The organism is Arthrobacter sp. E3, from assembly GCF_017353415.1.
Lineage (GTDB): Bacteria > Actinomycetota > Actinomycetes > Actinomycetales > Micrococcaceae > Specibacter.
Genome location: NZ_JAFMPX010000010.1, coordinates 56327 through 97345, shown reverse-complemented (window position 1 = coordinate 97345; position 41019 = coordinate 56327). Strand labels below are relative to the sequence as shown.

General features: G+C 61.6%; 39 protein-coding genes and 1 pseudogene (1 of these 40 running past the window's edge). 8 read left to right on the top strand and 32 right to left on the bottom strand.

Going from position 1 to position 41019, the window contains the following annotated elements:
- Positions 1-192 precede the first annotated feature (192 nt).
- From JMA46_RS06760 to truB, 8 genes and pseudogenes are all read right to left on the bottom strand, one after another.
- Positions 193-1552: pseudogene (locus JMA46_RS06760) on the bottom strand (pitrilysin family protein).
- Positions 1553-1555: 3 nt separating this feature from the next.
- On the bottom strand, positions 1556-3793 hold the full coding sequence (locus JMA46_RS06755) for a polyribonucleotide nucleotidyltransferase (RefSeq protein ID WP_207344566.1): 2238 nt from the start codon (positions 3791-3793) through the stop codon (positions 1556-1558).
- Positions 3794-4152: 359 nt separating this feature from the next.
- Entirely contained in the window at positions 4153-4422 is a 270-nt protein-coding gene (rpsO, locus tag JMA46_RS06750; protein ID WP_207344565.1) for a 30S ribosomal protein S15, read from the bottom strand.
- A 172-nt stretch (positions 4423-4594) separates the two neighbouring features.
- The gene (locus tag JMA46_RS06745) at positions 4595-5536 is read right to left on the bottom strand and encodes a bifunctional riboflavin kinase/FAD synthetase (RefSeq protein WP_207344564.1); all 942 of its coding nucleotides are present in this window, start codon (positions 5534-5536) and stop codon (positions 4595-4597) included.
- Between the two features lie 60 nt (positions 5537-5596).
- Positions 5597-6787 (bottom strand): GNAT family protein, encoded by a 1191-nt coding sequence (locus tag JMA46_RS06740; protein ID WP_247647117.1) that lies wholly within the window; start codon positions 6785-6787, stop codon positions 5597-5599.
- A 2-nt stretch (positions 6788-6789) separates the two neighbouring features.
- Positions 6790-7215 (bottom strand): hypothetical protein, encoded by a 426-nt coding sequence (locus tag JMA46_RS06735; protein WP_207344562.1) that lies wholly within the window; start codon positions 7213-7215, stop codon positions 6790-6792.
- Positions 7212-7616, bottom strand: a complete 405-nt coding sequence (locus JMA46_RS06730; RefSeq protein ID WP_207344561.1) for a hypothetical protein — start codon at positions 7614-7616, stop codon at positions 7212-7214. The genes JMA46_RS06735 and JMA46_RS06730 overlap by 4 nt, the downstream gene beginning before the upstream one ends.
- A complete protein-coding gene (gene truB, locus JMA46_RS06725; protein WP_207344560.1) occupies positions 7613-8623 on the bottom strand; it encodes a tRNA pseudouridine(55) synthase TruB in 1011 nt (336 codons plus the stop codon). The genes JMA46_RS06730 and truB overlap by 4 nt, the downstream gene beginning before the upstream one ends.
- A gap of 117 nt (positions 8624-8740) precedes the next feature.
- Here truB and JMA46_RS06720 point away from each other — a divergent pair, with 117 nt between their 5' ends.
- Entirely contained in the window at positions 8741-9517 is a 777-nt protein-coding gene (locus JMA46_RS06720; protein WP_207344559.1) for a hypothetical protein, read from the top strand.
- 150 nt (positions 9518-9667) lie between these two features.
- Here JMA46_RS06720 and rbfA read toward each other — a convergent pair whose 3' ends face one another.
- The 5 genes from rbfA to rimP form a co-directional block, all read right to left on the bottom strand.
- Positions 9668-10105, bottom strand: a complete 438-nt coding sequence (gene rbfA, locus JMA46_RS06715) for a 30S ribosome-binding factor RbfA (RefSeq protein WP_207344558.1) — start codon at positions 10103-10105, stop codon at positions 9668-9670.
- Between the two features lie 170 nt (positions 10106-10275).
- Positions 10276-13215: a translation initiation factor IF-2 gene (gene infB, locus JMA46_RS06710; protein WP_207344557.1), complete on the bottom strand. Its 2940-nt coding sequence runs from the start codon at positions 13213-13215 to the stop codon at positions 10276-10278.
- Between the two features lie 161 nt (positions 13216-13376).
- Positions 13377-13673 carry a YlxR family protein gene (locus JMA46_RS06705; RefSeq protein ID WP_348770083.1) on the bottom strand — a complete coding sequence of 99 codons (297 nt, stop codon included), beginning with the start codon at positions 13671-13673 and terminating at the stop codon, positions 13377-13379.
- Positions 13674-13811: 138 nt separating this feature from the next.
- Positions 13812-14783 carry a transcription termination factor NusA gene (nusA, locus tag JMA46_RS06700; RefSeq protein ID WP_207344556.1) on the bottom strand — a complete coding sequence of 324 codons (972 nt, stop codon included), beginning with the start codon at positions 14781-14783 and terminating at the stop codon, positions 13812-13814.
- A 2-nt stretch (positions 14784-14785) separates the two neighbouring features.
- On the bottom strand, positions 14786-15415 hold the full coding sequence (rimP, locus tag JMA46_RS06695) for a ribosome maturation factor RimP (RefSeq protein ID WP_247647106.1): 630 nt from the start codon (positions 15413-15415) through the stop codon (positions 14786-14788).
- A gap of 160 nt (positions 15416-15575) precedes the next feature.
- On the opposite strand from rimP, the gene JMA46_RS17620 reads away from it, so the two are divergent.
- The 3 genes from JMA46_RS17620 to JMA46_RS06680 all read left to right on the top strand — a co-directional run bounded on the left by JMA46_RS17620 (position 15576) and on the right by JMA46_RS06680 (position 18585).
- On the top strand, positions 15576-16700 hold the full coding sequence (locus JMA46_RS17620; RefSeq protein ID WP_207344555.1) for a DUF4439 domain-containing protein: 1125 nt from the start codon (positions 15576-15578) through the stop codon (positions 16698-16700).
- 75 nt (positions 16701-16775) lie between these two features.
- Positions 16776-17507, top strand: a complete 732-nt coding sequence (locus JMA46_RS06685; RefSeq protein WP_207344554.1) for a VIT1/CCC1 transporter family protein — start codon at positions 16776-16778, stop codon at positions 17505-17507.
- Positions 17508-17592: 85 nt separating this feature from the next.
- A complete protein-coding gene (locus JMA46_RS06680) occupies positions 17593-18585 on the top strand; it encodes an aminoglycoside phosphotransferase family protein (protein ID WP_207344553.1) in 993 nt (330 codons plus the stop codon).
- Here the strand turns inward: JMA46_RS06680 and JMA46_RS06675 are convergent.
- Positions 18582-19403: a TSUP family transporter gene (locus JMA46_RS06675; protein ID WP_207344552.1), complete on the bottom strand. Its 822-nt coding sequence runs from the start codon at positions 19401-19403 to the stop codon at positions 18582-18584. The two genes, JMA46_RS06680 and JMA46_RS06675, sit on opposite strands and share 4 nt — an antisense overlap.
- A gap of 167 nt (positions 19404-19570) precedes the next feature.
- Positions 19571-21364: a proline--tRNA ligase gene (locus tag JMA46_RS06670; protein ID WP_207344551.1), complete on the bottom strand. Its 1794-nt coding sequence runs from the start codon at positions 21362-21364 to the stop codon at positions 19571-19573.
- Between the two features lie 278 nt (positions 21365-21642).
- Between JMA46_RS06670 and JMA46_RS06665 the strand changes: the two genes are divergently transcribed.
- From JMA46_RS06665 to JMA46_RS06655, 3 genes are all read left to right on the top strand, one after another.
- The gene (locus JMA46_RS06665) at positions 21643-22377 is read left to right on the top strand and encodes an ABC transporter ATP-binding protein (RefSeq protein ID WP_207344576.1); all 735 of its coding nucleotides are present in this window, start codon (positions 21643-21645) and stop codon (positions 22375-22377) included.
- An 8-nt stretch (positions 22378-22385) separates the two neighbouring features.
- Entirely contained in the window at positions 22386-23129 is a 744-nt protein-coding gene (locus JMA46_RS06660) for an ABC transporter permease (protein WP_207344575.1), read from the top strand.
- Positions 23130-23265: 136 nt separating this feature from the next.
- The gene (locus JMA46_RS06655; RefSeq protein ID WP_207344550.1) at positions 23266-23538 is read left to right on the top strand and encodes a hypothetical protein; all 273 of its coding nucleotides are present in this window, start codon (positions 23266-23268) and stop codon (positions 23536-23538) included.
- Between the two features lie 3 nt (positions 23539-23541).
- Here JMA46_RS06655 and JMA46_RS06650 read toward each other — a convergent pair whose 3' ends face one another.
- The 12 genes from JMA46_RS06650 to JMA46_RS06595 all read right to left on the bottom strand — a co-directional run bounded on the left by JMA46_RS06650 (position 23542) and on the right by JMA46_RS06595 (position 34797).
- Positions 23542-23736 (bottom strand): DUF2252 family protein, encoded by a 195-nt coding sequence (locus JMA46_RS06650; RefSeq protein WP_207344549.1) that lies wholly within the window; start codon positions 23734-23736, stop codon positions 23542-23544.
- Entirely contained in the window at positions 23702-24703 is a 1002-nt protein-coding gene (locus tag JMA46_RS06645; protein WP_207344548.1) for a DUF2252 family protein, read from the bottom strand. The genes JMA46_RS06650 and JMA46_RS06645 overlap by 35 nt, the downstream gene beginning before the upstream one ends.
- A gap of 118 nt (positions 24704-24821) precedes the next feature.
- Positions 24822-25355 carry a PadR family transcriptional regulator gene (locus tag JMA46_RS06640; RefSeq protein WP_207344547.1) on the bottom strand — a complete coding sequence of 178 codons (534 nt, stop codon included), beginning with the start codon at positions 25353-25355 and terminating at the stop codon, positions 24822-24824.
- Positions 25356-27383 (bottom strand): NADPH-dependent 2,4-dienoyl-CoA reductase, encoded by a 2028-nt coding sequence (locus JMA46_RS06635; RefSeq protein WP_207344546.1) that lies wholly within the window; start codon positions 27381-27383, stop codon positions 25356-25358.
- 234 nt (positions 27384-27617) lie between these two features.
- Complete coding sequence (locus tag JMA46_RS06630; protein WP_348770082.1) at positions 27618-28340, bottom strand: GNAT family N-acetyltransferase; 723 nt, start codon at positions 28338-28340, stop codon at positions 27618-27620.
- Positions 28341-28467: 127 nt separating this feature from the next.
- Positions 28468-29634, bottom strand: a complete 1167-nt coding sequence (gene ispG / locus JMA46_RS06625; protein WP_207344544.1) for a flavodoxin-dependent (E)-4-hydroxy-3-methylbut-2-enyl-diphosphate synthase — start codon at positions 29632-29634, stop codon at positions 28468-28470.
- A 130-nt stretch (positions 29635-29764) separates the two neighbouring features.
- The gene (locus JMA46_RS06620) at positions 29765-30058 is read right to left on the bottom strand and encodes a YciI family protein (RefSeq protein WP_207344543.1); all 294 of its coding nucleotides are present in this window, start codon (positions 30056-30058) and stop codon (positions 29765-29767) included.
- Between the two features lie 9 nt (positions 30059-30067).
- Positions 30068-30619 carry a hypothetical protein gene (locus tag JMA46_RS06615; RefSeq protein WP_207344542.1) on the bottom strand — a complete coding sequence of 184 codons (552 nt, stop codon included), beginning with the start codon at positions 30617-30619 and terminating at the stop codon, positions 30068-30070.
- 59 nt (positions 30620-30678) lie between these two features.
- The gene (locus JMA46_RS06610) at positions 30679-31305 is read right to left on the bottom strand and encodes a MarR family transcriptional regulator (RefSeq protein WP_207344541.1); all 627 of its coding nucleotides are present in this window, start codon (positions 31303-31305) and stop codon (positions 30679-30681) included.
- A gap of 107 nt (positions 31306-31412) precedes the next feature.
- Positions 31413-32744: a site-2 protease family protein gene (locus JMA46_RS06605; RefSeq protein ID WP_207344574.1), complete on the bottom strand. Its 1332-nt coding sequence runs from the start codon at positions 32742-32744 to the stop codon at positions 31413-31415.
- A 22-nt stretch (positions 32745-32766) separates the two neighbouring features.
- Positions 32767-33981, bottom strand: coding sequence for a 1-deoxy-D-xylulose-5-phosphate reductoisomerase (gene dxr, locus JMA46_RS06600; RefSeq protein ID WP_207344540.1), 1215 nt, complete (start codon positions 33979-33981; stop codon positions 32767-32769).
- A 54-nt stretch (positions 33982-34035) separates the two neighbouring features.
- Entirely contained in the window at positions 34036-34797 is a 762-nt protein-coding gene (locus JMA46_RS06595) for a helix-turn-helix domain-containing protein (protein WP_207344539.1), read from the bottom strand.
- Positions 34798-34929: 132 nt separating this feature from the next.
- Between JMA46_RS06595 and JMA46_RS06590 the strand changes: the two genes are divergently transcribed.
- Entirely contained in the window at positions 34930-36405 is a 1476-nt protein-coding gene (locus JMA46_RS06590) for an Ig-like domain-containing protein (protein ID WP_207344538.1), read from the top strand.
- Positions 36406-36805: 400 nt separating this feature from the next.
- On the opposite strand, the gene JMA46_RS06585 is transcribed toward JMA46_RS06590, so the two are convergent.
- The 5 genes from JMA46_RS06585 to JMA46_RS06565 all read right to left on the bottom strand — a co-directional run.
- The gene (locus JMA46_RS06585) at positions 36806-38119 is read right to left on the bottom strand and encodes a bifunctional alpha/beta hydrolase/OsmC family protein (RefSeq protein WP_207344537.1); all 1314 of its coding nucleotides are present in this window, start codon (positions 38117-38119) and stop codon (positions 36806-36808) included.
- Positions 38120-38376: 257 nt separating this feature from the next.
- Positions 38377-39189 carry a CoA ester lyase gene (locus JMA46_RS06580; protein ID WP_207344536.1) on the bottom strand — a complete coding sequence of 271 codons (813 nt, stop codon included), beginning with the start codon at positions 39187-39189 and terminating at the stop codon, positions 38377-38379.
- 48 nt (positions 39190-39237) lie between these two features.
- A complete protein-coding gene (locus tag JMA46_RS06575) occupies positions 39238-39741 on the bottom strand; it encodes a MaoC family dehydratase (protein WP_207344535.1) in 504 nt (167 codons plus the stop codon).
- Positions 39738-40391, bottom strand: coding sequence for a CoA transferase subunit B (locus JMA46_RS06570; RefSeq protein WP_282099549.1), 654 nt, complete (start codon positions 40389-40391; stop codon positions 39738-39740). Before JMA46_RS06570 ends, JMA46_RS06575 begins: the two co-directional genes overlap by 4 nt.
- Before the next feature lie 2 nt (positions 40392-40393).
- Positions 40394-41019, bottom strand: the 3' portion of a protein-coding gene (locus tag JMA46_RS06565) for a CoA transferase subunit A (protein WP_207344533.1). 148 nt of this gene lie beyond the right edge of the window; 626 of the gene's 774 nt are visible here — the last part of the coding sequence; its start codon lies beyond the right edge, outside the window; the stop codon is at positions 40394-40396.

Here is a 41019-nt window from a genome sequence, read left to right as displayed (position 1 = left end):
CTGCAAATAATATTCATGGACCAACCCACGAATCTCATCCCTTGTATAACCCTTCGTAATTGATGACATGGCTGGCTCCTTTAATCAAAAGACACGAATGACTCACAACCAGCCTGACGTAGAGGGCCACCCCAGAAGTGGCGCACCATTGAGGCACAACCGTGCGCAGCAGTGCACACAGCACCGCCCGGACTACAGGCCGAACGTCTCGGTTTCGGCGAACGGGCCCACTACGGTGATGGTGCGCGGGGAGTCGGCCAGTTCGCGGGCCAACGCCTGCACTTCGGCAGCAGTTACCTTGCGTATCCGTTCCAGCGATTCATCAAGGTCTAGGAATTCGCCTGTGACAAGCTATGCGCGGCCCAGTCGGGACATGCGGGAGCTGCTGTCTTCAAGACCCATCACAATGCCACCGGAAAGCTGACCGACGGCCTTCTTCAATTCTGCAACCGTGATGCCAGCATCAGCCAGCTTGGCCAATTCCTCGTTCAGCAGACCGATAACCTGGCCAACTTTGGCAGGGGCACAGCCTGCATACATGCCAAAGTAGCCTGTGTCCGCATAGGCGGAAGAGAAGGAGTAGGTGGAATACACCAGCCCGCGCTTCTCGCGGATCTCCTGGAACAGGCGCGAGGACATGCCGCCGCCCAGAATGGCGTTCAGCACGCTCATGGTGAAGCGACGGGCATCGGTGGCACGCATGGAAGGGCATCCCAGGATGATGTTGGCCTGCTCCACCTGCCGATTGATGACTTGCAAGCCCGGCGGTGCCCTTCACGGCGACGGCGGCGCTGAGGCGGCGCGGCACGGGCACCACTCCGTCGTCCAGCGACCAGCCTGCGGTGCTCAGCGCTTCAAGGACGTTGGCGCAGACGGCGTCGTGATCCAAGCCGCCAGCTGCGGTAATGACCAGTGTTTCAGGCCGGTAGTTCTTTTGGTAGTGCGCCCACACTGATTCACGGGGCACTGCCTTAATGGCGTCGGGGGTGCCACCAATGGGGCGGCCCAGGGTATGCGCGCCGAGCACGGCGGCCACAAAATGTTCATGGGCAACGTCAGTGGGGTCATCACCATCCATGGCAATTTCTTCCAGGATGACGTCTCGTTCCTGCTCCAGCTCGGCCGGATCAATCACGGCGGAGGTGACCATGTCAGCGATAACGTCGATGGCCATCGGCAGGTCGGTGTCGAGCACCCTCGCGTAGTAGCAGGTGCTCTCCTTGGCCGTCGCAGCGTTGGATTCCCCGCCCACCTCGTCAAAGGCGGACGCAATTTCCAACGCCGTGCGGCGCTTAGTGCCCTTGAACAGCAGGTGTTCAAGGAAATGGGTTGAGCCGTGTTGGCCCTCGAGTTCATCCCGAGAGCCAACACCAACCCAAAACCCGATTGTCGCGCTGCGCTGCCCGGGCATGGCCTCGGTCAAGACCCGCACGCCTCCTGGCAGGATTGAACGGCGCACTACGGCGCCCCCGTCCGTGCCGGAGATGAGTGAGGATGCGTTGGAGGCCAGGCCGTCGGCAGTGCTGACTAGCGGCAAAAGGGTTATCGCCATGAATTACTCAGCAGCGCCTTCGGTAACAGCGTCGGCAGCTTCTGCTTCCTCGGCAACAACCGGGGAGAGTGAGAGCTTGCCGCGGTCATCGATCTTGGTGATTTCCACCTGGATCTTCTGGCCGACGGACACCACGTCATCAACATTGTCCACGCGCTTGCCATTGGCCAGCTTGCGCAGCTCGGAGATGTGCAGCAGGCCATCCTTGCCCGGGGTGAGCGAGATGAATGCGCCGAACGTGGTGGTCTTGACAACCGTACCCAAGTAGCGCTCGCCAATTTCGGGAATCTGAGGGTTCGCGATGGCGTTGATCGCTGAACGTGCGGCATCCGCTGAGGGACCGTTCGTTGCACCGATGTAGACCGTGCCGTCATCTTCAATGGAGATGTCCGCGCCGGTGTCTTCCTGGATTTGGTTGATCATCTTGCCCTTGGGCCCAATGACCTCGCCGATCTTGTCAACGGGGATCTTGACCGCGATGACGCGGGGCGCGAACTCGGAGAGCTCGTCCGGGACGTCGATGGCGCTGGTCAGCACGCTCAGGATGTGCAAGCGGGCTTCGCGGGCCTGCTTCAAGGCAGCAGCCAGCACCGAGGCCGGGATGCCGTCGAGCTTCGTGTCCAGCTGGATGGCCGTGACGAACTCGGCTGTACCGGCGACCTTGAAGTCCATGTCTCCGAAAGCGTCTTCGGCGCCGAGGATGTCGGTCAGGGCTGCGTAGCGGGTCTGACCGTCAACCTGGTCGGAGACCAAGCCCATGGCGATGCCTGCAACGGGAGCCTTCAACGGCACACCGGCGTTGAGCAGCGACAGGGTCGATGCACAAACGGAGCCCATGGAGGTTGAGCCGTTGGAGCTCAGTGCCTCGGAGACCTGGCGGATGGCGTAGGGGAATTCCTCACGCGACGGCAGCACGGGCACAATGGCGCGCTCTGCCAGGGCGCCGTGGCCGATTTCGCGGCGCTTGGGCGAACCCACACGGCCGGTTTCACCGGTGGAGTACGGCGGGAAGTTGTAGTTGTGCATGTAGCGCTTGCGCGTTACCGGGCTCAGCGAGTCAATTTGCTGTTCCATCTTGAGCATGTTCAGCGTGGTGACACCCAGGATCTGGGTCTCGCCGCGTTCGAAGATGGCGGAACCGTGCACGCGGGGCAGAACTTCAACCTCTGCGGTGAGCTGGCGGATATCCGTCAGGCCACGGCCGTCGATGCGAACCTGCTCAGTGAGGATGCGCTGACGGATGACGTGCTTCGTGACGGCGCGGAAAGCAGCTGAGAGCTCCTTTTCGCGGCCTACGAAGCTGCTGGCCAGCGCGGAGATGGTCTCGTCCTTCAATGCGTCGGAGGCGTGGTCGCGCTCCTGCTTGTCGGCGATGGAGAACACGGCGGCCAGCTTGGTGGCTGCAGCGTTTTCGACGGCGGCGTAGACGTCATCTTCGAAGTCCAGGAAGACCGGGAATTCAACGGTGGGCTTGGCAGCGCGGGCAGCCAGATCGGCCTGTGCTTCACACAGTGCCTTGATGAACGGCTTGGCCGCTTCGAGGCCCTCGGAAACAACCTCTTCGGTGGGGGCCTGGTGGCCCTGTTCCTTGATGAGGTTCCAGGAGTTGTCGGTCGCTTCTGCTTCGACCATCATGATGGCGACATCGTCACCGGCAACGCGACCTGCAACGACCATGTTGAACACGGCGTTCTGCAGCTCGGAGTGCTTCGGGAACGCAACCCACTGGGCTCCGTTGCCGTCGTCCACCAAGGCAACGCGGACGCCGCCGATGGGGCCGGAGAAAGGCAGGCCGGAGAGCTGTGTGGACATGGATGAGGCGTTGATGGCCACCACGTCGTACAAAACGTCGGGGTTGATGGCCAGAACCGTGACAACGATCTGAACTTCGTTGCGCAGGCCCTTGACGAATGCCGGGCGCAGCGGGCGGTCCATCAAGCGGCAAGCCAGGATGGCTTCCGTCGAGGGGCGGCCTTCGCGGCGGAAGAAGCTGCCTGGGATGCGGCCGGCAGCGTACATGCGCTCTTCCACATCAACGGTCAGCGGGAAGAAGTCGAAGCCTTCACGCGGGTGCTTGCCAGCCGAGGTGGCGGACAGCAAAACGGTGTCTTCGTCGATGTAGACCATCGCCGCGCCGGCTGCCTGCTGTGCAAGGCGACCGGTTTCAAAGCGAATGACGCGCTGGCCGTAGCGGCCGTTGTCAATGACAGCCTCTGAATACTGAATCTCGGGACCCTCCATATGAGAGTCACCTCCATTTCTTGGTAGATGTTCTTTTTTGAACCTCTGCCCAAGAGCTGACGCGTAGTCTTCCCAGGGCCACCACCGGATGGCGCTGTGGCTCCCTGTACAACACCCGGTCATCGATCGAGGCCCACGGGCGCAAATCACTTGTCAGTGATTGCTCCCGGAAGCCACTACCGAGGACCGCGAATGCGTGAATACGAACGTGCTTGCCCTTGGTACTGCAGAAGTGTGTGCCCTGGGCGCTGGGCCCGGCACACTTTTCACAGCGCAGTGTTGCTGCACTGTGAAAGGCGGCCTTCCAAGACCCGGAACGCAAGGTCCCGGACGGGAGGAAGACCGCCTTTGTTCACAGACTAGCGGCGCAAGCCGAGACGCTCGATGAGCGCACGGTAGCGGGTGATGTCGGTGTCCTTGAGGTAGCCAAGCAGACGACGACGGCGACCAACCAGGCCCATGAGGCCACGGCGGGTGTGGTGGTCATGCTTGTGCATCTTCAGGTGCGCGGTCAGGTCGGTGATACGACGTGAGAGCATTGCAACCTGAACCTCAGGTGAACCGGTGTCACCTTCGCTGGTTGCGAAAGCCTGCATGATTTCTTGCTTTACAGCGGCGTCTAATGCCACAAGTAACTCCTTGAATGTACCGCGAACATGGTTTCCGGTCCTTGCCCAGTCACCTGGCCAAGCACGGCAGAATCCAGCCACCACGGACTGCAGCCGGATTCCACCTTTCAGTTTAGTGTAGAAAGCGAGGATCTGTCGAAGTACGCGGGTGAGATGCGACTCATCGGCGGTTTCAGCCCAAGATCGTGCGGGCGTCGTCGACGTCGTGGTGCATTTGTTCAATGAGCGCTTCGGGACCCGTGTAGGCAACCATGCCGCGCAATCGGCGCACGAATTCAACCGTGACGTGTTGACCGTACAGGTTGAACGCCTCGATGGGTTCCTCCGGCCGGTTGATGACGTATGCCTCGACTTGGCGGCTGACACCGACGAACGTGGGGTTGGACCCGACCGAGATGGCGGCCGGCCAGCGGTGCCCGTGCGTGTCTGTCAACCAGCCCGCATACACGCCGTCGGCCGGGATGATCCCGCAGGCATCCGGTGACAGGTTTGCGGTGGGAAAGCCAAGTTCGCGGCCGCGGGCGGCGCCGTGCACCACTTCCCCGCTCATGGTGTGTGAGCGGCCCAGTACCTGCGCAGCCGTATGGACCTCGCCCTTGTGCAACGCTTCGCGCACCCAGGTGGAGGACCAGCGTCGGTCGTGGCCTTCGTCATCGACAACGACGACGTCGAACCCGAGTTCCGCGCCCAGCTCCACCATGGTGCCAAGATCGCCGGTGTTGCCCCGACCAAAGCGGACATCGTGGCCCACCACCACGGCTGCCGCGCCCAGTGCGTTGACAAACACGTTCTTGACGAACTCTTCCGGGGTTTGCTGGGCAAATTCCAAGGTGTAGGGCAAGATCAAGACCCCATCCAGGCCCAGCGCTGCCATGGCAGCCAATTTGTCGGGCAGGCCCATGATCTGCTCGGGCGCCGATTCGGGCCGGTGCACCATGGCAGGATGAGGGTCAAAGGTCAGTGCCACGGACAGCGCGTGGCGTGCTGCAGCCTCGGCACGCACCTGGGCCAGGACTTCCTGGTGTCCCCGGTGCAACCCGTCAAAGTTGCCCAGCGTGACCACGGAGGGGCCAAAGTCCTGGGGAACTTCATCCAGCGAGTTCCAAATCTGCACTACTTTTCCTTTTCACTGATGGCGTGGGTTGCGGTTCCGGGCGTGCCGGACCTTTCAAGATTACCTGCTGAGCGAGCCCGGTCCCGCCCAAGGCTGTTGCGGTGTTTGCGGATCGGTTGCTGCAAGCGAGAGCAACCAACGGTCTGCCGGTGTGCCGCGGTCGTTGTAGTCGCCGCGGATTTCCCCTTCAAAGGAGAACCCCAGCTTCCAGGCAAGCTTGCGGCTGCCCCAATTGGGAACCATTGCGCTCCAGTGCACATAGCTGAGGTTGAGTTGGTTGAAGGCGTAGTCAAGGAGCACCCGCACGGCGGCGGCAGCCGCACCGGTGCCGCGCGCATCCGGGCCAAAGTTGATGCCAACGGCGGCTGTTCCGGGGTTGCCGCACTGCAGGTCCACGACGCCCAGCAGGTGGTCCGTGTCCGGATCGGCCACGGCAAACGTCAACGTCTTCCCTGTGCTCCAGCCGTCCGGGGTGATTGAGCTGATGAAGATCTCGGCATGCTCATACGTGTAGTTCAGCGGTACCGTGGTCCATCTGACCGCCTCAATGTTCCGGCAGTTTTCCACCAGTTGCGGCGCGTCGGCCATGGACAGTGCCCGCAGCACCACCGACTCGGAGCGCAGGACCGGCACCACGGGCTGGATGTCCAGGGCGGGCGGGGTTGTTGCGCCCTGCATGTGGTTGCGGAATTGGGCACGGCTCAAGCTGAAAACCAGTCCGTCGGCAACCTGGCCCTCAAAGTGCCCGTAACCGGGGATTTCAGCGGCCAGCACGAATCCGCAGCGCTTGGCCAGCGCCATACTCCGGGCGTTCCCGGACGTGGTGCGCCAGTGCAGCACTTCCAACCCAAGTTCCCCCAACGCATACCCGCACAACAATTCCACGGCGCGCCCGGCACAGCCGGTGCCGCGTCCGGAAGGCAGCATCTTGATGCCCATGCTGGCTGAACCGCCACCGGAGGTAGAGAAGATCTCGTGCAGGCTTAGCGTGCCAACGACGTGCTGCCCGCCGTCACGTTCTTCCTCCACGGCAAAGCGGAAGTAGGTACCGGACTCCCAGCCATGTGCAATGGAACCCGCGATCAGCTCAGCGGCACGGGCGCCATCCATGGAGGCATCGGAGGCGGTCCAACGCACGTTCTCGGTGTCCCGATGCATGGCGGCAAACGCCGGCGCATCCTCGGCGCTGAAGCGGCGCAGGGACGTGGACCCGTCACTGAGGACCGGCCACGCCGTTGGCAGGTCCAACATTTTCACTTGGATTCTCTGTGGCGGTACAGCCAGATCAGTCCAATGATGGGCAGCAGCAACGGCACAAAGCCATAGCCGCGGCCAAACGTGCTCCACACGGTGGCATGCGGGAAGGCCGCCGGATCAAAGACGCTCGCGGCGCCAATGACGAGCACACCCACCAACTCGATGCAGATGGAGATCGTGGCAAGTTTCGCCCAGCCGGGCCCCGGCTTGGCCAGTGAAATTGTGGCCACGATGTACACCACAGCTGCGAAGGCGGAGAGCAGATAGGCCAAGGGGGCGTCCGCAAAATGGAAGATGATCTGGAAGCTGGCACGGACCGTGGCTGAGATGGCAAAAATTCCGTAGACGGTGATCAGCAGCCGCCCGGCGCCCGTGGTGCGTCCGTGGGGGGCAACCTGTGTGTTCGTATCTGGGGTGCTCATGATCCAATTCCTTGTTGCAGTGCTTGTGCGGCCATGGTTGTGCCGTACCAAATTTGTGCCATGCGAGCCAGCATGACCACCACCGTGATCCCCACCGCGCTCATGACGTAGTTGGACCAGTGGGTGCGTTCCATCATGGCCCAGTAGAAACCTGCCACGGGCAGCATGGCCGCGGTGAACATGTAGCCCCAGAATTCCCAGGGCTCCCCCACCATGTCTTGTCCGCTAAGTATCCGCACGAGTGAACCAATGGTGTAGGCCACGATGAAGAGTTCGACGGCGGCCAGCGTCAGTAACGTGATGTCGTTAGGTTTCTTTTTCATTGCGGCAGCAACGATGCAGGTGATCGTTGATCCCAGCCCCACAATGGTGCCGATGATGAACCAGGCGTCAAGGGTCACTTCAGTGTCTCCTTGGTGTCGCCCGGCGTAGATGGTGCAGGTGCGGGGTCCGGGGGAAACACCAGGACGGGTTTGGCATGCTTGCCGGCGTCGGCGAGCAGGGCCACGAGCGTGCCGTCGGGGGCGAACGCTGCGGCCGGTTCTGCCACGGTGTGCGTGCCTTCCGCGCTGGCCGGAATGCGGCGGCCAAAGGAGAGCTCCACGGCTTCTTCAGTGGTGAGTTCACGAACCGGCATGAGGGCCCGTGCGGCGTCGGCAATGTCAAGGACGTTCAGGTCCTGCGCCAGTTCTTCCAGGGTGCGGGCCTGTGCCAAATTGTAGGGGCCAACGCTACTGCGGCGCAGCGCGGTCAGGTGCCCGCCCACTCCCAGCCCGGCGCCCAGGTCGCGGGCCAGGGCCCGGATGTAGGTACCTGAGGAACAGCGCACGGTCACGTCCACATCCACGTACGTGACGCCGTCGTGCTTCAGCAGTGCAGAGTCGGCCTTCGCAGCCTCCGGCTCCTGCTGCTCTCCCGTGCCCGGCGCCTCGATGCCGTGGCGGATGGCGAGGATGTCGAAGGAGTGGATGGTGACGGGCCGGGCCGCGAGTTTGACGTCTTCGCCGGAGCGCACGCGGGCATAGGCCCGCTCACCGTTGACCTTGATGGCGCTGACGCTGCTGGGCACTTGCTCGATGGGTCCGCGCAGCACGGCGACGCCGGCTTCAATGGCCTGGTCCGTGACACCGGCGGTGGGTGCGGTGGAGGTGATCTCACCTTCGGCGTCGTCGGTGAGGGTGGAGGCGCCCAGGCGAATGGTGGCCTCATAGGTTTTTGAGGTGCCCACGATGTAGGTCAGCAGCCGGGTGGCTTTGTTGATGCCCACCACCAGGACACCTGTCGCCATGGGGTCAAGAGTGCCTGCGTGACCCACTTTTCGGGTTCCTGCAAGCCTTCGCATTCGGCCGACCACATCGTGGCTGGTCCATCCCTGCGGTTTGTCTACGATTACAAGTCCAGAAAGCACGCTTTGAAGTATATCCGTACCAAGACTCCCCGATGGTGAGTTGTCCCCATCGCGGCCGCAACGGCTGATAGTTACGCTGTTGGAAACAACCCCTCGATTCTGAACAGACGGAGAACCATGAAGGACCTCGCACACGTTGGCGGCAAACGCACGATGGCAGCACTGGGCACCGGCATCGCCTTGTCGATGGCCTTGACCGGCTGCCTTGGCGGAGGCTCCAAGCCTGCCGCCGAAGAAAGCGCCGCTGGGCAGCAGGAGTCAACGGCCCCGCTGCAGACCCGCGCATCGAGTGAGCGTGGCGGCGAGGACGTGAAGAGCGCCCCGGCTACCAAGCAAGCACCCAAAGAAGCCGTTCCGGCAGGTGCAACGAAACTGACCGAACCCGGCACCAGCCTGAAATTTGGCGAGGTGGCCTACACGCACAGCAACACCGGAAAGGCTGGATCGGAAAAGTACAAGGAAGCCGGCTACGAGACAAAAGTCACAAAGATTGTGGCAGGCAGCGAAGCCGATTTGGCCGCACTTAAGGACTCCGCCAAGTTTGCCGGGCAAACCCCGTACTACGTGTTCAGCGAGGTCACACTCACATCATTGTCAAAGCCGGGGGCCGGACTCGGCGATCCGCGCATCACCGGTCATTTGAAGGACGGCACCGAGGCCCAGAAACTCATCGTGTTCGGCACCATGGCTGATTGCAAAACAGGCTCGTTCGATACCGAGGGCGAGGACGACACGTTCAGCTACGTGGTTGGCTCCAGCAAGGACATGTGCAGCGTCTTCCTGGCCCCGGCCGGTGATGCAGTGACTACCGCAAGCTACGACGACTCCAACTTCAGCTACGAAAATTACAAGGACAACAAGTACCGCCAGAACCCCGTCACCTGGGGCAAGTAGGCCGGTTCGATCTGGGGGGTTACTCATGGCAGACCCCTCCGGCGGCCTGGATTTGGCCAGGACGACGGCGGACCTGTCACCTTCAGCGTGAAGGTGACGGGTCCGCCGTCGTATGTGGAAAAACTGCGTGCCGGGGGCAGCAGGGAAAGCCTATGCGTCTGTGGGCTCGTCGTCATCCGATTTGTAGGGGTCGGCCTCGCCGGCAAATTCTGCGTTCGCGGACAGCTCGGCCAGCTTGGCGTCGCGTTCCTTGGCGACCCGCAGGAGAGCCTCCAGGTTTGAGGCGTTCTCGGGGATGACGTCGGCAACGAATTCCAGCGTCGGCGTCAGGCGCACAGTGATGTTCTTGCCCACTTCGGCACGGAGCACACCCTTGGCGCGTTCCAAACCGATCTTGGCTTCGCTGGTGGCCGTTTCGTCGCCAAAGACCGTGTAGTAGATGGTGGCGTGCTGCAAGTCATTGGTGACACGGGCATCGGTGACGGTGATGCCTTCAACGCGAGGATCCTTGACCCTGGAGCGAAGGCCCTGCGCCACCACAACCTTGATGCGCTGGGCAAGTTTAGAGGCGCGGGCTGAATCAGCCATGATGAACTCCTTAAAAGTGGAAAGGCGGGGATGGTCCTGAAACCATCCTAGGGAATGCAAAACCGGCTGGGCATCCATGCGGACGCCCAGCCGTAGCTAGTGTTGGGCCCACACGTGCGAGGGCCCCAGAGTGGGGTCGCTTGCGACCTCACTCTGGGAGCACTTGGGGACTATGCGCGGGGCTTCTCGCGCATTTCGAACGTCTCGATGATGTCCTCGGTCTGCAAGTCGTTGAACGACCCCAAGCCGATACCACACTCGAAGTCCGTGCGGACTTCGGTTGCGTCATCCTTGAAGCGCTTGAGCGAGTCAACGGTGAGGTTGTCGCCGATGACCTTCCCGCCACGAAGCACACGTGCCTTCGTGTTGCGTCGGATGATGCCGGAGCGGACAATCGAGCCGGCAATGTTGCCATGCTTGGAGGAGCGGAATACTTCGCGGATCTCCGCGGTACCCAGCTGAACTTCCTCGTACTCAGGCTTGAGCATGCCCTTCAAGGCCAGCTCAATGTCATCAATGGCACCATAGATGACCGAGTAGAAGCGCATGTCAACGCCTTCACGATCGGCAAGGTCGGCAACGCGCTCGGCCGGCTTGACGTTGAAGCCGATGATGATGGCGTTGTCCACCGTGGCCAGGTTGACGTCGTTCTGCGTAATGGCACCCACACCGCGGTGGATGACGCGTAGCTGCACACCTTCGCCAACGTCGATCTTGAGCAACGAGTCTTCCAAGGCCTCAACGGCACCTGAAACGTCACCCTTGAGGATGAGGTTAAGCGTGTCAACCTTGCCGTCGGCAACGGCCTGGTCGAAGTCTTCCAGGCTGATGCGCTTGCGACGCTTGGCCAGGGCCGCGTTGCGGTCCGCAGCTTCACGCTTTTCAGCGATCTGGCGTGCCGTGCGCTCGTCGCCGGTGACAAAGAATGTGTCGCCTGCACGGGGAACGTTGGACAGACCCAGTACCTGGACCGGACGTGAAGGCCCGGCTTCGGAGATGACGTCACCGTTCTCGTCGAACATGGCACGAACACGGCCGTGTGCGGTGCCGGCAACAATGATGTCACCGACGTGCAAGGTACCTGACTGAACCAGCACAGTTGCCACGGAACCGCGGCCCTTGTCCAAGTTCGCTTCAATGGCAATACCGCGGGCATCCTTGTTCGGGTTGGCGCGCATGTCCAGTGCAGCATCAGCAGTCAACAGCACAGCTTCAAGGAGTTCCTCGATGTTGATGTTGTTGCGAGCAGATACGTCCACGAACATGGTGTCTCCACCGTATTCTTCGGGAACCAGACCGTATTCGGTCAGCTGGCCACGGATCTTCTCCGGGTTCGCCGTGTCTTTGTCAATCTTGTTCACTGCAACCACGATCGGCACATTGGCTGCCTGGGCGTGGTTGAGGGCTTCAACGGTCTGCGGCATGACGCCGTCATCGGCAGCAACCACCAGGATTGCAATGTCGGTGACCTTGGCACCACGGGCACGCATGGCGGTAAACGCCTCGTGACCGGGAGTGTCAATGAACGTGATGCTGCGTTCGGTACCCTCATGCTCGTGCACAATCTGGTAGGCACCGATGTGCTGGGTGATGCCGCCGTGTTCGTCGGCAACAACATCCGACTTGCGGATGGCATCCAGCAGGCGGGTCTTACCGTGGTCAACGTGACCCATGACTGTGACAACGGGAGGACGGATCTCGAGATCTTCGTCGCCTTCAGCTTCAAGCTCGGCTTCGAAGTCGATGTCGAAGCTGCTGAGCAGTTCACGCTCTTCGTCTTCAGGGGAAACCACCAGGACCTTGTAGCCGAGCTCCGTGCCCAACAGTGCGAACGTGTCTTCGTCCAAGGACTGCGTGGCTGTGGCCATTTCGCCCAAGTGGAAGAGCACTGTCACCAGTGCCGCCGGGTTTGCCTCGATCTTGTCGGCAAAGTCCGTGATGGAGGCCCCACGGCGCAGGCGGATGACGGTGTTGCCGTCACCACGGGGAACAGAGACGCCGCCCAATGACGGTGCGCTCATCTGTTCCAGTTCCTGGCGCTTTGCGCGCTTGGACTTGCGCTGCTTGCCACGGCCTGCGCCGCCCTTCCCGAAGGCGCCCTGGGTGCCGCCGCGTCCGCGGCCGCCCTTGCCAAAGCCACCACCGGCAGGTGCGCCTCCCGGTGCACCGGGCGTGGCGCCCGGTGCACCCGGACGACCGCGACCCGGCGCGCCGGGACGGTCATTGCCGCGACCGGGAGCAGCGGGGCGCTCGGTGCGGTTGGGCATCATGCCGGGAGTGGGACGGGGACCACCGGGGCGCGGTGCGCCGGGACGGGGGCCACCGGCGCCAGCGGCGCCTGCCGGACGAGGAGCACCCGGCCGGGGTCCACCAGCACCAGCGGCACCGGCGGGACGGGGAGCACCCGGACGGGGTCCACCGGCTCCGGATTCAGCACTGCGCGGGGAACCCGGGCGGGGCATACCCTGCGATGTTGCAAAGGGGTTGTTCCCAGGGCGCGGGGCCCCTGCGCCTGCGCCTGCAGGACGAGGTGCACGGTTGTCGCCGCGCTCTTGGCGGCTGCCGGAACGCGGCATGCCCTGAGACGGAGCGAACGGATTGTTGCCGGGGCGCGGAGCGCCCGGGGTTGCAGCCTTGGCACCCGGGGTTGCAGCCTTGGCACCCGGGGTTGCTGCCTTGGCAGCAGGTGCCGGAGCAGCAGGTGCCGGAGCAGCAGGTGCCGGAGCGGCAGGTGTGGGAGCAGCGGATGCCGGAGCAGCTGCGGCCGGTGCTGGCGCAGGCACAGCAGCTGCGGCCGGTGCTGGCGCAGCAGGTGCCGGAGCGGCAGCCTTGGGGCCGGGAACAGCAGAACCGGGCACAGCCGGGGTGGCTGATCTCGGTGTAGCTGCGGCCTTCGGGGCGGCTGTCTGGGGCGCTGCCGAGGCAGCAGGGCCGGACTCTGCAGGCTTTGCAGGTGCGGGGAAAGCGTCGCGAAGCTTCTTCACGACGGGTGCCTCAATGGTGGAGGATGCTGAACGAACGAATTCGCCTAGTTCCTGCAGTTTGCTCACTGCTTCTTTTGAGGTGATGCCGAGCTCTTTTGCAAGCTCGTGTACGCGGGCCTTGGCCACATTTCTCCTGTCTCGGCCCGCACCGGACAGGTACGAACCGTTTAATTCTTACTGCGCCATTCCATGTCGGAATAGGCGGCGTGAGAGCACATGAAATTGCTCATTTTTGGGCACTCATCGCTGGGTACTCATCGGGTTTCCATCGGTTTTCTGACCCGCTTTCACAAAGGGACAACTAGGTTCGTAAGTTCATGGCCAGCCTGAAGTGGCAGACCATTTTGTGCAAACGCTTCAACATCGCTCACATTGGTGACCCCCGGAAGGGCCCTGCCAATGGCGCGGCGTTTGATCGCCTGCTTCCAACATTCCAGCCTGGGATGCAGCCAAGCACCCCTGCCAGGCATACGGCGCAGAACGTCCACCAGCGCCTCCGTTTCACCGGAGCTGTTGATGGACCTCACGAGCCGTACAAGTTGCAACCGTGCTTCCGCTTTCCTGCAACCAATACAAGTCCGCACTGCTTCGCTGGTTTTGGCGACTTCGCTTGACGCTGCCGCTACTTTCTCAACCAACTCTGCTGTACCTTCGGGTATTTGGGGTGTCAGGGCAGCTTTAGGCCCGGTTGGTCTTATTCTAACGCGCCCTCAACCACAGACCTAAACTGCGGCGGCGTCGGAAACGATGTCAATGCGCCAGCCGGTGAGCTTGGCGGCCAATCGTGCGTTCTGGCCTTCCTTGCCGATAGCCAAAGACAGCTGATAATCAGGGACAACCACCCGGGCTGAACGCGCGGCCTCATCAACTATGGTGACTGAAATCACCTTCGAGGGTGAGAGCGAATTGGCGATGAAAATCGCTGGATCTTCGTTGAAGTCAACAATGTCGATCTTTTCGTCGTTGAGCTCGGTCATGACGGCACGGACTCGCGAACCCATTTCTCCGATGCAGGAGCCCTTGGCGTTGACGCCAGCCTTGTTGGCCTGGACGGCGATCTTGCTGCGGTGCCCTGCTTCACGGGCCAGCGCAACAATTTCAACCGTTTTGTCAGCAATCTCCGGAACTTCCATTTCGAAGAGCTTGCGCACCAAACCCGGGTGCGACCGCGACAGCGTGATGGAAGGGCCCTTCAAGCAGCGATGAACATCTACCACGAACGTGCGGATACGGCTGCCGTGACGGTAGTCCTCCCCCGGCACCTGCTCATTCGGAGGAAGCACGCCCTCCACAGCACCCAAGTTGATCTGGATCATGTTGGGGTTGTTTCCCTGCTGGATCTGGCCGGAGACCAGTTCGCCTTCCTTGCCGCGGAACTCGCCCAAGACGGCGTCGTCCTCCACATCCCGCAAACGCTGCAGAATGATCTGGCGGGCCGTGCTGGCAGCAATACGCCCAAAGCCCTTGGGTGTGTCATCGAATTCCCCGATTGCTGCGCCATCGTCGTCCAGTTCAGCGGCCCAGATGGTGACGTGGCCACTCTTGCGATCAAGCTCGGCCCGTGCGCTCTCATGGGCGCCGGAGGACTTGTAGTAGGCCATCAACAAGGCCTGCTCAATCGTGGGAATCAGCATGTCCAACGGGATTTCCCGTTGACGCTCCAGCTCCCGCAATGCGCTCATATCTATGTCCATGGTCAGCTTCCCTCTCCATCAACCGCGTTGCCGCTGGCCGCTTCAAATTCCAAATCAAGCTCCGCCTCGTCGAGGCGAGCAAACTCAAGTTCAACAACACCTCGGCGAATGGCCGTAAACAGAACCTTTTCAGGTTCTCCCTGTTTGGGTTTCATACCCTTTTTGACGGGCAGTTCAGGCTTGAAAAGCACGCCGTCGTCATCCACGGCCAGAATACGGCCCACAAAGTTCTCCCGATCCGAGGCACTGACCTTGGCCATGCGTCCCAGGGCCCTGCGCCAGTGGCGGGGTTCGGTCATGGTTCGGGTGGCGCCAGGGGACGAGATTTCCAGGTCGTACGCGTTTCCGTCGTCGTTCGGGTCTGTGTCCATTACGTCCGAGAGCTCACGGGAAATGGCTGAAATTGCATCGAGGCCGACCCCGCCAACTGCATCTTCGGGCAGATCGACAATCACGGAGACTGTGCGGTGGGATCCGGCAAAGTGGACCTTGACTTCTTCCAAGTACAAGTCTGCGGCTGCCACGGTGGGGGCAAGGAGTGTGTGAAGTCTGAGCGCTTCAGCAGCGGAATCCATTGCTGAGGGCTTGTTCCCTGAGCGTGCGGCCGTTTTGGGCCTGTCTGGCTTCGTCATAAAACGCACGCCTCCCTATTGATGATGTTGTAGGTATATAGACTACCGAGTTTCCCCGCCCGCTGCGCAACGATCCAGTGTGAGTATGGACGCATCCAGCACCTGCACAATGCTTTGTGGGTGCAGGCGGCGGGGTTCACCCATGAGATGATCAGCTGTTGTGAGCAATCCACCATCCCAGCCCGTTCCGGAGAACGCCCCGTCAGGAGCCAACCCCGGGGGCGAAGCCGCCCGGCGCCCACGCAAAGGCCCTGTCGCGTTCCTACGGGGCCTATTTTTCCTCTTGGTTATTTCTGCACTTGTGGTTGGCCTCGGAACTGTGATTTCAGATCATGAAGAGGAGGCCGCCAGTCCGCCACAGACCGAGCTGCACCGGCAGGAGGCATGGAAAACCACCAACACATTGGCCACCTACGCCGAAGCACTGAGCAGTTCCGCAGTGCCCGCCAAGACTCAGCAACTGCTGCAGCAGACGGCCAAGGACCTTTCGGCGCAGTCCGCAGCGCTGGGTGACGGCTTGCCGCCGAGCACCGCAGAAGCCACGGCTCCTGCCACAACCTCACCCAACCCTCCATCGACAGTGGCAGAAATGCAGCAGGCACTCAGTGCAAGTGCGCAGACGTTGCTTACCCATTCCCTAACAGCCGATCACGCCATGGGCAGGGTCTTTGCCGCAGTAGGCACCAGCCAACTTTTCCAGGCACAGGATCTTGCGGCCGCAGCGGGGGTTGTCCTGCCAACCTCCAAATTCCTACCAGCCAAAGTTGATTTCCCAACACCTGCGGGTCCGGACTGTTCCTCTACAGTGAAGCCCCAGCCGGGTACAGTGAAGCCCCAGCCGGGAGCGACAGTCAATGCAGCATTGCATGCTGCTGCATTGGGTGAGCAAAAGGCAAGCTACGCCTATCAGGTGTCCACGACCCGCATGGTCGAGCCACGGTTTAGCAAGTCTGCAGACCTGCTGGCACGTCATCAGGACAAATTGGTGGTGCTCAATGCCGAACTCAAGCTTCGGTGCCTGCCGCCGGTCACCCCGGTGGCAGGGTTCGTCCTGAATTCAGCGTTCACCGACCATCCAGAAATTGCCTTGGCGGGGTTGGAAGGCGAGTTGGCGACCATTTACGCCGATCTTGCAGCTCTCAGTGCACCGCGCGGCCAGGACGCCACAGCTTTGGCGGACAACGGCACGCTGCGGGAAATCTCCGTTAGCTGGCTGCTCGACTCCGCACAGACTCAAAAGTTCTGGGGCGGCACAGTCGGCGCATTGGCCGGAATCACCAACTAGCGAGGATAGCCAAACCTCAGCGAGGACATCCTTTCCTTGCTGGCGGCAAGAAATCGGTAGTGCTTTGCTGGAAACATGAAGCGAGCAGAAGAGTTGACACCACCGCGGGCACTCTCAACAACAGGGGAAACTGCCCAACGTTTGAACTGGTTGAGGGCAGGGGTGTTGGGCGCCAATGACGGAATCGTATCCGTCGCCGCAGTAGCCGTCGGCGTAGCCGGCGCCACGACCAGCAGCGGACCCATCCTGACAGCCAGCATGGCGGCTCTGATCGGCGGAGCCATTTCCATGGCCCTGGGTGAATACGTTTCGGTCAGTAGCCAGAGCGACAGCCAAAGAGCCACGATCGAACAAAAGCGGGCTGACCTCAAGGCACACCCCGAAAAGAATTTGGTCGAGTTGGCACGAAGCTATGAAAACAAAGGACTATCCCCGTCCACTGCGTCGCTGGTCGCCGACGAACTGACGCAAAGTGACGCCCTCGGCGCCCATCTGGCAGCAGAACTCGACCTTGAAGAGGACCACGTGGTCAGCCCATGGCACGCAGCCTTCGCCTCCGCCGTCGCTTTCACGCTGGGGGCGCTGCTGCCGCTGCTGGCGATCCTGCTTCCCCCGGAACACCTCCGGGTGCCCGTCACGTTTGTGTCGGTGTTGCTGGCTTTGGGCATCACGGGTTGGATCGGCGCCATCATCGGTGGCGGTTCGCGCAACCGGGCGGCAGCCCGGGTGGTAGTGGGCGGGGCATTGGCCCTGGCTGCCACGTTTGCCATCGGTCGTCTGCTCGGCGCCAGCGGGCTGGTGGGCTGAACCGGCGTCGAACCTTCCATGAACCCTTTCTTGTGAACGTACGACGGCGCCGGCCCACCTAGGTGCCACCGGCTAAGCTCGGGTTGTGACAACTCACCTTCAGATCCCCGAGTCCGTGGGGGTGCGCCACCGGCAAAGCCGTGAGGGGCGCAGTTGGCTGGGGCGGTTGCCCGGGTTGATCGGCGAGGCTCTGAAGCAGTGGCGGCTGACACTGGACCTGCCTGTTGGAGAGTTGCCGTGGCACGGGCATACAGCCATTGTGATTCCGGTGCTGACTGCGCACGGAACGGCAGCCGCGCTGAAAGTGTCGTTCCCTTGCGAGGAGACGCTGCTGGAACCGGTTGCCCTGCAGTTGTGGGGCGGCCGCGGCGCTGTGCAGCTTCTGCACAGCGACTCGTCGATGGGTGCCCTGGTCATTGAACGCCTAGACAACACCCGATCGCTGATGGATTTACCCATTGAAGAAGCCATAGTCCGGTGGGGCGGACTGCTGCGTGACATAAGCATTCGCCCTGACGCCCGCCCTGAATGGCAGCAGTTTCCGGAGGTGGCCGCCACCGCCGAACGGTACTGCGACGAACTGCCGCAGCGTTGGGATGACCTAGGAGAACCCTTTCCCGGCTGGCTGCTCGAGGCGGCACTTGAGGTGTGCCAAACACGGGGGTCGGTGGCACGGCGCAGCAACAACGACGTCCTCATCCACACCGATCTTCACTACCTCAATGCGATGGCGCGCAGAGGATCCAACAGTTACCTGGCGATAGACCCGCAAGCAATGGTGGGTGATGCGGAGTATGCGGTGGCGCCTTGCCTGTGGAACCGGCTTCATGACTTGCCGCAGCGGGGCGCGGAAGCCGCGCTTCGGCGTCGCGCCGCAGAACTGTCAGCCGCAGCCGGGCTGGATGCCGAGCTGGCCGTGGCGTGGTCCATTCTGCGCGAGGTGGAAAATACCCTTAGCTATCTGGAATCGCCCGGGCATGCCCGCGATGCGCAACGCTCCTTGTGGGTGGCCAGCACACTGGCGGCCAAGACGCTTCCGGGCCTGCCCTCCGCGCACGAGCTTGACGTGCTCTACTAGCCGTTGAACCAGCTCAGGGTTGCGTGGGCCAGATTCTCGTTCCAAACGTCCACACCGAGCTTGATGATAAGCGCGCCAACCACCAACAAAAAGACCACCCGAATGAACTTGCTGCCCTGTTTCACCGCTGTGCGGGCGCCGAGGTAGCCGCCAGCCATGTTGGCCCCGCCCACGGCCAGGCCCACACCCCACAACAGCGAACCATGCGGGAGGAAGAACATGAGAGCACCGGCATTGGTGGCCAAGTTGACGATTTTCGCCTTTGCGCTCGCTTCCAGGAAGGCATAGCCCATGAGCCCCACCATGGCGATCACCAAAAACGAGCCGGTGCCGGGGCCGATCAGGCCGTCATAAAAGCCGATCAACAGCCCAATGACGCACGCCACGACGTAGTGTTTGCGGCCCGTATGACGCAGTGCCGTCAGTTCGCCGATGTTGGGCTTGAACGCCGTGAACAGCAGCACCGCGACGAGTGCCGCCACGATGATGGGTTTGAACACGGACCCTGGCAGACTGGCTGCCACCACTGCCCCGCCCAGACTTCCCAGCAGCGCAACGCCGGCCATCGGCAGGGCCGTGCGCATGTCCGGCTTGACCCGCTTGTAGTACGTGACTGAGCTGGTGGCTGTGCCGAAAATTGACCCCATCTTGTTCGTCGCCAGCGCTTGAATGGGTGTAATGCCCGGGATCATCAACAAGACCGGAAGCTGCAGCAGTCCCCCGCCGCCCACCACCGCGTCGATCCAACCGGCGGCAAAACCGGCCACCAGGATCAAAAAAATGGTCGCTGTGGTGATGTTCTCAAAGCCCGAAATCATGCTTTCCTATCTAGGGGTGGGCAAGCCTAGCCTGCCCACCCCTCGGGCTGCGGTGACGGCGTTTTTTGTAGTCCGGCGTAAAGGAGACCGTAAGGCCGCCCACGGCCGTCGGTCGGATAGCCGGATGGAAAAACGCCGGCACCACCGACCCCCGGTTTGTGGAGCGGCTAGCGCTTGTCCAGGATGTACTGCACGGCCTCGGCCACGGGAACGTTTTCAGCGACGCCGGTGGCGCGGTTCTTGATTTCCACGAGCCCTTCGGCCAATCCGCGCCCTACGGCAAGGATCGTGGGGACGCCAAGGAGCTCGGCATCGCCGAACTTCACGCCGGGGGAAACTTTGGCGCGGTCGTCGTAAATGACGTCAAGGCCGGCTTTTTCAAGGTCACCCGTTAGCTGGGCCGCTGCTTCAAAGATCTCCTCGCCACGGCCCACCGCCACGACGTGGACGTCGGCCGGAGCCACGTTGGCGGGCCAGATCAGGCCCTTGTCGTCGTGGTTCGATTCAGCCAGGGCTGCCACGGCGCGGGTGATGCCGATGCCGTAGGAGCCCATGGTGACAACGGCCAGCTTGCCGTTCTTGTCCAGGACCTTCAAGCCCAAGGCCTGCGCATAGTTGCGGCCCAGGGCGAAGATGTGGCCCATTTCAATGCCGCGAGCCGTTTCCAGGGGACCTGATCCGTCGGGGGCAGGGTCGCCTTCGCGCACCTGTGCTGATTCAATGGTGCCGTCCCAGCTGAAGTCACGCCCGGCGACCAGCCCGAAGACGTGCTTGCCGTCTTCGTTGGCTCCAGCGATCCAGGTGGTGCCGGGTACGATGCGCGGGTCCACCAGGAACAGCAGTTTCATGGCACCTTCCGTGCCAAGGACTGCGGCATCCAGGGACTGTCCGGGGCCCATGTAGCCCTTGACCAGGCCGGGGTGCTTGCGCAGATCGGCTTCGCCGGCCGGTTCAACACCCACTTCCCCGCCAATGCTCAAGTGCATGCCAATGTTGGCTTCAATGCGCTTGAGGTCAACGTCGCGGTCCCCGGGCAGTGCCACAACCACCAGCTGGCGCTCACCGGTGGGCAGGTCCACAGCCAGTACCACGTTCTTGAGCGTGTCCGCAGCTGTCCATGGTCCCTCTGCTCGCGGTGCCAGCTCGTTGGCGGTGGCGACAAGGGCCTCGATCGTGGCAGAGTCAGGGGTCTCGCGAACCACGGCCGCGGGGGCGTTGGCGTAGTCAATGTCAGCAGGGACCACGGTGGTGACGGCTTCAACGTTGGCGGCATAGCCGCCAGCCGAACGCACAAAGGTGTCCTCGCCAATGGCCACTGGGTGCAGGAACTCTTCGCTCTTTGAACCGCCCATGGCGCCGGCAGTGGCGGCGACAGGGACCACTTCCAAGCCCAGGCGTTCGAAAATACGCAAGTAGGCACCTCGGTGGGCCATGTAGCTGGCGTCGAGTCCGGCGTCGTCAATGTCAAAGGAGTAGGAGTCCTTCATAATGAACTCACGCCCGCGCAGCAGGCCCGCGCGGGGACGGGCCTCGTCGCGGTACTTGTTCTGAATCTGGTACAGGCTCAGCGGCAGGTCCTTGTAGGAGGAGTACAGGTCCTTGACCAGCAGCGTGAACATTTCCTCGTGCGTGGGCGCCAGCAGGTAGTCGGCACCCTTGCGGTCCTGCAGACGGAAGATGCCGTCGCCGTACTCGAGCCAGCGGTTGGTCACTTCATACGGTTCCTTGGGCAGCAGTGCCGGGAAATGGACTTCCTGGGCGCCGATCGCGTCCATCTCCTCGCGCACAATGGCCTCCACCTTGCGCAGCACACGCAGGCCCAGTGGCAGCCACGTGTAGATACCCGGGGCGGCACGGCGGATGTAGCCGGCACGCAGCAGGAGTTTGTGGCTGTCAACCTCGGCGTCGACGGGGTCTTCACGCAGGGTGCGTAGAAAGAGGGTGGAAAGGCGAAGTGCCACGCGGAATCTTCCATTTCTTGAAGTGGGTGGGTGCCGCCGTAAGTTCAGGCGGACAGGTACTAATGTACCGGTTCGCAGGCCCTGCTGGCACACCTGCTCCCCGGGGAGTTCCATCAGGCCCCTGCGATGTTGGACAGCATCCACGGCCGGGTCTAGTTTGATGGTGACAGCACCGGAACCGGCAGCTTGGAGCCAGCATGTCCCACAGAGCCACAATGCCAGTCCCAGAGCCGCCCTTTGCCCCCATGCCTGCCGACCCTTCGGGCGCTGGCGGTTCTATGGGCGTCAGTGTGGAGGGTCTGCGCGTGTTCCGCGGTAAAAAGCAGGTCCTGGCCAACATTTCCTGCAATATTCCGGAGGGCCGAATCACAGGTTTGCTCGGCCCTTCGGGAAGTGGCAAGACCACCTTCATGCGTGCCTTGGTCGGGGTGCAAACGATCACCGCCGGCACGCTCACCGTGTTGGGCCGCCCGGCAGGCGATCCGAGGAACAGGCACGACGTCGGCTACGTCACCCAAGCGCCCAGCGTCTACCCGGATCTGAGCGTGTTGGACAACCTGCGGTATTTTGCATCGGTGCACGGTGGCAGCCGAGAGGACGCCGGTGCTGTGCTGACCGCCGTCGGGCTTGCGGATTTGGCCACGCGCAAGGCATCCAAGCTTTCCGGTGGACAGTTCAGCCGGGTATCGCTGGCGTGCGCGCTGGTGGGCAAGCCCAAACTTCTGGTCCTGGATGAGCCGACTGTGGGCTTGGACCCAGTGCTGCGGGCTGAATTGTGGGGCCAGTTTTCGGCCATGGCTGCGGAGGGCACCACGCTGTTGATCTCCAGCCACGTCATGGAGGAGGCGGGGCACTGTGATTCGCTGCTGCTGTTGCGCGGGGGCATGCTTTTGGCGCAGCTCACACCGGCTCAATTGCGCCAACGCGGCGACACCGACGACCTTGAACTGGCTTTTCTGCGTCTAATCCGGGCAGCCGAAGCTGATGCCGCCGGCTCCGAGGCGGCCTCGTGAACGTCGCCATGATGTGGTCCACATGCCTGCGCGTGCTGCGCCAGCTCAAGGGCGACCCGCGCAGCATCGCCTTGATCCTGGTGGTTCCGTCATTGCTGTTGGCCCTGGTGTACTGGCTGTACGAAAATGAAATATTGGCTCCCAGCGTGCCACGCACCTTTGACAGGGTGGGGTTGATGATGTTGGGCATCTTCCCGTTTGTGGTCATGTTCCTGGTCACGTCCATCACCATGTTGCGCGAGAGGATCTCTGGAACGCTGGAACGCCTGCTGACCACGCCCGTCCACAAGGCCGACCTGCTTTTTGGCTACGCACTGGCGTTTTCCATCATGGCGGCCCTGCAGGCACTGGTCGCAACGGGAACGGCATATTGGATCTTTGGGTTGAAGATTGCTGGCAATGCGGGCTGGGTGGTACTGATTTCCGTGTTGACGGCGGTGCTTGGCGTAGCCTTGGGGCTGCTCTGTTCCGCCTTTGCCACCACTGAGTTTCAGGCCGTGCAGTTCATGCCGGTGGTGGTCATCCCGCAAATTCTGCTGTGCGGGCTCTTTGTGGCGAGGGCGCAAATGAACGGCGTCTTGGAGGCCCTTTCCAACATCATGCCGTTGAGCTATGCCGTTCACGGTTTGCAGGAAGTCGCCGGTCATGCCGATCCCACCTCTTCATTGGTCACGGATTTGGTGGTGGTGGCTGCGTTTGTTGTGGCAGGCCTGCTGCTGGCGTCACTGACATTGCGGCGCCGCACTCGGTAAGTGCAGTGGCGCCGCACTCGGTAAGTGCAGTGGCCGGGTCCAGAGGTCCCGTCCATGGGGAGCCCTGCCCATCGCATGCCACCCACCCTGCAAACTAGGGTTGAGGCTGTTCAATGAGGCAAACGTGGGAGAAGCAATGAGCACTGGCCTATACGGCGCAGACCCGGAGGAGTTGCACCATTTCGCGCAGGATCTTGACCGCGCCCACACAGTCCTGCTGACTATCACGCAGGAACTGAACGCCCGCATCACCTCGCGCTTGCGTTGGGAGGGGCCTGACGCGTTTGTCTTCCGGCATGCGTGGCAATCCTCCTACGCTCCTGTCATTGCGCAGACCGCAGCCATGCTCAAAGCCACGGAGCAACAGGTCACCACCCAGGCCAACGAACAGCAGGAAGCCAGCCGCTAGCCCCTAGCCCAGTGCGCTGGGTATGGCACCGGACTTCACGGCAGCGACGAGTTGCTGGTGATCAATGGCAGTCTGGTCGGCGTAGGCCACCGCGAATTGGCCGAGTGCCTCATCAAACTTTCGGCCCTTCCCGATGCAGGCGTTGATGGCGGTCGGGTCACCGCTACGGGCGTGGGGCGAGAAACTCGGCGTCGGCAATGACCTTCATGTCGCGGAACTGCCTAACGTAGAAGTCGAATCCCTGCGCTGAGATCCAACCCACGAAGATGCCAGTGGCGCTCTGGATCAGCCGCTGCCCCGCCACCACCCGCTGGCCGTGGTTTGTGTGCACGCTGGCCCCGGCGAACGGCTCGTACACGGATGGCCCGGCCTGCTTGATCTGCAGGAACAGCGGATCGTTGTCATGGCATCCGTTGAGCAGCAGCAGGTAGACCCGCATGCCCACACTACCAATGCCGACGATCTGTTGGACGGCATCCTGCGGTGTGAAGCCATCCAACAGGTGTCGCCGGTCTTCCTCCAACGAACTGGCACGCTTCTGGTCCTTGGTGGTGAAGACGCCGATCAGATCGTCAACTGTCACCTTGTCATACCAAATATCCAGCTGTTTGGCAGTGCTGTACTTGGCCATCCGGGCCCGATATGCGGCAAGGCATGCTGCAACCGCCCTGTCCGCCACAGTCTGTTTCAGGCCCGAGTCCCTGGCCAGGACCACGATGCTGGCGACGAGGCGCGACACGTCCCATTCGAAAGGCCCGGGCAGAGTCTCATCAAAATCACGAAGGTCAAAGGAGAGATTGCGCTCGGGGGTGGCCCACAATCCGAAATTGAGGATGTGCGCATCCCCGCATATCTGAACGGTCAGCCCGCTGTTCGGCCGTGATCCAAGATCTGCTGCCGCAACGGCTGCCGCCCCGCGGTAGTAGGTCCAGGCAGATGCCGACATGCGGCCGTGGCGGATGGGCAGCAAATCACTTTGCCGAATAGCGCTCTGGGCCAGGATAGTCTCCAGTGCGTCGTGGCCGCGGCTCTGCGGATTCCAGTCTCCGAGTTGGGCCGGGTGGATACGATCTCTTGCTGCCTGGCCCTGGGTCTGCCGTTGTGCGGTGCTGAGAGACGAATTCACGTCGAACTGAACCGGGGAGATGCTGGTGGTGACCGCCATGTGCATAGTCCATTCTCCGATGGGGCACCGTGCCCTGCCGCGTTACCCAGTATCCGCTGCGCCGACACCGCAGGCAAGATGACAGCAGGCACAACCTCTATCCGCCCGCGCCGCGTGGCTATTGGAAACCGGGCCCTTCCAGCACTTCTTCGCACCATGCCAGCCATGAAGTCTCGTACACAATCCCCGCACGCAGCACGGCCCATTGCAATTCATCAGCTGTGGAACGCTGTATCCCGAGAGGAAAATCGTGCCGTTCAATGGCTTCATAGCGGGCAAGAACATCCCGGTGCAGGCTCTGCTGCCGGCGCATCTCAGCAGCAATATCCACCGTCCCCAACACGGCGGCGGCACGCATCCGCAGCAAGAGTTCGTCACGGATGGGGCGCAGTTCCCCCTCCCCGGAACACCAGACTTGCAGCATCTCCCGCCCCGGGGCCAGCACGGTGAAATGTCGTTGCCGGCCACGAGCCGTGGGTAGCCCGTACGCCGCTATCAGCCCGTCTCGCTCCATCGACCCCAACTCCCGGTATATCTGCTGGTGCGTGGCCTGCCAAAAATATCCCAGCGATTTATCAAAGCGCCGCGCCAATTCGGCCCCCGAGCACGGCATTTCCAACAAGGACGTCAGGATCGCCTGGGTCAGGGACATTTAAATCACCGCTGCCAGCCGCGTGCCCTGATCGATGGCACGCTTGGCATCGAGCTCAGCTGCCACATCCGCTCCCCCTATCAGATGCACGACGGCGCCCGAGGCTTCCAGCCCAGCCTGCAGTTCCCGCCGTGGATCCTGACCCGTGCACAGGATAACGGTGTCCACCGCGAGCACAGTGTCCGTGCCGTTGATGCTCAAGTGCAGTCCGGCGTCGTCAATTTTTTGGTATTCCACACCGGGGACCATCTGAACACCCTTGGCCTTCAGCGTGGTGCGATGGATCCAGCCGGTGGTCTTGCCGAGGCCCGCACCAACTTTTGTTTCCTTGCGCTGAAAAAGGCCCACGCGGCGGTTGGGGCTCTCGGGCTCGGGGTGCGTGATGCCGCCGGGTCCGCTGTAGGTGGTGTCGATGCCCCATTCGCGGTAGAACTTTTCGGGCACGAGCGTTGCGCTGGTGCCTTGGGCCGTGATGTATTCGGCCACGTCAAACCCGATGCCCCCAGCGCCGAGGATGGCCACATTGGTGCCCACCTCCCTTTTATCGCGCAGCACATCAAGGTAGCTGAGCACGCTCGGGTGGTCCACGCCGTCCAGTTCGGGAGTGCGCGGGAGGACACCGGTGGCTAGGACGATCTCCTCGAAGTTCTCAGCGATAAGGGATTCAACGGTGGCCAGCGTGCTCAGGCGCAGTTCGATGCCGCGCAGCTGGATTTGGCGGTTGAAGTAGCGGATGGTCTCGTGGAATTCCTCCTTGCCGGGGATTTGCTTGGCAAGGTTGAACTGCCCGCCGATCTCCGCCGCAGCCTCGAACAGCGTGACGGCGTGGCCGCGTTCCGCCGCTGTGACGGCAAAGGCAAGGCCTGCCGGGCCAGCACCCACGACGGCAATTTTTTTCGGATGTGCCATGGCTTCAATAGTGATTTGTGTTTCGTGGCAGGCGCGCGGGTTGACGAGGCACGAGGACGTCTTCCCCACGAAGGTGTGGTCCAGGCACGCCTGGTTGCAGGCGATGCAGCTGTTGATTTCATCGCTTCGTCCGGTGGCTGCCTTGCGCATGAAGAACGCGTCTGCCAGGAAGGGGCGGGCCATGGAAACCATGTCTGCGGTGCCGTCGGCCAGGAGCTGTTCGGCGACGTCGGGGGTGTTGATCCGGTTGGTGGCGATCAGCGGAATACCGACGTGGCCCATGAGCTTTTTCGTGACCCAGGCGTAGCCGGCCCGCGGTACGGACGTGGCGATGGTGGGGATGCGGGCTTCATGCCAGCCGATGCCGGTGTTGATGATGGTGGCGCCGGCCTTCTCCACGGCCTGGGCCAATTGGATGACTTCCTCCAGCGTGGAGCCGCCTTCGACAAGGTCGAGCATGGAGAGCCGGTAAATGATGATGAAGTTCGCACCCACCCGTTCCCGGGTGCGCCGGACAATTTCCACCGGGAAACGCATCCGGTTCTCATAGCTACCGCCCCATCCGTCGTCGCGGTGGTTGGTGCGCCGGGCCACGAATTCGTTGATCAGATAACCTTCGGAGCCCATGATTTCCACGCCGTCGTAGCCAGCGTCCTGGGCCAGCTGCGCGGCGCTGGCGAAGTCTTCAATGGTGGCCTCCACCTCTGCTCCACTGAGCGGGTTCGGAGTAAGCGGGCTGATGGGTGCCTGCACGGCGCTGGGCGCAACGAGGCCGGGATGGGTTGCGTAGCGACCAAAGTGCAGTAGTTGTAAGGCGATTTTGCCACCCTCTGCATGGACGGCCTCGGTGATGACTTTGTGCTGTTCGGCTTCTTCGGGCGTGCTGAGCTTGGCCCCGCCCTTCATGGGGCGGCCGGCGTCGTTCGGGGAAACGCCGCCAGTCACCATCAAGGCGACTCCCCCTCGGGCGCGCTCGGCATAAAAGGCCGCCATGCGCTCAAAACCGCCCGGAAGCTCCTCGAGTCCCACGTGCATAGAACCCATTAGCACCCTGTTGGGCAGCGTGGTGAATCCTAAATCCAACGCGGTGAACAGATGGGGAAACTGACCAGCATTCATTCAAGCACTCCCTTTCGCAACAAGTTGCACAAGCGTAGCGCGAATTGGGTGACGTGCGTTACACGACTTGATTGCGGAGCCAAGGCATCCATGCAGGCGTGGTGGAACAAGTGCGGCACGTGGGGAGGAAGATCCTTGAATTCAGTCAAGTCTCATCAGGGCTTCGAGAATACTCCCTCAGTTCAGAGCACAGGGTTCGTGCCACCGCAGAGGTGGCGTTGGACTTGTGCGGGACTAAAACAGGACGGTGGCGAAGGTGCCCACCTGTTCAAAGCCGACATGCTTGTAGAGTGCCCTGGCCCGGGTGTTGTAGTCGTTGACATACAAACTGGTGATCGGCGCGTGGGCCTGGGCCAGCAGCACCACGGCAGACATGTATGCTGCGCTGAGCCCCATTCCCCTGTAGTCGGGGTTCATCCACACCCCTTGCACCTGGGTGGCGAACTGTGTCACAGCCCCCAGATCAGCTTTGAAGATAACTTCCCCAAAAAGGCCTTGGTGGCTGAAGGAATGGCCATGGCTAATCAACCATGCAACACGGCGGCGGTAGTTTTCCTCACCACCCAGAAAAGGGGAGTAACCCACCTCTTCTTCAAACATGGCGGCTGCAGCGTCAAGGATTTCATTGAACTGTGCGGTTTTACTCACTGCCAGCGAAGAATTTGGGGGCAGTAGCGGCGTGCCGGAAATACTCAGAAGCGGCTGGTTGGCACGAACCTCCTGAGCCTGGATGCCGACCTGCTCCAGCACCCTCAAAAGGGAAAGGGTGGCGTCGGCAGGACCAAAAATGGACGCGTGCGGCTGCCAGTGCGCTACAATCCATCGACCAAAATCTTCAGCTTGTTCGCTATTTGCTTCAATGGGAACCACGTTGGAACCCACCCAGCAGGCGGCATCCAGCGTCACGCCGTCGTCCATGAAATGGCCCAGTATGACGGAGCCTGGGAAAGAAGGCACTGCGCTGTTGTTCTGGCTTACCAAGGAGTCAACGAAGACGTTTGCAACGCGGTCGCGTGCGATCAGAGTCCGGAGCGCGCCCGTGTCCCCGTGGACTAGGACGCGCACCGGTTCACGGCGGGTTCCGCTAGGAAACGTTAACCACGGGGCCACCCTTGAGATTCGTGTCATCCGCTTCGGACTCCATCTCTTCGGCAAGCCTCATTGCTTCTTCAATTAGTGTCTCAACAATTTGGTCTTCAGGAACAGTCTTGATGACTTTTCCCTTCACAAAGATCTGTCCCTTGCCGTTGCCCGACGCCACACCGAGGTCAGCTTCCCGCGCTTCACCAGGACCATTGACGACGCAGCCCATGACGGCCACGCGCAAGGGAACTTCCATGCCTTCAAGTCCGGCGGTGACTTCCTCTGCCAGCTTGTACACGTCGACCTGTGCGCGGCCGCACGAGGGACAGGAAACAATTTCCAGCTTGCGCGGACGCAGATTCAGCGACTGCAGGATCTGGTTGCCGACCTTGATTTCCTCAACCGGCGGAGCGGACAGGGATACACGGATGGTATCGCCGATGCCCTTGGACAGTAGGGCGCCGAAGGCCACGGCGGACTTGATGGTGCCTTGGAAGGCAGGGCCCGCCTCAGTGACGCCGAGGTGCAGGGGCCAGTCGCCCTGCTCAGCGAGCATCTCGTATGCGGCAACCATGATGACGGGGTCATTGTGCTTGACAGAAATTTTGAAGTCGTGGAACCCGTGCTCTTCAAACAAGGACGCTTCCCACACAGCTGACTCAACCAGAGCTTCAGGAGTGGCTTTGCCGTACTTCTTCATGATGCCAGGCTCCAACGAACCCGCGTTGATGCCAATCCGGATGGAAGTACCATGGTCCTTGGCGGCCCTGGCGATTTCCTTGACCTGGTCATCAAACTTACGGATGTTGCCCGGATTGACTCGGACAGCCGCACACCCGGCCTCAATCGCTGCAAAGACATACTTGGGCTGGAAGTGAATGTCTGCAATCACGGGAATCTGTGACTTGCGGGCAATGATCGGCAGTGCTTCGGCGTCGTCCTGAGACGGGCAGGCCACACGGACAATATCGCAGCCGGACGCCGTCAATTCAGCAATTTGCTGCAGGGTGCCGTTTATGTCAGTGGTGGGGGTGGTGGTCATGGACTGCACACTGATGGGCGAATCCGACCCCACACCCACGGGGCCGACCTTGATTTGCCGGGTCTTGCGCCGGGGTGCGAGCACGGGCGGAGGCAATGGCGGCATGCCGAGACTGACGGAGGTCAAAATATGCTCCTTGAAGTTCACTTTTCACATATCGCGACAGCGGCGCCGGTTTTTGGCACCTCAAAAGGAATCTCGCAATATCTATCTTTGATTGTAGGCGTGTTCCACGCTAGGCGCGGAACAATGAGGTTCAACCCACGTAGGAGCTCAGCTTTCCAATCACCGGATTCCAGCCTGAAATTTTCAGTCCTGTGACACCGCCGCCCTTGGTCATGGGGTCCTGTGAAACAAGATCCTGCACGGCGGCTTCGTTTTCCGCACGGAAAATCAACAGGGCACCGGCTCCGTCGGCATAGGGGCCGGAAGCTAAAACAACGTCAGCCGCTGCCTGTTCGGCAAGCCACAGCCGGTGCTTGGGACGGTGCTCCACACGCTCTGCTTCGGCTTCAGGACCATAAACGTACTCAACAGCAAAAATAGACATGCTTTCAGCCTATAGCAGGAGCACTTTCGTGAGCACCGCAACACTGGCCGAGAACAACATGGAGGCCAACGTGCCGATAATGAACCGTTCGCTGGCGGCCGGTGTGCTTTTCAATTCCGGATACCTGCCCAGACCCTTAATGGCCACAACGTAAGCGATCGCCACAGGCTGGCCTGAGAGAATGGCAACCGCCACCGCAGCGCGCTCCAGCATGCCAATGAGAAGTCCGCCACGCAAAACTCCCAAGGCCGGCGCCTGCGTGGCAACCACCACACTGTCCGCAGCAGAGGCCGGTGTCGGTGCGGAGTCGGGTGCAGGTGCCGTGGCAGATGCTGCGTCAGGTGCCGATCCTGAGGCAGATGCTGCGTCAGATGACGGAGTCTCGACTGAGGCCGAGATGTCCAGCGTCGGGCTTTCCGCTCGTGTTGCGGAAACACCGGATTCAGCGGCATCCAGGGCTCGAACGGGCCGTGATTTCGCCAACGCAAGCATGCCCGCTGTGACAGGCCAGCCACCCACCACGCCCACGAGCAGTGCCGCGGCTATCCATAGCGCATCCATGGTCCTCCTTGTGTCAGCAATCCGATGGAGCAGCAGCTGACCGTGCTGCGCCTTCGAATCTATCCGTTGGCACGGACATTCAGTGCCAATTGGGCGTGTTGGAGCAGTAACAAAGCGGCCCGACGGCCTCCCCACTCTTCCGCGCGCCCAGACCGGACAATCGCCTTGCTGACAGCTTGCGGGCTGATCTGCAACGTTGCGGCAACCTGCTTTTGCGTCGTTCCCGGGGAAGCATCCAAGGCATCAAGCACGCGCCATTCAGCTGCCGACCTGCTCCGGACCACATCTCCCGTCAAGGCAAGCACTGCCTCCGCAGCATCAGCCCAGACCGCAGCTGCTGCGTTGGGAGTTTTCACTGACAAAGGAACGCGATCACCGGTCTTTTTGGCCGCATCAACCGCTTCACGGGCAGCCACGAAGGCCTCGCCTGAGGCTTCCCTGGAGCTTGTCGGAAGCGGGACATCGACACGACCGATCCCAATTCCGACATACCAGTCTTTCTCCCGGAGGATGCGCGCAACTGCTTCAACCACCTCCTGGGGTTCATCCAGAAGCCCTTGAACTTCATCCCCCACTGAACGCTCAAACGGCAGAATGGTTGTCAAGTTCTCAAGGACTTTCAGCAGCTGCGGCACCTTGTCGCCATGGCGGCGACTGCCCCGTTGGTCGATCGTCATAACAAACATAAATAAATCATAATCAGTTGTTTTTATAAAATCAACCTTTTTTGATTGGTCAATTATACGAGTATTTGCTTGGCCGCGCCGAACGGGGAACACGCGGTTTCACCCGGTCAGCCGAACAGATTTACTGGTTTCACGATGTCGGCGTAGATCAACAGCGCGCCCATGGCCATGAGGACCACGGCCGCGACATAGGTGACAGGCAGGAGCTTGGCAATGTCGAACGGGCCCGGATCCTTGCGTTTGAACACCTTCGCCACCGTGCGCCGGGCGCCCTCGTAGAGCGCACCTGCCACGTGTCCGCCGTCGAGCGGCAGCAGGGGAATCAGGTTGAAGACGAACAAGGCCAGATTGACCCCCGCCAGCAACCCTGTCAGCGTGGCTACGCGTGAACTCAGCGGGATCTGTTCCATGGCAGCTACTTCACCGGCCACGCGCCCCACGCCCACCACGGAGATGGGGCCGTTCGGATCACGCGGTGCAGAGCTGAATGCGGCTTGGGCAATTCCGACAAGCTTTTGCGGAAGCTGGAAGACCACGCCGCCAATCGCCACAATATTGTCTCCCACGGCAGGCAGCACGGCCGACGCCGGTTCACGCACCAGTGCGGAAGTGGGGCCGACACCTAGGAACCCAGCCTGGACTGTGACGGTTGTACCCGTGGAATCGACCTCGGCCTGGCCATTGGCACCTACCACCGGACGGGCGGTAAGTACAGGTGTGATGGTGGTGGTGATCGTCTTTCCGGCGCGTTCGTACACCAATGGAACCGTCTTCCCGGCGGAAGCACGCACCTGTTCGGTGAATGTGCTCCAGTCGGTAACGACCCTGCCGTCAAATGATTTCAACGTGTCGCCTGGTTGCAGCCCGGCAGCAGCGGCCGGTGTCTTGGTGCACGTGCTCAGATCGGTGGGTGCCGGAGCCCCAAAAGCGACCTGGCAGGCGTTCACCTCGGACAAGGTGGTGGTGGCTTGCGCCGTGCCGAAGCCCATCAGCAGCACGGCCATGAGCACCACACCGATGAGCAGATTCATCAACGGGCCGCCCAACATGATGATGATCTTTTTCCAGACAGGCAGTTTGTAGAAGACCCGGTTCGCGTCGTCGGGCCCCACTTCCTCGTGGGCTGCGCTACGCGCCTCGGTGGCGAGGGTCTGGAACATGCCAGTACTGGAGGGGCGGACGCTGCCGTCGCTGGGGTTTGGCGGGTACATACCGACCATGGCCACGTAGCCACCGGCTGGAATGGCCTTGACCCCATACTCAGTCTCGCCTTTTGTCCGTGACCACATGGTCGGCCCGAAGCCAATCATGTAGCGGGTGACGCGGACATTGAACCATTTAGCGGGCAGCAGGTGGCCCACCTCGTGCAAGGCGATGGAGACGGCGATGCCAACGGCCACGAAGACCACTCCGCCAATGAAGAGCAATACAGTCACAATTTACTTTCTCGCTACGAAAATCTCAGCCTTTGCCGGCCAGTAACTCATGGGTCCGGGCACGTGCCCACTCCTCAGCTTCCAGCACGGTTTCGAGCGTCAGCTGCGAGCCGGGTGTGTGTTCACTGAGAACTTGGGCAATGGTGTCCACAATATCCAGAAAGCCTATCCGCCCGGCGTGGAAGGCGTGGACCGCTTCCTCGTTCGCCGCGTTGTAGACGGCGGGGCAGGTACTCCCCCGCCGGGCGGCTTCCTTTGCAAGTTCGACGGCGGGAAAGGCTACGTTGTCCAACGGTTCAAACGTCCAGGTGGCCGCCTTGCTCCAGTCGCACGGTGCCGTGGCACCCGGAACCCGGTCTGGCCAGCCCAACCCCAGCGCGATCGGCAGGCGCATGTCCGGCGGCGACGCTTGGGCGATGGTGGATCCGTCGGTGAATTGCACCATGGAATGCACCACTGACTGCGGGTGCACCACGGCCTCAATCCGGTCCAGCGGGACATCGAAGAGCAGGTGCGCCTCAATGATTTCCAGGCCTTTGTTGACGAGGGTGGCGGAGTTGGTAGTGACCATCAAGCCCATGTCCCAAGTGGGGTGCTTCAGCGCCTGCTCCGGCGTCACATCCGCCAGTTCCTCGCGGCTGCGCCCGCGGAAAGGTCCGCCGGAGGCAGTAACGATCAGTTTGTCCACCTCAGTCGCAGTGCCCGCACGTAGCGCCTGTGCCAGGGCGGAGTGCTCGGAATCAACCGGAACCAGCTGCCCGGGCGAGGCGGCTTCCTTGACGAGAGCCCCTCCCACAATCAGCGATTCCTTGTTGGCCAGAGCCAAAATGGCCGAAGTGCCCAAAGCGGCCAAAGTTGGCGCCAGCCCAATGGAACCGGTGATGCCATTAAGCACGACGTCGGCCCCGTCACCAGTGCCTGCACCCCACCCCGCGATGGACGTTGCGGCATCAGGGCCGGAAAGAACCTCCGGCGCGAAGCCTGCCAGCCCGGCCGCCTCGGCGCAGGAGGCAATGAGCGAACGCAACGTTACGGCGTCGTCCGAGGCTGTGCCCACGGCCAAAACCCGCAGCTGAACGGCCTGCTCGGCAAGCAGTTTCAGGTTTCCGCCGCCAGCGCTTAGAGCAGTCACGCTGAAGCGCGGCGTTCCGTCTTCCAGCGTGGCTTGTCCGACGACGTCAATCGCCTGTGTGCCGATGGAACCGGTCGAGCCGAGAATGATTATTTTGCGATGCTCCATGTGTTCAAGTATTCCGCATCGCGGCAGAGTTCCGCTCTGCGAATTCCGATGCGGTCATTGGGCCCGCTCTTCTGTTGCGACGTGACGGCCTGAAGTCGGGCGGCGGATTCCGTTTGTGTCTTCGGCTGGGTCTGAATTCCGCTCAAGTTGGGCATTGCGGATGACGACGCAGCAGCGGTTTGGCGCGAAGTTTAGTTCAGCGCGGGCGTCCTGTTGGTTGCCGCCATCGAGCATGCCTTGGATGAGGTTCAGGTTGAGGTCGCAAACAACGTCCTTGTGGTCCTCGACGAGGGCGTGGAAGGGACAGTTGCACAGCTCGATGCAGCCATCGTCAGTGGCCCGTGGCTGGTAGCCGCTGCCGTTCAAAACAGCGATCAGGGTCCTGCCTTGGCCCGCACCGGCTTGTTGGCCAGCGTCGTAGGCGGCGAGGTTGACGGCTTGCTGCACGGCACCTGTGGGATCGCGGTCCACCGAGGAAACAAGAAGACGTGCGAGCAGTTCGTAGTCACGCGGCGGAACACTGACGGCCAAATCCTCCTCGACCAACCGATACAACTTCGCGGGCCGGCCAGCGCCGGGACCGCTGCGTCCGGCCGGACGGGCATAACTGGCACGCAACAGTCCAGCCTCAACCAGCTTGTCCAGATGGTAGGCAGCCAAGGTGCGGCTGATCCCTGTCGCCTCAGCAGCCAGATCACGCCCCGCAGGCTGTTCGCAATCGCGCACGTACTCATAAAGCCGTCGGCGCACGGGATCATCCAAGCTGCCCAATCGGGACAGGACTTTCGGGTCAAGTGGGGACTCATCAACTGCCATGCTAAAAGTCTATAACTAATTGGTGTTGACAGCGGTTCTTCGGGCGTTCATTCTACAGTCAACGTTTGTTAACGTTAGAGGCGGTTCGCCATTCTCGTGTTCCCCCGCTGCTGACCTGATGGAGGGAACGTCATGTTTAATTCTCTGGTTGCAAGCTCGCCCAGCCGTGGGGAACCGCTAGATACTGCACATCCCCGGCCATCCTGGAGGCGCCTGGGCTTTTTGCTCGCACTGGCTTCCGCACTGGCCCTGGTCATTACGATGATGGCAGCACCCCCGCCGGCCCATGCGCTGTCCAACCTGGACGGAGAATGGACAGTGGTCCATGGCGGAACGGGACAGGTTTCCCTCAACGCCGACGGAAGTTACACCTCCACCTGTGTGGCCTTCCCCAACTACACGGACGCTTGGTGCCCATCGCCATCAGGCACCTTTCAACGAAGCTCGAACTCCTATGTTGACTTCCACGGAGCTGACGGCAGCACGGTCTCTTACCGCTATTCCGGCGACGTTCAACACCCGGACACCATCACGTCCTACTTCGGCAGCCGCGGACACGCTGAACTGGTAATGAAGGCTGGCTCCAGTTTCTTCTGCACCTACTGGAGTGACACCGCCACCGGGCTCCTGAGGTGGGGCCCAAGTCCGCTGGTGGAATATGACGAAGCCGCCGACATGCTCTATGCCACCGGTTCACACGACCCGATTGGACCAAAAAACATCAGTACCGGCGTAAACCTGATCGAGACCGCGCCGAACTACTTCGAACGCGGATATGCGTGCCCAAAACCACCCGCACTCCCCGTCATGGGTGTCGACAGCATCCTCGACGCCAGCGTCCTCAGCCCTAATCCGGACGTATGGGTGCCAAAAGCAACCGTGTCGATCAAGGACCAGACAGGAGCCCCAGTCTCGGGCGCAACCGTTAGTGGATGGTTCACCGGCGCTGGCTTCGGAGGCGACTGCGTCACCGTAGCGGACGGCACATGCACTATCGGCGGCCTGCGTGGGGTCGGTGGTGGGCTCGTGAGTTCAGGGTTCAGTACGAATTCCGTCACGAGGGACGGCATGACTTGGGATGGGAAAAACCTGCCCTTCACGGTCTACAACCCAAGCTTAGCCACACCGACACCGACGCCAACCACGAGCCCGACACCAACCGCAACGCCAACACCGACCGCGACACCGACACCAACCGCAACACCAACACCGACCGCGACACCGACGCCAACCGCGACCGTCACGCCGACGCCGACGCCGACGCCAACGATGCATCATGTCGGGGATCTGGACAATGCGACCACGTCTGGTTCATCATGGTGGACTTGGCAACCGCGGGTGACGGCAACAGTCCTTGACTCCAACGGAACTGCTTTGGCAGGTGCTACCGTGAGCGGAACTTTCTCCAACCACACGGGAACGTTGACCTGCATCACCGCAGCCACCGGCACCTGCTCGCTGGGGAACTTCTCCTTCACGGTTTTTACCAAATCAACGGTGTTCAAGGTCACCAACGTGACCGCTACCTCCTCGACGTACGCGCCAACCACCAATACCGATCCGGACGGTGACAGTAACGGAACAACCATCATGGTGAAGCGTCCATAGCTGGCACCAACCACTGCTGATTGCCCGTTCGAAGGGCATCGAGTATTAACGAGATCTCCCTGGGCCCTTGACCCGGGGAGATCTCGTTGCGACACCGAACGGGAGTTCCAGACGCAACACGGGCCGTGATGTACTCGGGGCGGTTGTCCACGTCGCTGCGCGACCAAGGATCGACGTCGGGGTGAATCGGCAGACATTCTCTGCCCGTCGCATACTCGAGTTCGCGGATGAGCTCTCTCGTTCCTGCAATTGGCGTCGAGTCGAAATCAAGCTTGCTGGCGAGCAACCACTAGTGCTCATCGGCCCACATGGTGCCGTCAGGTATCTCTCAGCAGATCGAACGCAGCCCGGTTGCGATCTCACTGGACAGCAGCCTACAACTGGCAGGGCCGGGCAGTGACTACGATTCGTGCAACCGTCCTTCGGCGGCAGTCGCCGTCCCGGATTCGTCCAAAACAGTGGTGATCATGATCTCCGAACGCAGAGTGCGATGCACTGGGCACTTGTCGGCTATCTCCAACAGCCTGACGATCTGAGCTACAGACAGATTGCCGGTCAGTGATATCGACCGATCGATGTGATCGATCATCCCTTCCGTTGTCTCACAGGTTGCGCAGTCATCTGCATGGATGCGCGAATGGGCTAGGCGCACACTCACCTTCTCCAGCGCGAGGTTCTTGCGCTCCGCGTACATGCGCAACGTCATTGACGTGCATGCTCCGAGCCCTGCCAGCAGCAGCTCGTACGGTGAAAGGCCAGTATCGCTGCCGATGGGTTCCGGCTCATCAGCCAACAATTTGTGGCCCCCGGACGAGATGCGCTGTTGAAACAAGCCGTTGCCCGTCTCCTCCACCGTGACAACGCCGTGCTCACGTTCTACAGAAGGTTTTTGTGCTCGGTCAGCGATTTCTACGTCATACACCCCCGCAGGTGCCGCATCGTCTTCAAAGGCATAGCGCGCGGCCCAGGCACTGATGATGTCTGCAGCGAACTGGGAGTCCTCACGTCTGCTCAGCAGGTGGTTGGCGCCGTCGAGCGCCACGAAAGACTTCGGGTGCTTCGCCAAATCGAAAATTTTCCCCGCTTCATCAATGGAGACGATCTTGTCCGCCGGAGAGTGCATCACCAAGAGCGCTGCTCCAAGAGTACGGATCCGCTCAGCTTGTGGCTGTGCGGCGACATCGGTGAGAAACTGCTGACGAATTTTGAATCGGCGTCCACCCAATTCCACCTCCGCGAAGCCCTGCCGCTGAATCGTATCGATGTCATCGCGAAGCAGCCTTTTTACGTGCTGCGGGTCGGCCGGTGCGGCAATTGTCGCAACAGCACTGACGGATGGAATGCGATGCGCCGCTGCTAGCACGGCAGTGCCCCCGAGCGAGTGACCGATCAATATGCGCGGCGCGCGGTAATTGTCCCGCAGAAACTCCGCCGCCCGCACCAAATCATCGATATTTGAGGTGAAGTTCGTATTGCCGAAGTCGCCATCTGATTGACCCAGCCCGGTGAAGTCGAACCGGAGCACAGCAATTCCGGACGCGGTCAGTCCACGGGAAACTCGGGAAGCGGCAAACACGTCCTTACTGCAGCTGAAACAGTGCGCAAACAGGGCATACGCCCGCACCTCACCATCCGGCAGCTCCAAGCGGGCCGCAAGTGCACCGCTCTGAGATCCTGGAAACTGCAGTTTGAGCGAACCTGCTGACACGTTCATGCTGTCCCCTACCTTCGCTGTACTGGCAATCCCTCCGGTGCCTTCACAGTAGCGTGCTCATCAAGGCATTGATACGGTTCGCGTCACCAACGTTTCCCACATGCCCCACCCTCCGGACGCTCCTGCAGTTTCAGGGCTGAAATGAAGAACGCTCTCCCATCCGCTGAAGAAGCGTTCCAAAATTGTGCCCCAAAGGTGCAGGAGGGTCAGAGGGAACCGCCCCGAACGTGCGGGAGCGTCGGGTGGGTGGTGGTGCGCTACTGGGCGGCCCGGCGCAGCGTTTGCTCGGCGTGCAACAGTATGGGGCCGTCTACCATCTGTCCCTTGAACGCGAAAACACCTGTGCCAGCAGCGTCCGCCGCGGCCAGAAGTTCAGTTGCCGCAGCAATCTGCGCCGGGCCCGGCCGGTATGCCTCCCTGACCACTGCCACTTGGGACGGGTGAATGCAGGCCTTTGCACCAAAGCCGCTGGCCACAGCGTCCTCCGCCTCCGCAGCCAGCCCATCAAGGTCAGCAAAGTCGGCATAGATGGAATCGATGGCAACTTTGCCTGCCGCCCCCGCGGCCAGCAGCATCTGCGAGCGCGCATGAGTTGCCACGGCCCGGTAGCTGCCAGCTTGAGAGCTTCCAGCGCCAAAACGGCTGGAGCTTCCACCGAGTGAGGCCACCAGATCTTCGGCACCCCACATCAGTGCCACCACGTTGGGGAGTTTCGCCAGCGCCGGAGCGGCCAGGATTCCGGCGGCCGTTTCGCAAAGGACCACCACATTGTATTTTTCCAGCGCTGCAATGGCATCCACATCGGCCGCCTTGGCCACCATGATGGTGTTGAACCGCCCCAGCGCCAAAGCATGCAGGTCAAGGCGTGCGGCCTCGGTGCCTAGGGCGTTGATGCGCACCATGGTTGCTGCCGGGTCAAGCGTGCTGGCGGCCATGTTCTCCCGTGCCTGGGCCTTGGCCGCAGGTGCGACGGCGTCCTCCAGATCAAGAATGACGGCGTCGGAGCGTTCGGCTGCCTTGTTGAAGCGGTCCGGCCTGTCCCCGGGGGCGAAGAGCAGCGCCGGTCCCATGGTGAATTCCCTCGTGGCTGTGATGGCATTGTCCTTAACTGTTGGGTTTTAGCTGGTGGGCTTGAGCCAGAAAAGTGCTGTTCTGCTGGCTTTCCCCACCACCACGCCGGATTGGTTGCGTCCGGTGTGGGTCATGGTCACGATACCTTGGCCGGGACGGGAGGCTGAGAGCCGCTTTTCCGTCACGACCGTCTCCGTATACAGCGTGTCTCCGTGAAAGAGGGGGTGCGGGAAGGAAATATCGCCCATGCCCAGTTGCGCCACGATGGTGCCCTGCGTCAGTTGTGCCACGGACTGCCCCACCATGGTGGCCAAGGTGAACATGGAGTTCATGATGCGCTGTCCGAAGGGCTGGTCCTGGCTCCATGCAGCATCCAGGTGAAGTGCCTGGGTGTTCATGGTCATGGTGGTGAAAAGGACATTGTCGGTTTCGGTCAGGGTGCGCCCCGGCCGGTGCTGGTACAGGATGCCCAGTTCCAGTTCCTCATAGTAGAGACCACGCTGCGTCACTACTCCCGGCGTCTTCCGGTACCCCGCGTGTCCGTCACTCATACGTTGTCCAGATCATGCATTTCCAAGTTCAGCGGTGCCCCGGTCGCTGCCACAATTTGCTCAACGGTGACATCCGGAGCCAGTTCCTTCAAGACCAAACCGTCCGGAGTCACTTCGATCACCGCCAGATCCGTGATGATCAGATCGACGCACTTCTTCCCCGTCAAGGGCAGTGTGCACTCCTGCAGGATCTTTGGCGCCCCGTATTTGTCCACGTGCTCCATCATGACGATCAGCTTCTTGGCGCCGAACACCAGGTCCATGGCCCCACCCATGCCCTTGACCATCTTGCCGGGAATCATCCAGTTTGCCAGATCCCCGTTGGCGGCAACCTGCATGGCCCCGAGCACGGCCACATCCACGTGTCCCCCGCGCACCATGCCAAACGAGGTGGCCGAATCAAAGAACGCCGCCCCCTTGTTGACGGTGACGGTTTCCTTCCCAGCGTTGATCAAATCAGGGTCGACGTCGGCCTCGGCCGGGTAGGGTCCCGTCCCCAAGATCCCATTCTCCGAATGCAGCACCACCTCCACCGTGTCCGGGATGAAGTTGGGAATCAGGGTAGGCATGCCAATCCCCAAGTTCACGTACTGTCCGTTGCGCAACTCCTGTGCCACCCGTGCGGCCAGTTCATTCCGTGTCAGTGCCATGGTCATGCCTCCTGGCTGTTTGCAACAGTTCGCTTTTCGATGCGTTTTTCGCTCCCTGGCGTCCCGGCAGGCACGTGGACCACGCGTTGGACGAAGATGCCTGGTACGTGGATGTGTTCGGGGTCCAGTTCGCCAGGTTCCACCAGCTCTTCCACTTCGGCGATGGTGACCGTCCCTGCCATGGCGCACAGCGGGTTGAAGTTCATGGCAGTGGCGTGGAAGATCAGGTTGCCGTGGCGGTCGCCCTTCCAGGCGTGGACAAGGGCAAAGTCCGGTCGCAGGGATTCCTCCAAGACAAAGTCGGCGTCCCCAAAGGTGCGTACCTCCTTGGGTGGCGAGGCGATCGCCACTCCGCCCGCGCCGTCGTACAGGCGCGGCAGTCCGCCCTCGCTGACCTGGGTGCCTACACCGGCGGCTGTGTAGAAGGCAGGTATCCCGGCGCCGCCTGCGCGCAGTTTCTCGGCGAGCGTGCCCTGCGGGGTGAGCTCGACTTCCAGTTCGCCGGCAAGGAATTGCCGGGCAAATTCCTTGTTCTCCCCCACGTAGGAGGAGATGGTGCGGCGGATGCGGCCGTCGCTGAGCAGAATGCCCAGGCCCCAGTCGTCCACACCGCAGTTGTTGGAGATGG

Excerpts from the sequence above, each read along its gene's own strand:
- JMA46_RS06580 (WP_207344536.1), bottom strand. The coding sequence starts at position 39,189 with ATGGGACCGGCGCTGCTCTTCGCCCCCGGGGACAGGCCGGACCGCTTC.
- JMA46_RS06635 (WP_207344546.1), bottom strand. The coding sequence starts at position 27,383 with ATGAATGCTGGTCAGTTTCCCCATCTGTTCACCGCGTTGGATTTAGGA.
- JMA46_RS06640 (WP_207344547.1), bottom strand. The coding sequence starts at position 25,355 with ATGTCCCTGACCCAGGCGATCCTGACGTCCTTGTTGGAAATGCCGTGC.
- dxr (WP_207344540.1), bottom strand. The coding sequence starts at position 33,981 with ATGGAGCATCGCAAAATAATCATTCTCGGCTCGACCGGTTCCATCGGC.
- JMA46_RS06740 (WP_247647117.1), bottom strand. The coding sequence starts at position 6,787 with ATGTTGGACCTGCCAACGGCGTGGCCGGTCCTCAGTGACGGGTCCACG.
- JMA46_RS06735 (WP_207344562.1), bottom strand. The coding sequence starts at position 7,215 with ATGAGCACCCCAGATACGAACACACAGGTTGCCCCCCACGGACGCACC.
- JMA46_RS06615 (WP_207344542.1), bottom strand. The coding sequence starts at position 30,619 with ATGGATGCGCTATGGATAGCCGCGGCACTGCTCGTGGGCGTGGTGGGT.
- JMA46_RS06655 (WP_207344550.1), top strand. The coding sequence starts at position 23,266 with ATGAGCACTGGCCTATACGGCGCAGACCCGGAGGAGTTGCACCATTTC.
- JMA46_RS06645 (WP_207344548.1), bottom strand. The coding sequence starts at position 24,703 with ATGGCGGTCACCACCAGCATCTCCCCGGTTCAGTTCGACGTGAATTCG.
- rbfA (WP_207344558.1), bottom strand. The coding sequence starts at position 10,105 with ATGGCTGATTCAGCCCGCGCCTCTAAACTTGCCCAGCGCATCAAGGTT.
- JMA46_RS06620 (WP_207344543.1), bottom strand. The coding sequence starts at position 30,058 with ATGTCTATTTTTGCTGTTGAGTACGTTTATGGTCCTGAAGCCGAAGCA.
- JMA46_RS06720 (WP_207344559.1), top strand. The coding sequence starts at position 8,741 with ATGAAGGACCTCGCACACGTTGGCGGCAAACGCACGATGGCAGCACTG.
- JMA46_RS06595 (WP_207344539.1), bottom strand. The coding sequence starts at position 34,797 with ATGGCAGTTGATGAGTCCCCACTTGACCCGAAAGTCCTGTCCCGATTG.
- JMA46_RS06675 (WP_207344552.1), bottom strand. The coding sequence starts at position 19,403 with ATGATTTCGGGCTTTGAGAACATCACCACAGCGACCATTTTTTTGATC.
- JMA46_RS06570 (WP_282099549.1), bottom strand. The coding sequence starts at position 40,391 with ATGGCACTGACACGGAATGAACTGGCCGCACGGGTGGCACAGGAGTTG.
- JMA46_RS06590 (WP_207344538.1), top strand. The coding sequence starts at position 34,930 with ATGTTTAATTCTCTGGTTGCAAGCTCGCCCAGCCGTGGGGAACCGCTA.
- JMA46_RS06575 (WP_207344535.1), bottom strand. The coding sequence starts at position 39,741 with ATGAGTGACGGACACGCGGGGTACCGGAAGACGCCGGGAGTAGTGACG.
- JMA46_RS06585 (WP_207344537.1), bottom strand. The coding sequence starts at position 38,119 with ATGAACGTGTCAGCAGGTTCGCTCAAACTGCAGTTTCCAGGATCTCAG.
- JMA46_RS06665 (WP_207344576.1), top strand. The coding sequence starts at position 21,643 with ATGGGCGTCAGTGTGGAGGGTCTGCGCGTGTTCCGCGGTAAAAAGCAG.
- JMA46_RS06660 (WP_207344575.1), top strand. The coding sequence starts at position 22,386 with ATGATGTGGTCCACATGCCTGCGCGTGCTGCGCCAGCTCAAGGGCGAC.
- nusA (WP_207344556.1), bottom strand. The coding sequence starts at position 14,783 with ATGGACATAGATATGAGCGCATTGCGGGAGCTGGAGCGTCAACGGGAA.
- JMA46_RS06755 (WP_207344566.1), bottom strand. The coding sequence starts at position 3,793 with ATGGAGGGTCCCGAGATTCAGTATTCAGAGGCTGTCATTGACAACGGC.
- rimP (WP_247647106.1), bottom strand. The coding sequence starts at position 15,415 with ATGACGAAGCCAGACAGGCCCAAAACGGCCGCACGCTCAGGGAACAAG.
- JMA46_RS06610 (WP_207344541.1), bottom strand. The coding sequence starts at position 31,305 with ATGTTTGTTATGACGATCGACCAACGGGGCAGTCGCCGCCATGGCGAC.
- JMA46_RS06685 (WP_207344554.1), top strand. The coding sequence starts at position 16,776 with ATGAAGCGAGCAGAAGAGTTGACACCACCGCGGGCACTCTCAACAACA.